This is a genomic window from Treponema sp., from assembly GCF_051883275.1.
Classification (GTDB): Bacteria; Spirochaetota; Spirochaetia; order Treponematales; family Treponemataceae; genus Treponema_D.
This window is the reverse complement of sequence record NZ_JBJETK010000053.1, coordinates 1,447-46,743: the sequence shown is the minus strand read 5'-3', so window position 1 is coordinate 46,743 and position 45,297 is coordinate 1,447. Positions and strand designations below refer to the sequence as shown.

At 43.0% G+C, this 45,297-nt stretch carries 36 protein-coding genes, 1 pseudogene and 2 riboswitches; of the genes and pseudogenes, 22 read left to right on the top strand and 15 right to left on the bottom strand.

What is annotated here, in order from left to right; genetic code table 11:
• Nucleotides 1-811: 811 nt before the first annotated feature.
• Nucleotides 812-1,675 (bottom strand): Rpn family recombination-promoting nuclease/putative transposase, encoded by an 864-nt coding sequence (locus ACI4L0_RS08785; RefSeq protein ID WP_439799782.1) that lies wholly within the window; start codon nucleotides 1,673-1,675, stop codon nucleotides 812-814.
• 383 nt (nucleotides 1,676-2,058) lie between these two features.
• Here ACI4L0_RS08785 and leuS point away from each other — a divergent pair, with 383 nt between their 5' ends.
• From leuS to ACI4L0_RS08760, 5 genes are all read left to right on the top strand, one after another.
• Entirely contained in the window at nucleotides 2,059-4,725 is a 2,667-nt protein-coding gene (gene leuS / locus ACI4L0_RS08780; RefSeq protein WP_439799792.1) for a leucine--tRNA ligase, read from the top strand.
• Nucleotide 4,726: 1 nt separating this feature from the next.
• On the top strand, nucleotides 4,727-5,659 hold the full coding sequence (locus tag ACI4L0_RS08775) for a cation diffusion facilitator family transporter (protein ID WP_439799791.1): 933 nt from the start codon (nucleotides 4,727-4,729) through the stop codon (nucleotides 5,657-5,659).
• Between the two features lie 204 nt (nucleotides 5,660-5,863).
• On the top strand, nucleotides 5,864-7,342 hold the full coding sequence (gene ilvC, locus ACI4L0_RS08770; RefSeq protein WP_439799790.1) for a ketol-acid reductoisomerase: 1,479 nt from the start codon (nucleotides 5,864-5,866) through the stop codon (nucleotides 7,340-7,342).
• A 275-nt stretch (nucleotides 7,343-7,617) separates the two neighbouring features.
• The gene (gene nudC, locus ACI4L0_RS08765; protein ID WP_439799789.1) at nucleotides 7,618-8,415 is read left to right on the top strand and encodes an NAD(+) diphosphatase; all 798 of its coding nucleotides are present in this window, start codon (nucleotides 7,618-7,620) and stop codon (nucleotides 8,413-8,415) included.
• A gap of 135 nt (nucleotides 8,416-8,550) precedes the next feature.
• The gene (locus tag ACI4L0_RS08760; protein WP_439799788.1) at nucleotides 8,551-10,065 is read left to right on the top strand and encodes a phosphomannomutase/phosphoglucomutase; all 1,515 of its coding nucleotides are present in this window, start codon (nucleotides 8,551-8,553) and stop codon (nucleotides 10,063-10,065) included.
• A gap of 29 nt (nucleotides 10,066-10,094) precedes the next feature.
• On the opposite strand, the gene ACI4L0_RS08755 is transcribed toward ACI4L0_RS08760, so the two are convergent.
• From ACI4L0_RS08755 to ACI4L0_RS08730, 6 genes are all read right to left on the bottom strand, one after another.
• A complete protein-coding gene (locus ACI4L0_RS08755; protein WP_439799787.1) occupies nucleotides 10,095-11,600 on the bottom strand; it encodes an HD domain-containing phosphohydrolase in 1,506 nt (501 codons plus the stop codon).
• 96 nt (nucleotides 11,601-11,696) lie between these two features.
• Entirely contained in the window at nucleotides 11,697-12,872 is a 1,176-nt protein-coding gene (gene cytX, locus ACI4L0_RS08750) for a putative hydroxymethylpyrimidine transporter CytX (RefSeq protein ID WP_439799786.1), read from the bottom strand.
• A gap of 3 nt (nucleotides 12,873-12,875) precedes the next feature.
• Nucleotides 12,876-13,667, bottom strand: a complete 792-nt coding sequence (gene thiD, locus ACI4L0_RS08745) for a bifunctional hydroxymethylpyrimidine kinase/phosphomethylpyrimidine kinase (RefSeq protein WP_439799785.1) — start codon at nucleotides 13,665-13,667, stop codon at nucleotides 12,876-12,878.
• Nucleotides 13,668-13,701: 34 nt separating this feature from the next.
• Nucleotides 13,702-14,367 (bottom strand): thiamine phosphate synthase, encoded by a 666-nt coding sequence (gene thiE / locus ACI4L0_RS08740; RefSeq protein WP_439799784.1) that lies wholly within the window; start codon nucleotides 14,365-14,367, stop codon nucleotides 13,702-13,704.
• The gene (gene thiM / locus ACI4L0_RS08735; protein ID WP_439799783.1) at nucleotides 14,354-15,172 is read right to left on the bottom strand and encodes a hydroxyethylthiazole kinase; all 819 of its coding nucleotides are present in this window, start codon (nucleotides 15,170-15,172) and stop codon (nucleotides 14,354-14,356) included. The genes thiE and thiM overlap by 14 nt, the downstream gene beginning before the upstream one ends.
• Nucleotides 15,173-15,225: 53 nt before the next feature.
• A riboswitch (TPP riboswitch) is annotated at nucleotides 15,226-15,335 on the bottom strand.
• Nucleotides 15,336-15,824: 489 nt separating this feature from the next.
• The gene (locus tag ACI4L0_RS08730) at nucleotides 15,825-16,688 is read right to left on the bottom strand and encodes an Rpn family recombination-promoting nuclease/putative transposase (protein ID WP_439799782.1); all 864 of its coding nucleotides are present in this window, start codon (nucleotides 16,686-16,688) and stop codon (nucleotides 15,825-15,827) included.
• A gap of 817 nt (nucleotides 16,689-17,505) precedes the next feature.
• Here ACI4L0_RS08730 and ACI4L0_RS08725 point away from each other — a divergent pair.
• The 8 genes from ACI4L0_RS08725 to ACI4L0_RS08690 all read left to right on the top strand — a co-directional run bounded on the left by ACI4L0_RS08725 (nucleotide 17,506) and on the right by ACI4L0_RS08690 (nucleotide 27,886).
• The gene (locus ACI4L0_RS08725) at nucleotides 17,506-17,775 is read left to right on the top strand and encodes a hypothetical protein (protein WP_439799781.1); all 270 of its coding nucleotides are present in this window, start codon (nucleotides 17,506-17,508) and stop codon (nucleotides 17,773-17,775) included.
• Nucleotides 17,772-19,073 carry a hypothetical protein gene (locus ACI4L0_RS08720; RefSeq protein WP_439799780.1) on the top strand — a complete coding sequence of 434 codons (1,302 nt, stop codon included), beginning with the start codon at nucleotides 17,772-17,774 and terminating at the stop codon, nucleotides 19,071-19,073. Before ACI4L0_RS08725 ends, ACI4L0_RS08720 begins: the two co-directional genes overlap by 4 nt.
• Nucleotides 19,074-19,777: 704 nt before the next feature.
• Nucleotides 19,778-19,874, top strand: a riboswitch (glycine riboswitch).
• 72 nt (nucleotides 19,875-19,946) lie between these two features.
• Nucleotides 19,947-21,365, top strand: coding sequence for an alanine/glycine:cation symporter family protein (locus tag ACI4L0_RS08715; RefSeq protein ID WP_439799779.1), 1,419 nt, complete (start codon nucleotides 19,947-19,949; stop codon nucleotides 21,363-21,365).
• A 267-nt stretch (nucleotides 21,366-21,632) separates the two neighbouring features.
• Complete coding sequence (locus ACI4L0_RS08710; RefSeq protein WP_439799778.1) at nucleotides 21,633-21,959, top strand: hypothetical protein; 327 nt, start codon at nucleotides 21,633-21,635, stop codon at nucleotides 21,957-21,959.
• 12 nt (nucleotides 21,960-21,971) lie between these two features.
• Nucleotides 21,972-22,547 carry an RNA polymerase sigma factor gene (locus ACI4L0_RS08705; protein ID WP_439799777.1) on the top strand — a complete coding sequence of 192 codons (576 nt, stop codon included), beginning with the start codon at nucleotides 21,972-21,974 and terminating at the stop codon, nucleotides 22,545-22,547.
• Entirely contained in the window at nucleotides 22,544-22,996 is a 453-nt protein-coding gene (locus tag ACI4L0_RS08700) for a hypothetical protein (protein ID WP_439799776.1), read from the top strand. The genes ACI4L0_RS08705 and ACI4L0_RS08700 overlap by 4 nt, the downstream gene beginning before the upstream one ends.
• Before the next feature lie 20 nt (nucleotides 22,997-23,016).
• Nucleotides 23,017-25,155, top strand: a complete 2,139-nt coding sequence (glgX, locus tag ACI4L0_RS08695) for a glycogen debranching protein GlgX (RefSeq protein WP_439799775.1) — start codon at nucleotides 23,017-23,019, stop codon at nucleotides 25,153-25,155.
• A 283-nt stretch (nucleotides 25,156-25,438) separates the two neighbouring features.
• Nucleotides 25,439-27,886, top strand: a complete 2,448-nt coding sequence (locus tag ACI4L0_RS08690; protein ID WP_439799774.1) for a glycogen/starch/alpha-glucan phosphorylase — start codon at nucleotides 25,439-25,441, stop codon at nucleotides 27,884-27,886.
• 421 nt (nucleotides 27,887-28,307) lie between these two features.
• Here the strand turns inward: ACI4L0_RS08690 and ACI4L0_RS08685 are convergent, their stop codons facing one another.
• From ACI4L0_RS08685 to ACI4L0_RS08655, 7 genes and pseudogenes are all read right to left on the bottom strand, one after another.
• Nucleotides 28,308-29,630, bottom strand: coding sequence for an MATE family efflux transporter (locus tag ACI4L0_RS08685; protein WP_439799773.1), 1,323 nt, complete (start codon nucleotides 29,628-29,630; stop codon nucleotides 28,308-28,310).
• Between the two features lie 148 nt (nucleotides 29,631-29,778).
• Entirely contained in the window at nucleotides 29,779-30,327 is a 549-nt protein-coding gene (locus tag ACI4L0_RS08680; RefSeq protein WP_439799772.1) for a GNAT family N-acetyltransferase, read from the bottom strand.
• A 235-nt stretch (nucleotides 30,328-30,562) separates the two neighbouring features.
• Nucleotides 30,563-31,072 (bottom strand): GxxExxY protein, encoded by a 510-nt coding sequence (locus ACI4L0_RS08675; protein ID WP_439799771.1) that lies wholly within the window; start codon nucleotides 31,070-31,072, stop codon nucleotides 30,563-30,565.
• On the bottom strand, nucleotides 31,032-31,205 hold the full coding sequence (locus ACI4L0_RS08670; protein ID WP_439799793.1) for a winged helix-turn-helix transcriptional regulator: 174 nt from the start codon (nucleotides 31,203-31,205) through the stop codon (nucleotides 31,032-31,034). Before ACI4L0_RS08670 ends, ACI4L0_RS08675 begins: the two co-directional genes overlap by 41 nt.
• A 63-nt stretch (nucleotides 31,206-31,268) precedes the next feature.
• Nucleotides 31,269-32,054 (bottom strand): annotated as a pseudogene (locus tag ACI4L0_RS08665) (Fic family protein); the annotation flags it as partial.
• Between the two features lie 350 nt (nucleotides 32,055-32,404).
• The gene (locus tag ACI4L0_RS08660; RefSeq protein ID WP_439799770.1) at nucleotides 32,405-33,088 is read right to left on the bottom strand and encodes a response regulator; all 684 of its coding nucleotides are present in this window, start codon (nucleotides 33,086-33,088) and stop codon (nucleotides 32,405-32,407) included.
• On the bottom strand, nucleotides 33,057-33,917 hold the full coding sequence (locus tag ACI4L0_RS08655; protein WP_439799769.1) for a sensor histidine kinase: 861 nt from the start codon (nucleotides 33,915-33,917) through the stop codon (nucleotides 33,057-33,059). The genes ACI4L0_RS08660 and ACI4L0_RS08655 overlap by 32 nt, the downstream gene beginning before the upstream one ends.
• Before the next feature lie 337 nt (nucleotides 33,918-34,254).
• Between ACI4L0_RS08655 and ACI4L0_RS08650 the strand changes: the two genes are divergently transcribed.
• The 5 genes from ACI4L0_RS08650 to ACI4L0_RS08630 all read left to right on the top strand — a co-directional run bounded on the left by ACI4L0_RS08650 (nucleotide 34,255) and on the right by ACI4L0_RS08630 (nucleotide 38,198).
• Nucleotides 34,255-34,986, top strand: a complete 732-nt coding sequence (locus ACI4L0_RS08650) for a hypothetical protein (protein WP_439799768.1) — start codon at nucleotides 34,255-34,257, stop codon at nucleotides 34,984-34,986.
• Nucleotides 34,987-35,108: 122 nt separating this feature from the next.
• Nucleotides 35,109-35,744 (top strand): hypothetical protein, encoded by a 636-nt coding sequence (locus tag ACI4L0_RS08645; RefSeq protein WP_439799767.1) that lies wholly within the window; start codon nucleotides 35,109-35,111, stop codon nucleotides 35,742-35,744.
• Between the two features lie 16 nt (nucleotides 35,745-35,760).
• Nucleotides 35,761-37,272 (top strand): GYF domain-containing protein, encoded by a 1,512-nt coding sequence (locus ACI4L0_RS08640; protein WP_439799766.1) that lies wholly within the window; start codon nucleotides 35,761-35,763, stop codon nucleotides 37,270-37,272.
• A gap of 33 nt (nucleotides 37,273-37,305) precedes the next feature.
• Nucleotides 37,306-37,824 carry a DUF4339 domain-containing protein gene (locus tag ACI4L0_RS08635; protein WP_439799765.1) on the top strand — a complete coding sequence of 173 codons (519 nt, stop codon included), beginning with the start codon at nucleotides 37,306-37,308 and terminating at the stop codon, nucleotides 37,822-37,824.
• A gap of 44 nt (nucleotides 37,825-37,868) precedes the next feature.
• The gene (locus tag ACI4L0_RS08630) at nucleotides 37,869-38,198 is read left to right on the top strand and encodes a hypothetical protein (protein ID WP_439799764.1); all 330 of its coding nucleotides are present in this window, start codon (nucleotides 37,869-37,871) and stop codon (nucleotides 38,196-38,198) included.
• Nucleotides 38,199-38,749: 551 nt separating this feature from the next.
• On the opposite strand, the gene ACI4L0_RS08625 is transcribed toward ACI4L0_RS08630, so the two are convergent.
• Complete coding sequence (locus tag ACI4L0_RS08625; protein WP_439799763.1) at nucleotides 38,750-39,574, bottom strand: oxidoreductase; 825 nt, start codon at nucleotides 39,572-39,574, stop codon at nucleotides 38,750-38,752.
• A gap of 164 nt (nucleotides 39,575-39,738) precedes the next feature.
• On the opposite strand from ACI4L0_RS08625, the gene ACI4L0_RS08620 reads away from it, so the two are divergent.
• From ACI4L0_RS08620 to cas2, 4 genes are all read left to right on the top strand, one after another.
• Nucleotides 39,739-40,290 carry a TetR/AcrR family transcriptional regulator gene (locus ACI4L0_RS08620; protein ID WP_439799762.1) on the top strand — a complete coding sequence of 184 codons (552 nt, stop codon included), beginning with the start codon at nucleotides 39,739-39,741 and terminating at the stop codon, nucleotides 40,288-40,290.
• A 438-nt stretch (nucleotides 40,291-40,728) separates the two neighbouring features.
• Nucleotides 40,729-43,911, top strand: a complete 3,183-nt coding sequence (cas9, locus tag ACI4L0_RS08615) for a type II CRISPR RNA-guided endonuclease Cas9 (protein ID WP_439799761.1) — start codon at nucleotides 40,729-40,731, stop codon at nucleotides 43,909-43,911.
• A 36-nt stretch (nucleotides 43,912-43,947) separates the two neighbouring features.
• Nucleotides 43,948-44,868, top strand: a complete 921-nt coding sequence (cas1, locus tag ACI4L0_RS08610; protein WP_439799760.1) for a type II CRISPR-associated endonuclease Cas1 — start codon at nucleotides 43,948-43,950, stop codon at nucleotides 44,866-44,868.
• Nucleotides 44,840-45,175 (top strand): CRISPR-associated endonuclease Cas2, encoded by a 336-nt coding sequence (gene cas2, locus ACI4L0_RS08605; protein WP_439799759.1) that lies wholly within the window; start codon nucleotides 44,840-44,842, stop codon nucleotides 45,173-45,175. The genes cas1 and cas2 overlap by 29 nt, the downstream gene beginning before the upstream one ends.
• The last annotated feature ends 122 nt before the right edge of the window (nucleotides 45,176-45,297 follow it).

Here is a 45,297-nt window from a genome sequence, read left to right as displayed (position 1 = left end):
AAAAAAGAAAATTGAAAAAAAATATTTTTTTTGTCCACTTTTATTGACTGGTACATTTTTACTAAAGCAAGTAAGTTTACCTGTTTTTCAAGGCACTCCGCCGACGACGGAATCATTTTTTTTAACGATATGTAAATATCAGTTTTTCAAAAAATGATGTTATTATTTTAGCGGAGATTTAGGATTTGTCAGCAGATTCTATCCCTATTGATATGGGATTTTTTCCCAAGTTGGGGGGGCATTGTCATTCCAAACTTCCACTGTCATTCCAACTTTACACTGTTATTCCGAACTTGTTTCGGAATCCGTGTAGTGTGCCCAACACAGATGCTGAAACGAGTTCAGCATGACAAGGCTTTTTAGACAGCATGACGAAGTGGCAAATACCGCATGACGAGGTTTTTGGGCGGCATGACAGAGGGGGCACTGTGCACAGCATGACGTTTTTTTTATACCGTATGACAAGGGCTTTAAACAGTGGAATGGTGAGGGTGCAGTGTCATTCCGAACTTGTTTCGGAATCTGTGCACTGTGCACAATGCAGATGCTGAAACGAGTTCAGCATGACAAAAGAGGGGCAAAAGCCGCATGACAGGGCTTTTAGGCAGCATGACATTTTTTTTATACCGTATGACAGTGTAGAAAACAAAAGCAGCTGTTCTCTCTGATGGCTTTAAGTAGTTTGTGAAAAATTCTCAGTGGACTTTATGGAAAAACTCACTGAGTTTTTAAAAATTCTCACTGACTTTTAAAAAATTCTCAGTGAGAATTTTCCGGGTTTTATTTGACGTGCCACTCGGTAAAAATTACCTTACAATTCCAGAACCTGCTCCAGGGAAAGGCCTGTGCATTTGGAAATAATTTCCACGGAAACCCCGGATTCTTTAAGTTTTCTGGCGTTTGCAAGTTTTTCTTCATTCAGCGCTTCGTTCACTGCTTCTTCTTTTTCTGCGGCGGCGGCTCTGTAGCCTTCTTCATAGCCGTCTGCACGGGCGTGCTTTTTGATAAAATATATTTCCTGCTCTAAAGTCATCTGTGTCCTCCATTGTTCAGCGGGGATTTTGGCGCGCATGACTTTTTCCTCGAGCGATTTTGCAAAGCCGGAGCTGTCGGCTTTGTTTTCAAGAAGATACCTGAAAAAAGTCCTGAGCCTTTCTGTGGGCATTTTATCATACTTTCGGGCGTTGCAAAAGACTTTTACAGTTCCGTCGTTCAGAGGTGTCTTTCCGTCTTCTTCACATACGTTCCTGAACGTGTAAATAGGGAGTCCCTTTTTGAAAACGTCGTCAAGGCAGAGAAAGATTATGTAGCTTTCGTGAAGCTCCTCGTAGTCAAAGCCCTGGCTCAGGTTCGAGATGTCAAGAATTCCCTGATAATAGCGTGCGCGCTTGGGAAGGTTCTTGCGGTCTGTGGTCTGCATTTCGATGTCGAAGCAGCGTCCTGTTCCGTCCTTTACGTAGACGTCAAAGCGCACGCCTTTTGAAAGGAAGTCTACGTCGATAGTCTTTTCCGCCTGCGAAAGTTCCAGCCGCTCAATCTGGATGTTCAGGAGCATTTCAAGGAAGTCCTTGCACAGGTCGAGGTTTTCGCTCATCACGCGGCAGAAGATAAAGTTGTTCGAAAGCGATGCGTTTTTCCACTGCGCTTCCAGCGATTTTTGAAGGTAGTAGTTCAATCTGTTCTCCATGTAAGTTTTTTGGGTTTACTTATATATTGCTGAAATTTTTTAAAAACTGTCCGCTCCGCCAACGTTCCACTGTCATTCCGAATGAATTGGCACTGTCATTCCCAATTCCCACTGTCATTCCGAACTTGTTTCGGAATCTGTGTACTGTGCACAACACAGATGCTGAAACGAGTTCAGCATGACAGGGCTTTTTGGACAGCATGACAAGGCTTTTTAGACAGCATGACGGAAGTATATATATAGAAGAAAAGTGAGGGGAGGGGGATTCGAATTCAGGGCTATGTAGAAAAGATTTTATGTTTGTTCTATAATAATTTTCCGGAAACTTCAGTTTTTTTGGGGTTCATCAATTTTTTTTACAGAGGCTTTTTATGTCCAGTTATCCTTTTCAGAATATCGAAATAAAATGGCAGAAATATTGGGAAGAAAACAAAACGTTCCATGCGGCAGAAGATTCATCCTTTCCCAAGGAAAAGCGGCGCTATGTTTTGGATATGTTCCCTTATCCGAGCGGAGCGGGGCTTCATGTGGGGCATCCTGAAGGCTACACAGCGACAGATATCTACTGCCGCTATCTTCGCATGAACGGATTCAATGTGCTTCATCCGATGGGCTACGATTCTTTTGGGCTTCCTGCTGAAAACTATGCGATAAAGACGGGAACTCATCCTTCCATTACAACGAATGCGAATATCGAGAATTTCACAAGGCAGATAAAGTCGCTCGGTTTTAGCTATGACTGGGACAGGTGCATTTCAACCTGCGAGCCGGACTATTACAAATGGACGCAGTGGATTTTCCTTCAGCTTTACAAGAAAGGGCTTGCCTATGAGGCTGAAACTCCGATCAACTGGTGCCCTTCGTGCCTTACCGGGCTTGCCAATGAGGAAGTCAAGGAAGGGCGGTGCGAGCGTTGTCTTTCTGTTGTAACGCGCAGGACAATCCGCCAGTGGATTTTAAAGATTACGGATTACGCTGAAAGGCTTCTTGAGGATCTGGAGCTTCTGGACTGGCCGGAAAGTGTAAAGCTCATGCAGAAGAACTGGATTGGAAAATCAACCGGCGCTGAGGTTGAATTTGAAGTTGCAGGCGCGGACGGAAATGGCACTGGAAAATTCCTCAAGGTTTACACAACACGCGCGGATACTCTTTTTGGCTGCACTTATATGGTTATGTCCCCGGAACATAAAATGCTCGGGGAGCTTACAACTCCGCAGCAGAAGTCCGCTGTTGAAGCCTACGTGGCAGAAGCCGCCAAGAAGTCTGATCTTGAGCGCACTGACTTGAACAAGAACAAGACCGGTGTTTTTACCGGAAGCTATGGAATTGATCCTGTGAACGGCGCGAAAGTTCCAATCTGGATTTCTGACTATGTTCTTACTTCTTATGGAACAGGCGCGATTATGGCTGTTCCTGCGCATGACGAGCGCGACTGGGATTTTGCAAAGAAATTCGGGCTGCCCATTATAAAGGTTGTTGCAACAAAGGAAGAGGCTGCTCTTCTTGGCGGCGGAGATGAAAAAAAGGGCGCGGAGCTTCTGCGTTCGGCTGCGGAAAATCCCGGTGAGTACAAAAAGCTCTGCGATGCGCACCCTGAAGTTTTTTCAGTGGCAAATGAGTGCACTTCCGCAAAGGATGGATATTCAATAAATTCCGGCTTCCTCACGGGAAAGTCCACAAAGGATGCAATCACCCAGATGATTCAGTTTCTGGAGCAGAAAAAATGCGGAAAGGCAACCGTGAACTACAAGCTGCGCGACTGGATTTTTAGCCGCCAGCGTTACTGGGGCGAGCCGATTCCTCTTGTTCACTGCGAAAAATGCGGCTGTGTTCCTGTGACTGAAAAAGATCTGCCGGTAAGGCTTCCTGATGTAAAGTCCTACCAGCCGACCGGAACAGGAGAAAGCCCGCTTGCCGCAATCAGCTCATGGGTGAACACAACCTGCCCTGTGTGCGGCGGAAAAGCCCGACGTGAAACAAACACAATGCCGCAGTGGGGAGGCTCGTGCTGGTATTATCTTCGCTATCTTGACTCAAAGAACCCTGATGAATTCTGCTCAAGGGAAAAGGAAGAATATTGGATGCCTGTTGACCTTTACGTGGGCGGAGCGGAGCATGCGGTTCTTCATCTTTTGTATGCGAGGTTCTGGCACAAGGTTTTGTATGATCTCGGCGTTGTTTCAACAAAGGAGCCGTTCCAGCGTCTGATAAACCAGGGGCTTATTACATCATTCGCCTTTCAGAGAAAAAACAAAACTCTTGTTCCCACTGACGAGGTTGAAGAGAAAAACGGCGCTTTCTTTGAAAAAGCTACCGGCGAGCAGGTTGAAAAAATCATCGCAAAGATGTCCAAGTCGCTCAAGAATGTTGTAAATCCTGACGAGATGATTCAAAAGTACGGCGCGGATTCTGTGCGTATGTACGAGATGTTTATGGGGCCGCTCACTGTTTCCAAGCCATGGAACACGCAGGGGCTTATCGGCATAAACCGCTTTCTTGAAAAAGTCTGGAACATCAGCGAAAAGCCGATGGACGATATAGACATAAAGGGGCAGCTTGCGGACAAGGCTCTTGTTTCCCTTAGAAAAGTGTTCGCCCAGACAATAAAAAAAGTCACGGAGGACACTGATTCCCTGAGCTTCAACACTGCGATAAGCCAGATGATGATTTTTATAAACGAAGCTTCAAAGTTCGCTTCCATTCCAAAGGCAATGTGGAAGGATTTTGTTTTGGTTCTAAGCCCTTATGCTCCCCATCTTGGAGAAGAGCTTTGGCAGAAGCTTGGAGCTGAAAAGACAATCGCCTACGAAAAGTGGCCTTCGTTCAGCGAGGAATTCTGCAAGGAAGACAGCATTGAGATTGTTGTGATGATAAACGGAAAGCTCCGCGACAAGTTTGAAGCCGCCCCGGGAACAGACGAGGACACGCTGAAAAAGCTTGCGGCTGAAACTGACGGCTACAGGAAATTCACGGACGGAAAAACAGTTGCAAAAGTCATTGTCGTAAAGGACAAGCTTGTGAATATTGTGGTGAAATAAAATGAAGCACTCCGATCTTAGGGCGCATTATATAAAGACTGCCGGCATTGTGGCTCTGTCGGGGAATGTTGTTCTTGCCGCTGTGAAATTTCTTTTTGCATACCTTTCAGGCTCGCTTGCAGTGGCGGGAGATGCAATCGACAGCTCCACGGATGTCTTGATTGCATTTGTGACGCTGTTTGTGAGCAGGATAATCCAGCAGCCGGGCGACAAGGAGCATCCCTGGGGGCACGCGCGCGCGGAAACAACTGCCACAATGGCTCTGGCGTTTATAATTTTTTTTGCAGGCGGACAGCTTGTTCTTTCCGCGGTTAAAAAGCTTATATGCGGAGATTTTCAGAATGAAATTTCACTGGCGGCGGTTTATGCGGCGGTGGTTTCCATGGCAGGAAAAACTCTGCTTGCGGTGGTTCAGTTTCATTATGGGAAAATCGCGGAAAGCGAAATTGTAAAGGCCAACGCGCAGAACATGAAGAATGACATTGCGCTTTCGGGGGCGGTGCTTGCAGGCCTTTTGCTTTCTGAGATTTTTAAAATGCCGGTGCTTGATCCTGTTGTTGCGCTGCTTGTGGGCGCATGGGTAATCAAGAATGCCGCTTTGCTTTTTGCAAGAATGAACATGGAGCTTATGGACGGAAACGCGGACAGCTCTCTTTATAGAAAGCTTTTTGACGCGGTTGCAACAGTTCCGAATGTCAAAAATCCGCACAAGGCTAGAATCCGCAGAATGGCTTCAAGCTTTGATGTTGATCTGGATATTGAAGTTGATCCGATGCTTTCTGTTTATGAGGCGCATGAGCTGAGCGAGCAGGTTGAAAGTGCCATACGCAAGGAAATCCCTGAAATTTATGACATTGTAATACACATAGAGCCTAATGGCTCTGACGGACATCAGCCCAAGGAGGAATTCGGGCTGACTCCGGGAAGCTTGTAGAAAATGCATTGTTGCGCAGAATGCAAGTTTTTGTTTCTTTTATTTCACTTTACACAATAATACTGTTTGTTTATAATTAATGAATAAAACCAACAGCGTCAGGCAATGAAGCACCTTTAGTCCCGCAAGGGATGAGCGTTAGCGAAGTGCGGAACTGCCGACGGTACTTTGTACCGGGACGCCCAAAATAAAAGGAAAATGAAAATGGGAAACAATTATTTTAACTCAATTCCATGGCGCGAGGCACGGCTTCAGCTCGGCCACTGCCGCTCAATGGCAAAAGAAGAATTTGCTGACGGTGTAAACGCTCTCAAAGGAAAAAAAATCGTAATCGTTGGATGCGGCGCACAGGGCTTGAACCAGGGAATGTGTCTGCGCGACTCGGGGCTTGATGTAAGCTACGCTCTCCGCGAGGCGGCTATTGCAGAAAAACGCCAGTCATGGAAAAACGCCACTGAAAACGGTTTTAAAGTAGGCACTTACGATGAGCTTATTCCGACTGCTGACCTTGTGGGAAACCTTACTCCAGATAAGCAGCACACTCCTGTAATCACAGAAGTAATGAAGAGAATGAAAAAAGGCTCTGCCCTGTGGTATTCACACGGATTTAACATGATTGAAGAGGGAATGCAGATCCGCCCGGACATAACGGTTGTAATGTGCGCTCCGAAAGGCCCGGGAACAGAAGTATGGCACGAATTCCAGAGGGGATTCGGAGTTCCTGACCTTATCGCAGTTCATCCTGTAAACGACCCGGAAGGCAAGGGCTGGGCTTATGCAAAGGCTCTGGCTGTGGGAATGGGCGGAAGCAAGGCAGGCGTTCTTGAATCTTCTTTTGTTGCCGAAGTAAAATCCGACCTTATGGGCGAGCAGACAATTCTGTGCGGTATGCTTCAGGCAGGAACTATCGTATGCTACGACAAGATGGTGAGTGAAGGCATTGCACCTGAATACGCCACAAAATTCCTTATGCACGGCTGGAACGTAATTTCAGAAGCTCTCAAGTGGGGCGGAGTTACAAACATGATGGACCGCCTTTCAAACCCTGCAAAAATCAAGGCAAACGAGCTTTCCAAGGAAATCAAAAAGCTCCTTGCTCCTCTTTATCAGAAGCACATGGACGACATCATCAGCGGAAAATTCTCTTCTACAATGATGCAGGACTGGGCAAATAAAGACCACGACCTTTTGACATGGCGCGAGGAAACTGGAAAACTTCCGTTTGAAAAGAACGAGGAATCTAAGGAAGAAATTTCCGAGCAGGAATACTTTGACAAGGGAATCCTCATGGTGGCAATGGTAAAGGCCGGCTGCGAGCTTGCATTCGAAACTATGGTTGACGCAGGAATCAAGGAAGAATCTGCTTACTACGAATCACTGCACGAAGTTCCGCTCATTGCAAACCTGATTGACCGCAAGCGCCTCTACGAAATGAACCGCGTAATTTCCGACACCGCTGAATACGGCTGCTACCTTTTTGCAAACGTTGCCGCTCCGATGATGGCAAAAGACCTTATGCCTAAGCTTCACACAGACGTAATCGGAAAAGGCCTTGAGCTTAAGGACACAAGCGTAAGCAACACACAGCTCGTAGAAGTAAACGCTGAAATCCGCAACCACCCGATTGAAGTAGTCGGAAGAAAGCTCCGTGCCTATATGACAGCAATGAAACCAGTTTTGTAAAAAACTGGCAGGCACGGTCAGTAAATGTCCATAAAAAACAGGATATGCCTCCGTGCCGTATGACAGCAATGAAGCCTGTTCTGTAAGGGCCGCAGAGTTCCCGGGGAATTTATTTTTTCCGGGGCAGCTATAAATTATATGGAACACTGGATAAAAGCCGGATATGGATTATTCAGTGCTGGTTAAAAAATGCGCCGCATTGGTTTTTGTGTTAAGCGAATCATGCGGCGTTTATTTTATAATAGAAGCAGCGATTTTTTTTTACGGAGAGTATAATGCCTGTTGTCACACGTCCGGCGGTGCTTGAAGCATCTGTTTTTTTTGTGTTTCTGGAAAATGAAATTCTTGTAAAAAACAACTGCCCTATATCCAAAAACGAATTTCTTTATTTTGCTTCAGATGATTTTTCCGATGACTGGTATACGGAAACAAATCTTTTTTATGCGGCGGCTCTTGCAAAAAAAAATGCTGTGCTTCCTGAAGGCTGCGCTTTTATTCCTGTAAGGCAGTTTTGCTTTGAGCACAGGGAGCTTTCTTTTCTTGCGTCACGGGCAGCGAGTCTTTTAAAGCAGCGGAAAATTTTTGTCTTTTGCCCTTCATGCGGAAATCGCCTTGATGACGATAAAAAGGAATCCGCAAAGCGGTGCCCCGGGTGCGGCTCTGTGTTTTTTCCGCGCATTGAGCCTGCCACGATTACTCTTGTTTCAAGGCAGGATGAAATACTTCTTGTCAAAAACAGAAATTCCTCCTATAAAAATTTTGCCTGTGTTTCCGGGTTTGTGGAGCAGGGCGAAAGTCTTGAAGCCTGTGTTGCGCGCGAGATAATGGAAGAAACTGGAATCCGTGTAAAGAACATCAGGTACCGCGGAAGCCAGGCGTGGCCTTTTCCCGACCAGCTTATGTTTGCGTTTACGGCAGACTATGAAAGCGGCGAGCTTAAAATTCAGGAGGAGGAAATACTTGAAGCGCGCTGGTTTAAAAGAACAGAGCTTCCGCCTGAAACAGAGCTTCCGCGCCCCGGTTCTGTTGCCTGGAATCTTATAAACGGCGTGTTCCAGAATACAGACCGCTGAATTTGACCATGGCGGAAAAAATGACTAAAATACGCTTTTGAAAGCTGCGTGTGTTTTTACTTGAAATTGCACACCGGGAAAAACATCAGCACGCCGTCTGTGTTGTTTAAGCATTTTTATTTTTCAGGGGAAAATATGGCTGAGTATAATCTTATGAAGCTTCAGAATGGAAGCGATATCCGCGGAGTTGCGGCGGAAGGTGTAAAGGACGAGCCTGTCAATCTTACCGAGGAAGCCTGCAATCTTATAGGCCAGGCGTTTGTTTTGTGGCTTGAAGAAAAAACAGGCAGAAAGCCTTCCGATATCACTGTTGGAATAGGAAGAGATGCCCGGATTACGGGAAAAAAACTTGCATGCGCGCTTGCGCAGGGAATCGCCGCTTCGGGAGCAAGGACTGTTGACTGCGGACTTTCCACAACGCCGGCGCAGTTCATGTCTATTGTCTTTGAGCAGACACGATTTACAGCATCTGTTATGGTCACTGCGAGCCATCTTCCCTTTAACAGAAACGGACTGAAATTCTTTACGGCAGACGGAGGACTTGAGCATGGCGACATTGAGGAGATTTTAAAATCAGCCCAGACACTAAAAATAAAAGCCGCCGGAAATCCTTTTAATTCAGAGTTTGACTTGCTTTCGCTTTATGCCGAGCATCTTAAAAAGCAGATATGCCTTGAGCTTGGAGCCGCCGTGGACACAAAGCCGCTTGCGGGGCTTAAGATTGCCGTTGATGCAGGAAACGGAGATGCCGGTTTCTTTGTGGAAAAAATACTGATTCCGCTTGGAGCGGATACTTCAGGGAGCCAGTTCCTTGAGCCGGACGGAATGTTCCCGAATCACATTCCAAATCCTGAAAACAAACAGGCGATGCAGTCAGTTCAGCGCGCAACTGTAGAAAGCTCTTCCGACCTCGGGCTTATTTTTGACACTGATGTCGACAGAATGAGCGCCGTTTTCAGCAGCGGAGAGGAAGTGAGCCGGGATGCTATAATCGCTCTTTTTGCGGCAATACTCGCCCCTGATTTTCCCGGAAGCACGATTGTTACTGACTCTGTAACAAGCGACCGCCTTACTTTCTTTCTTGAAAAAAAACTCGGACTCAGGCATCTGCGCTATATGCGTGGATACAAGAACGTAATAGACAAGTGCCGTTCGCTCAACGAAGCCGGAACCGTGTGTCCGCTTGCAATGGAAACTTCTGGGCACGGCGCGCTCAGGGACAATTACTATCTTGACGACGGCGCATTTCTTGCGGTCAAGCTGATTGCCGCGCTTGCAAAAGCCTCCAGAAAAAAACAGCGCATTGAAGAGCTTATAGCGGAGCTTCCTCCTGCTGGAACTGAAGCCGAATACCGCTTTAAAATAAAAACCGAGAATTTCCGGGAATACGGAAATAAGGTTCTTGCGGAATTCCAGAGGCGCGCAGATGAAATGCACCTTGACCTTCCTGAAAGCTACGAGGGAGTTCGCATTTCATTCCATGATGAAAAAGCAGAAGGATGGCTTTTGCTGCGCCTTTCGCTTCATGACCCTGTGATGCCGCTCAATATTGAAGGAAAAACTCCTGCGGACAAGGCTGCGATAGTTTCAGCTGCAAAGACACTTGTTTCAGGCTTTGAGCTGCTCGACACGAGTGTTTTGGACAGCTGATTGTTCCGGGGCTTGCAAGGGCAGGGCGGCTATCTGTATTGTGTGTTGTAAAGGGATTCAAGTTTTTCCCGGCACGAGATAAACACTCTGCCAAGCTCCGGGTCAAAATGGGTTGCAAGGGAGTCTTCTATAATCCCGAATGCCTTGTCGTAGGAAAATGTGTCCTTGTAGCATCTTTTGCTTACGAGGGCGTCAAACACATCTGCGAGCGCCATAATCCTTGCTTCAAGCGGAATCTGTTCCGCCGCGAGCTTGTCCGGGTAGCCCTGCCCGTTGTATTTTTCATGATGATAGTGCGCTATGTTTATTGCAATGCGCTTGAATTCAGGGTCGTCCACTTCAGCCAGAACGTTTTCTATAATCCTTGCGCCCTCCGCTGAATGTCGCTTCATCTTTTCGTATTCCTCATCTGTGAATTTTCCGGGCTTGCGCAGAATGGCATCGTCCACGGCGATTTTTCCAAGGTCATGCATAGGTGCGGCTTTTATCACCGCCTGGCAAAACGAGTCCGGCAGGTCTTTATAAGCCTCCGTGTTTTTTAATTCGCCCATAAAAATCCGCACACATTCGCTTGTCCGCTTGATATGCCCTCCTGTGCTGTTGTCGCGGCTTTCAACCATTGCAGCCATTCCTGTGATTATTGAATTCTGAATTCTGAAAATGTGCTTTGTTTTTTCATCAAGGGCGGCTATCATTTCGTTGAACGTATCCGCAAGAACTCCGAACGAATCTGTTGTTACAATGTTCGCCTTTGCGCTGTAGTTTCCCTCGGTAATCTGCCCCGCCTTTTTCTGAAGCTCCTTGAGCGGCGAGCTGAAATAATCCTTGAAAATCACAAAGAGAAGAATTCCAAAAAACAGAATCGAAAAAAGCATAAAAATCGAATTCCTGTCCACGGAAAGCCGCCCGTCGCAAACCGCCGTTGCTATTATAGAAAGAAGATAAAAAACAGGAAAAAGCACCGTTGAAATATAAAGCGCGATAAAAAGAAATTTCATTGAGGGAGTGATTGTTCCCTTTATTTTGCACAGGTTTCCGCCGGGAAAATATTTTGGAAGAAATTTTTTTCTGTGCAGGGTTTCCATTATAAAGTACGAAAGCGTAAAGCTTAACAGAGCCTCAAGCGTTATGTAAATTGAAGAGGTAAAAATAATCGATGCAATCTGAATGTCGTATGAATTCCGTATTGAAAAAAGAATTATGATTTCTATTAAAAAATAGGCAATCCATCCTGTGATTCCAATGAATGAATAAGCAATCGGAAGATTTATAAAGCGGCTGTAAAAATTTTCAGCGTCGCTCCTGGAGGCATAGACAATGCACAGCACAAGGGGAATCAAGAAATTCATGACAGACACAAGGTTTGTGAGGGTAGTGTATTTTTCAAGAAATTCTATCCAGCCGCTCATAAAGGACGCCTGGACTGTGGGTGTGGAAAAAGTGATTGGAATCATCGCCGCAATCAGGTTTGAAACCGCAGTGATTCCTAGATAAAGAAAAATGATTTTTCTACGTGTGCCTTTTGTAAGTTCCATAAAAAGGATTATATAATAAATGAAATCCTTTTTACTAGGGCATTTCGGAAAACCATTTTGCAGTGATTTTCCGATTTTTCCTTGATGCTATAGAGATTACAGGGCACGCCTCTTTGCCTTTCCGTATACAAGCGTAACCGCAAAAACTGCGAGCATTACAGGCAGAGTGTTCCCCAGAAAGAAATTCCAGCCCAGCGAAATTCTATAAAGGACAAATCCCGCCGCCCAGATAACGGCTTTTGCAATGTCAAGTTTCTGCGCGGAGCTGTCGTTTTTAAGCACAAAGAAATCCGCTATCTGAATTGCAATCATCGGGGCAAAAACCGAGCCTATGAGATACAAAAATCCCGTGATGTTTTCCATGGGAAGAATCACAGCTCCTGCTGTTCCAAGCGCGGTTACTATGAGCGAAACTGTTTTTGCCTTGGGGCGAAGCGAAATGCTTTCAAATGAAATTCCGGCTGAAAACGCATCCAGGAATGTTGTTGTTACAGTTGAAAGAACCACGATTGCAAGAGCCGCCCATCCCAGCCCGGACTTGAGCAGAATCAGGGAAATGTCTGTTTCCGAGGTGAATATTGCGGCTCCCATTCCGATCAGGTACATCCAGCAGCTTGTGATTCCATAGACCGCGCTGCTTGCAAGAGAAGAGGCGAGCGGCCTTTTGCTTTCCTTGGTGTAGTCGCTGATGAGGGGAAGCCATGAAATCGGCATTGCGGCGGCAAGCTCCACTGCTGCGCCGAAACTCATTGCATCCTGGCTTTCTGAGGTCAGCGCGCTGCCGTTTCCGCTGAAGAAAATTATTCTGCACAGCACAACTGTAAGAATAAACAGGGCAGAAAGAGCCGCTATGTTGAGCCTGCTCACGTTTTTTATTCCAAGCGCAATCCATGCCGCTATAAGAAGCCCTATTATAATTGACCACATCCATGCGCCGGTCTCAAAAATTCCGTTGACGGACAGCGCTCCGTCATAAATCATGATTCCAGTCCAGCCGGCAAGCTGCATTATATTCAGCAGCGCAAAGAATTTTCCCCCTAGAATTCCAAAGCTCATCTTGGTTGTTTCCATTGAGCTTTTCTGTGATTTAGAGCCGATGAATCCTGCAAGAAAAAGAAGAGCGCAGCCTATGAGATGCCCTGCAAGAATTGCGGCGAGTCCGCGCGAAAAGCCCAGCGGCGCAAAATATGTTCCCGTTATTATTTCAGCGATTGAAACTCCTGCGCCGAACCAAATCAGAGCCATGTTTATTTCTGTGGATTTTGTTTTCATATTTCAATATTCTCCATTTATTCTGAATGAGTGGTTCATCGGGCCGCTTCCCTTGCCGAGATTGAGCCTGTATTCCAGACAGCCTGAAATATACGCCTTTGCCTTTTCAACTGACTCTTCCAGCGATTTGCCCTTTGCGAGGTTAGAGGCGATTGCGCTTGAAAGCGTGCAGCCTGTGCCGTGCGTATTCGGGTTGTCGATTTTCTTCCCCATGAACCAGCGGCTTTTTCCGTTGTGGAACAGAAGATCGTTTGCATCGTTCATGTTGTGTCCGCCCTTTAAAAGAACCGCAGTGCCGAATTTTTCTCCTATTGCCCGCGCGGCTTTTTCCATCAGCTCCTCTGATGAAATTTTCATGCCTGAAAGAATTTCAGCCTCGGGAATATTCGGCGTTACAACCGATGCGAGCGGAAACAGCTCCGCGCAGAGAGTTTCCACTGCGTTGTCGGAAATCAGCTTGCAGCCGCTTGTGGAAACCATCACCGGGTCAACCACAATGTTTTTTGCATTGTAAAATTTCAGCCGCTCCGAGATTGTTTTTATCAGGCTTTCAGACGAAACCATTCCTGTTTTTACAGCATCGGGAAAAATGTCGGTGAAAACACAGTCAAGCTGGTCTTTTAAAAATTCAGGGGTGGATTCAAGCACGGACTTTACTCCTGTGGTGTTCTGCGCAGTCAGGGCGGTAACGGCGCTCATTGCGAATACTCCGTTTGCCGCCATTGTTTTTATATCCGCCTGAATTCCTGCGCCCCCGCTTGAATCAGAGCCTGCGATTGTTAATGCGGTTTTCAAAAATTCCTCCTAAAATTTTTTTTTCTTGCACATTTCAAGAATCTTGTGAAAAAAGCCCGGCGGAAGATTCCAGAAGATTTCTTGCCGCCTGCCGTATGTCTTTCTGCGCGAAAATTGCGCTGATAACGGAAATTCCTGCTATTCCGCTGCCCTTCAAAAGCTCCATGTTTTCATTCGTGATTCCGCCGATTGCAACCACCGGGATTTTTACAGCGGCGCAGATTTCCTTCAGTGTTTCAATGGAAACAGAGTCCGCATCGTTTTTTGTGGACGTGGCAAAAACAGCTCCCACGCCCAGGTAGTCCGCCCCGTCTTTTTCAGCCTGAACGGCCTGTCCGACTGTCTGGCATGAAACACCGATTATTTTGTCCTGCCCCAGAATTTCCCTGGCACGGAGCATGCTCATGTCATGCTGTCCGATGTGCACGCCGTCCGCGCCTGATTTTACGGCAACCTGAATGTTGTCGTTTATAATAAGCGGAATTTGCCTTGCGGCGCATATTTTTTTTATGTCCTGCGCCTCTGCCAGAAAGTCCGCTTCGTCCATGGCTTTTTCCCTGAGCTGGACAATGGTAGCTCCGCCTTCAACAGCCTGCTCCACAGCCTCATGCAGCGTTTTGCACGGAAAGTTTCCGCCCAGCCACATTCTGTCTGTAACGGCATACAGCAGGAGGGAATTTTTAAGCTCAGCGGATTTCATACTTTGCGCCTGCCTCAAGCTCTGCCCCTGTCATGTTGAAAAGAGCGTCTATGATTCGGTTTCTGTAGGTTGAATTTCCATCGCCGCTTTCCATTCTGCTCCAGGCGGTTTCACCGGCAAGCCCCATTGCGCAGACTGCTGCTGCGGCTGATTCCAGAGGATTGCTTCCTGCGCAGACAAATGCTGTCATGATTCCGCTCAGCTGGCAGCCTGTTCCCGTTATGCGCCCCATTTCCGGGCGGCCGTTTCTGATGACAAAGCATCTTGTGCTGTCTGCAACAAGATCGATTGCTCCTGTTATCGCCGTGATGCATCCGTGCTGCGCAGAGAAATTTTTTGCAAACTGAACGGCGGCTTCAAGATTGCCTTCTGAAACTGCGTCCTCTATGTTTGCGTCTACGCCCTGTGTTTTTCCGCTGCCTGTTGCAAGTGTCTTTATTTCCGAGATGTTTCCGCGCACCACGTCGAATTTCACTTTGCTAAGAAGCTGGATTGCTGTCTGTGTCCTGAGCGCGCTGGCTCCGGCTCCCACGGGGTCAAGAAGTGTTTTGTGCGCAAGGCTGTTTGCTTTTTTTCCTGCCTTGAACATGGAGGCGATTGTTCTGCGGTTGAGCGTGCCGATGTTTATATTCAGACCGCCGCAGATTCCTGTGATTTCTTCAACTTCCTTTTTTTCGTCAGCCATAATCGGACTTGCGCCGACCGCGAGAATTGCGTTTGCCACATCATTTACCGTAACATAATTTGTGATGTTGTGGATTAAAGGAGATTTTTCCCTTACGGAATCAAGACATTCTTTGAACATATAGAACCTCTTTTTTTATAGAATACAATTTGAATAATTCCACGTATTTAAAAGAGGCGTTGGCTGTGCAGTTCCTACGTTGGCATTATCCAAATCAGGTTTTCGGGTCAAGGAACACATCCTACTCTCAGCAAGCTTTACGCAGGCTCCCCGTGCAGGGAATACTTTATAGAATTGAAATCATAATTTCAAGAGCCTGCGCACAGATGCTGAAACGAGTTCAGCATGACAGGACTTTTTAGACAGCATGACATTTTTTTTATACCGCATGATGGGCTTGCACTGTCATGACGAGCTTTCATTGTCATTCCAGACTTCCATGTCATTCCGAACTTGTTTCGGAATCCGTGTGGTGTGCCCAACATAGATGCTGAAACGAGTTCAGCATGACAGAGGGGACAAATGCCGCATGACGAGGTTTTGGACAGCATGACGTTTTTTTTATGCCGCATGACAGTGTAGAAAACAAAAGCAGCCGTTCTTTCTGATGATTTTAAGTAATTTGTGAAAAATTCTCAGTGGACTTTATGGAAAAACTCAGTGAGTTTTTAAAAATTCTCACTGACTTTTAAAAAATTCTCAGTGAGTTTTTAAAAATTCTCAGTGAGAATTTTCTGGGTTTTATTTGACGTGCCACTCGGTAAAAATTACCTTACAATTCCAGAACCTGCTCCAGGGAAAGGCCTGTGCATTTGGAAATAATTTCCACGGAAACCCCGGATTCTTTAAGTTTTCTGGCGTTTGCAAGTTTTTCTTCATTCAGCGCTTCGTTCACTGCTTCTTCTTTTTCTGCGGCGGCGGCTCTGTAGCCTTCTTCATAGCCGTCTGCACGGGCGTGCTTTTTGATAAAATATATTTCCTGCTCTAAAGTCATCTGTGTCCTCCATTGTTCAGCGGGGATTTTGGCGCGCATGACTTTTTCCTCGAGCGATTTTGCAAAGCCGGAGCTGTCGGCTTTGTTTTCAAGAAGATACCTGAAAAAAGTCCTGAGCCTTTCTGTGGGCATTTTATCATACTTTCGGGCGTTGCAAAAGACTTTTACAGTTCCGTCGTTCAGAGGTGTCTTTCCGTCTTCTTCACATACGTTCCTGAACGTGTAAATAGGGAGTCCCTTTTTGAAAACGTCGTCAAGGCAGAGAAAGATTATGTAGCTTTCGTGAAGCTCCTCGTAGTCAAAGCCCTGGCTCAGGTTCGAGATGTCAAGAATTCCCTGATAATAGCGTGCGCGCTTGGGAAGGTTCTTGCGGTCTGTGGTCTGCATTTCGATGTCGAAGCAGCGTCCTGTTCCGTCCTTTACGTAGACGTCAAAGCGCACGCCTTTTGAAAGGAAGTCTACGTCGATAGTCTTTTCCGCCTGCGAAAGTTCCAGCCGCTCAATCTGGATGTTCAGGAGCATTTCAAGGAAGTCCTTGCACAGGTCGAGGTTTTCGCTCATCACGCGGCAGAAGATAAAGTTGTTCGAAAGCGATGCGTTTTTCCACTGCGCTTCCAGCGATTTTTGAAGGTAGTAGTTCAATCTGTTCTCCATGTAAGTTTTTTGGGTTTACTTATATATTGCTGAAATTTTTTAAAAACTGTCCGCTCCGCAAACTTTACACTGTCATTCCGAACTTGTTTCGGAATCTGTGCACTGTGCACAACATAGATGCTGAAACGAGTTCAGCATGACAGAGGGGCAAATGCCGCATGACGGGTGCACTGTCATGCCACAGTTGCACTGTCATTCCGAACTTGTTTCGGAATCTGTGTGCTGTACCCAGCACAGATGCTGAAACGAGTTCAGCATGACAAAAGGGGGGCACTGTCATGCCAAAGTTCCACGTCATTCCGAACTTGTTTCGGAATCTGTGTAGTGCCCAACATAGATGCTGAAACGAGTTCAGCATGACAAAGAGGGCACTGTCATGCCACAGTTCCACGTCATTCCGAACTTGTTTCGGAATCTGTGTACTGTGCCCAGCACAGATGCTGAAACGAGTTCGGCATGACAGGTTCTCAAATGCCGCATGACGAGGAGGTGGCACTGTCATTCCAACTTTACACTGTCATTCCGAACTTGTTTCGGAATCCGTGTAGTGTGCCCAGCACAGATGCTGAAACGAGTTCAGCATGACAATGCTTTTTGGACAGCATGACATTTTTTTTATGCCGCATGACAGGTTCTCAAATGCCGCATGACGAGGGGGATTATGATTTTTTTTCAGTTAAACTTGAATTTGTGCGGTTTTTTCATATAATTTAAATAAAGATTGCTGCGGTTTCGGTCTGAAAGCGCGGTGCTAAAACTGTCTTGAACACTTGAGTTGTATAGCGATTTTTTTTTGGAGTTTATTATGAGAAGGATTTTATTGGCGTTGCTTTTTGCGCCGCTTGCCATGTTTGTTTCCTGCATGCACACGGGAGGCTCGGGAGGCTCTGACGGAGCTGTGCGTGTTGCGGTTCCGGGGAGCGGTGCGCGCGGAATGTACACACTCAGCAAGGACAACGCTGAAAGCTACATTGTGTATCTGATTTCAGACGGCGATGTGCTTGCCACAAAAACTGCCGTGCCGGGGGGGCGGACATTGTATTTGAGGATCTTACCCCGGGCGAATACACTGTGAAAGTTGAAGCATGGTGGGATACCGAAGGCCTTGTTCTTGCACGCAAAAGCGTTTCAGTAATAGTAAAGTCCGGCGAAACATCCGAATGTTCCATTGCGCTCATCCTGCTTGCCGACAGTATAATGGACTCAGAATATTATCTTCTGTGGCGTAAGGCACCTTCGGGTATGACTTCTGTTTATCAATATGCACCGATAAAAGACTTGAATAGCTTTTCTGGGTTGAGTTATGACTCGTTACCGCCGTATGTTTCAATGGTGGAGGACTTATATGGAAATGTCTATTATATGAATAGCAGTTATGAGCTTTATTCTGAAGAATCTAGGATTTTTAATTTCTTTGGCGCTGCTACCACTTATTTTAACGATTGCCTCTACTACGATGCTACAACCAATTCAACGTGGGCTCTTTTTGAAAATGTTGCTGAAACAGGAACAACACTTGGTTATAGTAAATTTGCAGAGCTGCAATCCTCCACAGATCGTAATTGGGCCGGCGGTGGAATAGGACTTCTTGACTTTACTGACAAGACGGGGCTGTCTTTTGCTATACAAGGCAATGTCCTGTATTTTGCCTATGCGGACGACATCGACAATCATCACTACCTTCAGCGCGCAATTATTACGATTGATGACACTAGCATCGTGTCTCTGGTTGGCTCTGCAAAGTCAGTGGAGCAGATGGGATTTTCGGGGGAAATCACGGACATATACATTCACTACGACGGCACTGTGTATGTTCTGATTTCAAACGTGGGCGATGATGAGAGCGAGAATATCGACGGCAATATATACTATAATATCGAGGAAAACAACACCTATTACAGCCGCGGCGCGCTTTTAAAGATAGAAAGCACTTCATCCGGCTTTGAGGTGGTGGATTCCCTCGGCTGGACGGAAAACTCGCGCACAATAAGCCCCGTTGGAAATGCTGTGTTTACTACTAATGGTGAAACATATACATTGAAGTCAAAGACAGCCTATATTCCGCAGTATACAGAGAGCGGCTCTAAGTTCTACGGTCCGCGCAGGTTTGTCGCAATAAAGCCCAAGGAGATTGCCATTGCCGACTGCGGCTTTAATATAGTCATGCCCGATGCTGATAAATCATTGAATGGAAAGCTTTTTAATCACAACAGGGTGCTTACCGTAAACCTGCGTGACTTTGCCATAAGCTCCTCAAAGGAATATCGCACCGAATTGAAATTTACTGAGGTGAATTTCTCAAGTACAATAGGCGCAACCAGCACTCTTATTCTTGTTGACGACGGAACTGCTACCGTAGAAGATGAAAAATAAGAGCTTTTTATAATGCCATAAAAAGGAACGAGCCTTGCCAAACAAGCCCCGTTCCTTTTTTTTTACCATACCACTCATGCGGCATAAAAAAAAACGTCAGAACCTGTCATGCGGCATTTGTAGCCCTGTCATGCGGTATAAAAACAGTGTCATGCTGAACTCGTTTCAGCATCTGTACTGTGCACACTACACGGATTCCGAAACAAGTTCGGAATGACATGGAAGTCTGGCATGACGTTAACCTTGTCATGCTGAACTCGTTTCAGCATCTGTGTTGGGGCAGTAAACAGATTCCGAAACAAGTTCGGAATGACGTTAACCTTGTCATGCTGAACTCGTTTCAGCATCTGTGTTGTGCAGTGCACGGATTCCGAAACAAGTTCGGAATGACAGTGGAAGTTTGGCATGACAGTGCCAATTTGGCATGAAGTGCCCCTTGTCATGCGGCATTTGCAAGCCTTGTCATGCTGAACTCGTTTCAGCATCTGTACTGGGCGGTGCACAGATTCCGAAACAAGTTCGGAATGACGTTAACCATGTCATGCTGAACTCGTTTCAGCATCTGTACTGTGCACAGTACACGGATTCCGAAACAAGTTCGGAATGACAGTGGAAGTTTGGCATGACAGTGGAAGTTTGAGGGTTGTTGATTAATTTAAAAAAACATGGTAGTTTTTTTTGTCAATCAAGCGGCGTTGTTGCTTTTTTGATTCTCTGGAGAGTTCCCGCATGCCGACGGGACGCCGAAGGGTTAAGGCTATTAGAGCCGATATCTCAGGCAAAGTGGACAGAAAGCTTATCTTTTCAACACACACTCTTTGGAGAGCCTTGACAATCCGTCAGGCTCTTATTTTTTTTCACAAGGACAACTTTATGTTTGAAGAAATCCTTAACAAAATCGACGATGTTGTATGGGGAATTCCAACCATCGTTCTCATTCTTGTAACTGGGCTTGTAATGACAGTCGCCACACGCGGAATCCAGTTCACCAAATTCATCCGCGCCTTCAAGGGCATTTTCAAGGAAAACCAAGGCCACGGAGAGCTTTCTGGCTTTGCGGCTCTTTGCACAGCCCTCTCTGCCACAATCGGAACAGGAAACATAGTCGGTGTTTCAACGGCGATTCTTGCAGGCGGCCCGGGCGCGCTTTTCTGGATGTGGTTTGCGGCGATTCTTGGAACTGCTACAAAATATGCGGAGTGCATGCTTTCAATCAAGTACCGCGAAGTAAAGGCAGACGGGCACATTCTCGGCGGGCCGTTCTATACAATAGAAAAGGGAATGGGAAAAAACTGGAAGTGGCTTGCTGTTCTCTTTGCGGTTTTCGGAACTCTTGTAGGGCTGTTCGGAATCGGAACTTTCACACAGGTGAATGGAATCTGCGGCGCGGTTCAGAATGCGTTCGACCCTGACAAGGCGGCGGTTGCGTTCACAATCGGCGAAAACGCATATTCATGGGCTACTGTAATCGGCGGAGCTGTGATCACTGTTGCCGTTGCGCTTGTTCTTATCGGCGGACTCAGGAGAATTGCGAAAGTCGCGGAAAAAGTTGTTCCTGCAATGGCAATTATCTATGTGTTCCTCGGGCTTTCAGTCCTGATTATGAATGCCACAAAAATTCCGGGTGCGTTTGCGCTCATCTTTAAAGGCGCGTTTGGCGTTGACACAGGAGTGCGCGCTCTTGCAGGAGCGGCGGCCGGAACAATCATCAAGATGGCGATGCAGAAGGGTATTGCCCGCGGTATTTTCAGCAACGAAGCCGGACTTGGCTCTGCGCCGATTGCAGCTTCAGCGGTTCAGACAGAGGAGCCTGTTGAGCAGGGGCTTGTCAACATGACGGGAACAATTATTGATACGCTTATCATCTGCACAATGACAGGTCTTTCAATCATCATAGCAGGCGGAGATGTGTGGAATTCAGGAGCTTCCGGAGCTGCCCTTACATCAAGGGCTTTTTCTGCGGTTCTGGGCGGCGACCAACATTCCGTGCAGTTCCTTCTTATGCTCTGCCTTGTGTTCTTTGCGTTCACTACAATTCTTGGATGGGACTACTATTCTGAAAAGTGCCTTGAGTATCTTTCAAACGGAAATATGACTGTCGTAAAAATTTACCGCTGGCTTTACATACTGGCAGTTGCGGTCGGCCCTTACATGACAATCAGCGCAGTGTGGACAATCGCGGACATCACAAACGGCCTCATGGCAATCCCGAACTGTGTTTCGCTCATCGTTCTGAGCGGAATTGTGGCAAAGGAAACAAAATCCTACTTTGAAAGAAAACCCAGGCTGTAGCCGCTGAGCTGTTTTAAACTTAAGGCTTGCTCTACATTCTTTAAGTTTAAAAATCGCAGGACTTGCTTTGGGAATGGCGTGGAATTCTGCGCTGTTCCTAAAGTCCTGTTTGTTTTTTTTCTTTTTCCATTTAAAATTTTTTTTGCAACTTTACGCTTTCTTTTGTGTCTTAATCTGTAGGCGAATCAAAAATTGCCAGGGGCGGATTTTTTGAATGTGCCCTAAATGCCGGCTTCCTTTTTTTTGCGGAGCCGCACAGGAGCTTTTATGGATCAGATTGTTTCACCTGCGGCGCAGGTTATTGTTTCTATCATTCCCGTTGTCGGTATCTGCTTTGCGGCATCTGTTATTTTCTTTGCCCTGCTTTGGAAGCACCGTGAAAATGTCATGCTCATACAGCGGGATCTGTACAAGCCTCCGCGGATTGACATGAAGAGCTTTTCGCTGCTTCTGGGTCTTTGCCTTGTGGGCGTGGGGATTGTGCTTTCCGTGATGTTTATTCTGCTCAAGCCGCTTTCATGGGGGCTTCTGGGCGGGCTTATTCCATTTGCCGTGGGGCTTATGCTTCTGGTTTACAACAGGATTTCAGGGTAGGCTGAGCGCCTGATGAAACAGAAGCTTTCGTCATCCCTGGAGCGGTTTGTTGTCCGCAGACGGGATATGTGCTACGTCCGGGAAACACTGAACGGCTCCCAGCGTGCGTTTTCAAAGCTGGCCGGACTTTATTACAGGCGGATTTTCGCAGTGGGAATGAGATTCTTCCGGAACCGCGCGGACGCAGAGGATTTTACGCAGACTGTTTTTATGAAGGCCTATGAAAAGCTTTCCACTTTCAGGGGCGACAGTCTTTTTTCCACATGGCTCACAAGAATTGCTTTTACCACTGCGATGAATATGCGGGAGCGTTCCAGGGACACTGACTCTATTTCCGATGAAACTCTGATTCCCGGCTCGCTGAAAACGCCGGAAGAGGAGCTGATTTTTTCCGCGACCGCCGAAGCCGTGAAGGATTCGCTTGATGTGCTGCCTGTCCGCTATGCGGAGTGCGTGAGGCTGTACTTTTTCAGCGGAATGAGCCACGAGGAAATTTCCTTTGCCACAGGAATTCCCGTGAACACTGTAAAGTCGCATATTTTCCGCGCTAAGAAAATTCTTGGAAAAAAGCTGGAGGATTACAAATGAAAAAAGACTGCGCTTGTTACATGGACAGATTTTTAGCCCTCGACAGGAACGAAAGGCTTCCGCTCGGTCTTACCGTGCATCTTTTGTTCTGCGGAAAATGCCGGAATTTTGTGAGGCGCTTCACACTGCTTGAGCGCAGATGCTCAAAGGAAAACCTGAGCCGTATTTCCTGCGACTCGGACGATGTGGCTGGAATTATGCGCCGCCTTGATTCTGCATACGGACAGTACGGCTTGAAGCATGAGCGTGTTCCCATGCGGCACTGGGTGATTGCAGGGGCGGCCCTTGTGATTTGTGTTGCACTGTTTGAAATTTTTGCCGCCGCTGTTTCTTCTGCGCTGTTTGCGGTTCCTCTTTCGCTTTGCTTTGCGTTTACTATTATTTTGTACTGTGCGGTTTTTGTCGGCGCAAATATGGATTTTTTTATTAAGAAGTGGAAAATCCAATGAAAAATTGATATAATCATGCCATGGAAACTATAAACTGTCTGCCCGGAACCCCGTTTCCGCTTGGCGCCACACCGGCTGACGGCGGTGTTAATTTTTCAGTGTTCAGCAGAAACGCCACACGGGTGCTTTTGGAATTTTATCATGACAGCGGGGACAGCTCGCCTTATGCGCAGGTTGAGTTCAGCCCCGAAATGAATAGAACCGGCGATATATGGCATGCCTTTGTGCCGGGGATTTCTCCGGGCGCGCTTTACCTGTACCGCGTGGACGGGCCGTTTGAGCCTTCCCGTGGACATAGGTTCAACGCAAAGCAGCGGCTTTTTGACCCTTATGCAAAGGCTGTAACTCCTGTGTCTGTTTTCTATAATCTTCCGCCTGACTATGCCGCGCCGCTTGATAAGAGCGACATTGAGCTTGGAAAGAATATGTGCGCGGAGGTGTTTCCAAAGTGCGTTGTGGTTGACAACAGCAGTTTTGACTGGCAGGGCGACAGGCCGATAAACAGACCGTTTTCAGAAAGCGTGATTTATGAAGTCCACCTGAAGGGCTTTACCGCCGGCAAGAATGCCTGTGTTTCCTGTCCTGGAACATATTCCGGCTTTATAGAAAAAATTCCCTACCTTAAAGATCTTGGCATTACTGCGGTTGAGCTTATGCCGATTTTTGAATTCGATGAATTTGAAAATTCAAATGTGAATCCGCGCACCGGCGAGCGGATGAAAAATTACTGGGGCTACAGCACAATCAACTTTTTTTCGCCCAAGGCATCCTATGCGGCTGACAAAACTCCGGGCGGCTGTGTGAATGAATTCAAGCTGCTCGTGAGGGAGCTTCACAAGGCTGGAATCGAAGTGATTCTTGATGTTGTTTACAATCATACCGCGGAAGGAAACGAGCATGGTGTTGCCCTGAATTTCCGCGGCTTTGAGAACAGCATTTATTACACGCTTGTCGGAAGCCACAGGGAATACTACATGAATTTTTCAGGCTGCGGAAATACCGTGAACTGCAATCATCCGGTTGTGCAGAGCTTTATCATCGACAGCCTGCGCTATTGGGTCTTGAACTATCACATTGACGGTTTCCGCTTTGACCTTGCATCCATTTTGTGCCGCGGACAGGAAGGCGAGCTTTTAAAGCTTCCTCCGCTGGTGAACGCAATCGCGGAAGATCCTGTGCTGGGGCGGACAAAAATCATCGCAGAGCCGTGGGATGCGGGCGGAGCATATCAGCTTGGAGGCTTTCCGGGCGGAAGGTGGGCTGAATGGAACGACCGCTTCCGTGATGACATAAGAAGATTCTGGCGCGGAGATGAATATGTTTCCACAAATGCGGCAACCAGAATAAGCGGCTCGAGCGATCTTTTTGCTCTTTCCGGGCGCGCTCCGTATCACAGTATAAATTATGTCTGCTGCCATGACGGTTTTACAATGAATGACCTTGTGAGCTACAACGTCAAGCACAATGATGAGAACGGCGAGGGCAACAGGGACGGCACTGATTCAAACTGGAGCTATAACCACGGCTATGAAGGGCCCACGATGAACCCCGTGATTGAAAAGCTCAGAAACCGCCAGATGCGCAACTACATTCTCACTATCATGATTTCGCAGGGAACGCCTATGCTGCTTGGAGGAGATGAATTCCGCCGCGGACAGCAGGGAAACAATAACGCATACTGCCAGGACAACGACATCAGCTGGTTCGACTGGGGAAACTACAGCCTGAATTCTTCGCTTGTTTCCTTTGTGCGCAAGGCTATTGCACTCAGAAAAGCCCATTCTGTTTTCAGGCGGACTGAATTTTTCAAGGGCAGCGTGGACGGAAAAAAGCCGGACATACAGTGGTATGCGGCGGACGGAAGCAACCCGAACTGGAGCAAGATTTCGCGCTTTTTGGCATTCAGGCTGCTGGGGACATTTGACACCGGCGCGCAAAAAATTTCGGACAACGATTTTTTTATTGCGGCGAACACAGACAGGCAGGATGTGATGGTCAGAATTCCTGCTATCACGGATTCACGCAAGTGGTACCGCCTCGCCGACACTTCCATAGAGGACGAGATGTCGCTGCTTTCCGTGGATAATGCAGAGCCTTTGCTTTCGCAGGACAGGTATGTGCTTCCGGCTGTTTCTATGCTGATTCTTGTGGCTAAATAAAAAAACGCGTGGGAACTTGAATAAGGAAACGTTTCCATATTATACTAGGGAAAATTCCTGATGACTGAAGTTTTTTTAGGAATTTCAGGATATTGTGTCAAGCACAGGACTGTCCGCTTCTGGATTGTCCAGTGTTTCCTTGGGTAGAGAAAATCTGCGGAAAAACGGTTTTTTGCAGGTTTTTATTTATAAACGATTGTACTGATGTACAGTCACGGGACATTGTCCTGAATAAATGCCGTTTTGCTTTTTTGCTTAATGGGCTGATTTGGAGGAATATAAAATGACATTTGATGCAGAGCAGTTTAAGGAGAATCTTACCGCCCGCCTGCGCCGCCAGTATGGAAAGGACATCTCTCAGGCCAATAAACATGACTTGTTTGATGCAGTAAGTGCAAGTGCGCTTGAAATCATTATGCCTAACTGGATGAATACCCGCAAGGAGTATGAGGCTAAGCCTACAAAGCAGCTTTATTATTTGAGCGCAGAATTCCTGATGGGACGCGCGCTGGGAAACAATCTTATAAATTCAGGCATCATGGAGCAGGTGAAGGATGTTCTCAAGGACATGAACATCAGCTATGATTTTATAGAAGACGAAGAGCCTGATGCTGGTCTTGGAAACGGAGGCCTTGGCCGCCTCGCAGCTTGCTTCCTTGACTCTCTTGCAACTCTTGAGTATCCGGGACACGGCTACGGAATCCGCTATGAATACGGAATGTTCGAGCAGCATATCATAGACGGACAGCAGGTTGAATTCCCTGACAACTGGCTCAAGCACCGCGATCCGTGGGAAGTAAAAAGAAGCGACTTGTCTGTGACTGTAAAATTCGGCGGTCAGATAAAATACGGAAAAACTCCGGACGGACAGGACAGATACTACCTTGAAAACGCAGAGGAAGTAACAGCCACACCTTATGATATGCCGGTTGTTGCATACGGTTCAAACACAGTGAACACACTCCGCCTCTGGCAGGCTTCAAGTCCTGATGGCTTTGACCTTCAGCTTTTCAATGATATGCAGTATCACCGCGCTGTTGAGCGTCAGAATGATGCTGAAAATATCAGCCGTGTTCTTTATCCGAACGACAACGGCCCGATGGGAAAAGAGCTTCGCCTCCGCCAGCAGTATTTCTTCACTTCAGCTTCACTCCAGGATCTGGTTCATCACTATGTGAATACATTCGGAACAGACTTTTCAAAATTCCCGGAATACCATGTTATTCAGCTCAATGACACACACCCTGTAGTTGCAATTCCTGAGCTTATGAGAATTCTTCTTGACGAATACAATGTGGGCTGGGATGATGCATGGAATGTTGTTCAGCGCACATTTGCCTACACAAACCATACAATTCTGTCAGAGGCTCTTGAAAAGTGGACAATCGAAGTGTTCCAGAAGCTTCTTCCGCGCATTTACCAGATTGTGGAAGAAATCAACCGCCGCTTTGTTATTGAGCTTCGCCAGAAATTTCCAAACGACTACGACAAGCAGAACCACATGGCAATCATCCATGACGGAAAAGTTTACATGGCATGGCTTGCAATCCACGCAGGTTTCAGCGTAAACGGAGTTGCCGCCCTGCACACAAAAATCCTCAAGGAGCAGGAGCTTAAGGACTGGTACAAAATCTATCCTGAGAAATTCAACAACAAGACAAACGGCGTTACACAGAGAAGATGGCTTTTGTTTGCAAACCCTGAGCTTTCTGATTTTATCACAAAGAGAATCGGACACGGCTGGGAAAAGGAGCTTTCTCTTCTTAAGGGACTTGAAAAATACGCTGACGATGATGCTTCTCTTGAGGAGCTTATTGGAATCAAGCGGCGCAACAAGGAAAGACTTGCTGAATACCTGAAGCACAGCCAGAATGAATTCCTTGATCCTGAAAGCATTTTTGACACACAGGTAAAGCGCCTGCACGAATATAAAAGACAGCTTTTGAATGTGCTCCACATCATGTATCTTTACAACAGAATTGTTGAAGATCCGAGCTACAATCCGCCTGCACGCACATTTATTTTTGGTGCAAAGGCAGCTTCTGGCTACCGCCGCGCCAAGTCTATTATAAAGCTCATCAACACTGTTGCAGAAAGAGTGAACAACGACCGCCGTGTACGCGGCAAGCTCCGTGTTGTGTTTGTTGAAAACTATCGTGTTTCCGTTGCGGAAAAAATTATTCCTGCATCTGATGTTTCCGAGCAGATTTCAACAGCGGGCTTTGAGGCTTCTGGAACTTCAAATATGAAATTTATGATGAACGGCGCGCTCACAATCGGAACTTTGGACGGCGCGAACATCGAGATTGTTGAAGAGGCCGGCGCGGACAATGCATTTATCTTTGGTCTTAAGGCTGATGAGATTGTGAAGATGAAGCAGGAACATTCATATAATCCTACAAAGTATCTTGACAGAAACCCTGCGCTTGCAAAGGTTGTAAACCAGCTTATCGATGGAACCTATGACCCGAGCGGACTTCTGTTCAAGGAGCTTCATGACTCGATTGTCTATGGAGTTGAAGGACAGCAGCCGGATGTTTATTTTATTCTTGCTGACTTTGATTCCTATGTTAAGGCGCACGAAAAGCTTGCCGCTGAATATGCAGATAAGAAGTCTTGGGCAAGAAAGACTTTGCTGAACATTGCAAACAGCGGAAAGTTCTCAAGCGACCGCACAATCGAAGATTACGTAAAGGATATTTGGCATCTTAAGAAAATTTCTGTAAAGTAATTTCCTTTTGAGAATGTTTGGCAAAACTTCGCTTTAGAAATTTTAGCTTCGTGTGGTTTTTCTGCACGGAGTTTTTTTTTGCCTTTTCTGAAAATTAGACCGCGCATATCATTGCCGCCGGCTGCCTTGCAGAAACTAAACACTTACGAGCCGGAAGAGTTTCAGTAGGGGCGGATTTCCGTGGACATTCCGGCTATTATGAAAAAAAAGCTGGGTAAAAAAAAGTCTTTAATGATGAATTGAATCAAAAAAAACAAAAATAATATGAGGAAAAACTTAAGCAAAGTATTTTGGAATCAATAAAGCAGTAGGTAAAAAATAAAGCCGTATTATGCTTAACGCAGCTGCCCGATTTCTTTTTTGCAGTGAAAAATGCGGAACTTTAAAATGTCATCAGGCAGGGGAGAGCAGAGTATTTTATTCACCTGAACCTTTTGTAAAGCACGACCGCAATCACAGTTGAAAGAACGTCCGCCACAGGCTGAGCCCAGACAAGCCCGGTCACTCCAAGAAGTCCGTTCAAAATAAAAAGCGAAGGAATGTAGATAAGTCCCTGACGGCTCATATTGATTACAAGCGATTCCTTTGCCGCGCCCATCGCCTGAAGTGAATTTACAAGAACGTAGAAACCGCCGAAAAGACAGCTTGTAGAAAGAAGGATTTTTACAAAGCGGACTGAAAAATCAAACGCCTCTCCGCGCTGGAGAAACGCGCCTGCAATTTGGTTTACAAAAACGTAGCACACTACAGTCATAAGAGTGCTGATGAACGTTGCGACGGCAAGCGAAAATTTCATAATCGAGCCGAACCGCTTTTTGTTTCCGTTTCCGATGCAAAATCCCAAAAGAGGCTGAACTCCCTGACCGACACCGAGCGCAATCATTCCCGTAATCATCGTAACTTTCATTGCAACGCCGATTCCTGCAAGCGCCATATCACCGTAGCCTGACATCAGTGAGTTCATCACAATCTGCGAAACGCTCATCAAAACAGAAGCAAGGGAAGCCGGAATTCCGATTGCAAGAACGCCTGTACAAATTCCGTCCGAACCTGAAAAATCGCGAGGACTTATGCTCAAAGAAGATTTCCCCGAAACATAGTGAATTATATAGAACATCGCCGCCGCAACATTTCCGATGACAGTTGCAATCGCCGCGCCTGCAATGTTCCAGCCAAAAAGCAAAATCATAATCGGGTCAAGAACGATGTTCAGAAGATTTCCCAAAATCTGCCCTGTCATCGCCTTTGCCGCCTTTCCTTCCGCGCGCAGAATGTTTGAATACGCCGAAGCCACGAGCGAGAACGTTCCGCCGAGTGCAACAATCGTAAGGTACGAGCGCGTAAAGGCAAGCGTTTCTTCACTTGCGCCAATCATACGCAAAATCGGATTCATAAACAAAATGAATGCCACAGAAAGAAGAACTCCGCACGCAACGCTTGTCCACATACAGAACGAACAGGTCTTTCTTGCAAAATCTTTTTTTCCTGCACCGAGCGCGCGCGAAATGACAGACGTTCCGCCGATACCAAAAACATTTCCGACCGACATAAAAATCAGGAACACAGGCGTTGCAATGGAAACCGCCGCCACCTGAAGCGCATCGTGTGTCTGCGCAATAAAAAAAGTGTCGGCAAGATTGTAAATCAGCGTCATCAGCATAGCAAGCATCGCCGGAACAATATTGCACATCACCGCGCGCGGAACGCTCATAGAATTATATTTTTCAAGAGAATTTTCCTGCATAAAATCACCTCGCAAAAGAATGACGTACCGCAGGAAAACCGCACGATGCAGGATTTTACCTGTAGCACACTACAGGTAGTATAGCGCAAAATGGGTAGCGTAGTACAGTAGGAAAAAAATTTTCTTAAGGCAATTTCAAAACCGGCAATTACTCACCGCGCAAAACTTTTTCCAGAGCAACAAAAGTAAGCGACCAGCCAAGTCCGTTAACATCGCCTTCCCATTGCCCCAAAGTCTTGAAACCGAGTTTTTTATACATAGCCTGAGATTTTTTATTTGATGTTACTGTATCAAGGCGAAGTGTCTTACAGCCGGTGTCATAAGCCATTTTTTCATAAAAAGACATAAACGCACTGCCATAACCTTTTCTCTGCATTGCAGGATCAACGCCAAAAGTATGAAGCACCAGAACTTCGGAAAGTGCCGCCTCAAAAGCCCAGTCAAAAAGTTTATAAAACTCCGGCTGACTGTGATTTATAATTCCGCAGGCGGCAATCTGACCTGCTTGACCGGCTTCCTCATCTTCAAGAACATAAAGCTCCCCTAAAGAAAGCGCCGCCTCAACAGTTTCCATAGTCGGATAAAATCCCTTTTCCCAGCAGCACTGCTTTCCGTTCGCCGCCTCCCAGTCACTCACCGCATCATAAATTTCCAGACACCTCTTCGCATCTGACTGCACCGCTTTTCTAAAAATCATAGTGGTATTATAGAGGAAAGCGATGTGGGGTTCTATAGGGAGTTTGTTTAGAGAGAGGCAAGAATGGGGTAGAAGAATTGAATAAATCCTTCTTTTAATTTTTCTGACTTTTAAATTCTTCTGCAACCGCCGAAGATCCGTCCCAACACTTTTTGCCACACGGATTGGTTCAGACCTAACGGTCTTCACTCTTAAAAAAGTGAGTGTCGTTAGACACGAACCAATCTGCGTGTTTTTATTTTTCTTCATCATTAAAGTTAGAAATTCTTTCCCACTTCAATGAAGCCCCTCCAAAATTTACAAGCAAACCGACTTTCATTTTTGTAGCTTTTAAATAATTGATAACCTGAGCTTTATGTGCAGAAACAAGAGTCGAAACAGTTTTCAACTCAACAATTATCGAATCAAAACATATAAAATCAGCATAATACTCTTTATTTAGTTTTCTGCCCCTATAACTTATTTCAAGCTTTTGCTCTCTTTTAAAAGGAATTCCCTGAATCTCAAATTCTATCGCCAACGCTTCTTGATAAACAGCTTCAAGAAATCCGTTTCCAAGTTCATTAAAGACAATTAAGCATGCGTTTATAATTTTCCCAGTTTCTTCTTCATATAACAGCATATTTTTCTCTGTGAGTGTCGTTAGACACGAACCAATCCGTGTGGCTTTTTCTTTACACCTGTTATTTTTTTGTAATTCTGCTTCATTCCAAAATCTCCCACCAGCCGCCTTTTGCTCCGCCACTTCGTTTAATAATCCCCTGGGCCTTTAATTTTTCAATATGCTTTTGAACGGCACTTGGATTTATTTTTAAATTATCGCAAAGTTCTTTTCTTGAAACCTGCGGATTCTTTTTTATCAGTTCCAGAATTTTCATAGTCGTTTCTGACCACTTTTTCTGACCACCTTTGTTTTTCTGACCACCCTCTGCAACATCTGATTCCAGAGATTTTTTATATTCATCTATCTGCTGATTTAAATTCTGAATGTGGTGATTCATCATAAAGTCAATAAACTTCGCAAAATTTTCCTCGTCCTGACTTTCTGAAAGTGACTGTATATATTCGACCCGACTTTCTTTTTTTACGATAGACGGAATAACGCCGTATTCATACTGAATCATATTCATAACCAGACGGCTCATTCTTCCGTTCCCGTCCGCCCAAGGATGAATAGTTGCAAGACGATAATGAACTTCAAAACTTAATTCATATATTTTTTTAACGTCAGTTTTTTCTATTGAATTGATTTTATTTCGTTCTGAATTTATCCACTCACAGAATTTCTGAAGCCTGTCCGAAACTTTCTGCCATGCAATATAACTTTTTCCACCGCGACCGGCACTCACATTCAAAAGCCTTAATTCACCTTTTGCAGAAGAAAACTCTCCAGAAATTGTCTTATAAACCGAACCTGTATTTTTCATTACGAACGAAGCAAGATTACAAAGTAATTCAACTGTAATTTCCTGATGACTTTTTGCGCATTCAAAACTTTTTTCGTAAGCCATCTTTAAATCCAGATTCATCAGCTGTTCAGTCATCGGCTTATTCGTACTGATTCCTTCATCAAACAAAAGCTGATTTTCTATTTCAGTGACAGTCGAACCTTCGATAGCAGTAGAGTGGGTTATAATCGAATATAAATAGAATTTTTCATAATTAAGCTGCTGATTTATGCCAAGAGAAGTATATTCATTCAAAACTGATATAAGTTCGTTTTTCATCCACCTTCCTTTTTTTTACAATCTGCTTTTTTCAGACCTAACAACCTTCGGTAAAAAAGTGAACATCACTAACCCATTATACCATTTTTTCACCTTTTTGAGTATAAAAACACGCTTCACCCGACAATCATCGCTTCTTTCAATAATGCTTCTCAATCCCTTTCGACCCGGTTTCTTCTATAATAATTATTATACAGTTTTCTTGAGATTTTAAAAGATTGAATAATACATATATGGACTGTCCAAAACATGTTATAATGCTGAACATTTTCTATCTTCGAATTAAGAACTGAAATTTCAAAGATGTGGTTGCGTTATTTATTTTTTAGCCTTAAATATGATTTCATATTTTATAAAATAACTCCAAGTTTTCTTGCGGCCCTTAAAAGTCCCATCCTGTCTTTTATGGCAAGCTTCTGGTAGATAATTGACTTTTGATTTATGACTGTTTTTTCTGACTTTCTAAGAAGCCTTGCAATTTCATCCGTGGTTTTTTCCTGCGACAAAAGCAGAAATACTTCCTGTTCCTTTGGCGTAAAGGTCTTGTAGTTTTCGAAAAGTTCTCGGTTGCAATGTTCCTCGTAAGTTCTGATACCGTCTGAATTGTTTGAAAGTAAGGAATGCATTATTTCTCTAGCTGGCTTGTTATAATAAAGGCTGCCGCCTGAAACAAATTCAATTGCTCTTTCAAATTCCTTTACATCGCAATCTTTTGTGATATAGCCCTGAACATTTTTTCTTAAAGCCGCTTCAATGTGGAGCATGTCAGAATACATAGTGTAAATAATAATATTAAGATTACTTTGAACCTTGCGGAATTCATCTATATAATTCAGGCTGCTTTCGCCGTTAAGGTTTATGTCTAAAACAGCATTTTCTATGTCAGCGTTGTTTCTAAGAATTTCAATGGCTTCTTCTTTATTTGAAGCATTATAAAATTCCAGATTTGGATTTCTCTTATTCAAAAGAAAACTGATTCCGTCGCGCAAGCCTGAATGGTCGTCAACAAACAATATTTTTAAGTGTAACTGCAATTGTCGTTCCTCCTTTTCCAGAAATTTCTATATCACCGCCAAGACTTTCTACTCTCGAACAGATATTTTTAAGTCCATAATGATTTTTTTCTTCTGTAGTTTTGCCGGCAAGTTCTTCTTCAGTAAAACCTCTGCCGTTGTCCTGAATGATAAATCGGACAGAAGAACAGATGTCGGTTATTTTTACAGTAAGAAGAGAAGCATTTGAATGTCTTGCACAGTTGCTCAATGCTTCCTGAAAAATTCTGAGAAGTTCCATTTGAGTTTCCTGATTAAAATTTTTTATATGGTTTGAGGCACACAAAAATTCCGTTTTTATTTCAAAATTAATTTCAAAAGATTTTAAGGTCTGCCTTAAATTTTCCTCAAAGTCCTGAGTAAAATCAAGACGGTTTGAATCAATTAAATATCGGACTTCTTTAAATGCCAAATCAGAATAAAAAGCGGCTTTTTCGTTTTCTCCGTTTTTGATAAAAAGCTTTAATGCCGCTAAGTACTGTGCAACTCCTTCATGCAAATCCTGGCTGAACTTGAGTTTTGCACTGTTCAGGCTCTCTTGACGAAGAAGTTCGTTTTTCCTGCAGAATGTTTTGTATAAAATCAAAAGAATGGAAATTATGAATGTAAAAAAGGAAGGGATAAAAAGACAATTATAGCCGGAATTTACTGCCTTTTGATTCAAGCGGATTAAGTTTTCAAGTTCAATGCTTTTTGCAAAAAAAAGAATATCGTTTTCACATCCGTTGCTTTTTATGATTTTTGAAAGTGCATCAAACTGATTTTCTATTTCTTTGTTGTAGTAAATAAAAGGAGCGAGCGTTGTTTGCAAGGTAAAAAATGCATCTTGATTCTTTTGTATACCCCCCCCTCGCAATTTTCTGAAACAAGGTCACTTATCAGAATATTCAGCGCGTCGTATTTTTTCTGCAACGAAATTTTCAGAACAATCGTAACAGCAAAAAGCACAAACGAAAAAAAGAGCAAAATATATTCAATTTTGAAAATATTTTTTATTTTCATAAGCATATTATATCACAAAACTCTTCCGCGTGCTTAGGATTTTTTCCCGATTAACTATAGGATTTTTTGCTCAAGACAAAATAGAAAAAGCCAGGATAATTTTAATTAAAAGTGTATGTGGTTTTAGAAAAATATTGGAGTTTTTTATGTCAGAAACAAGAAAACAGGAATATGTAGGTTCAATAAAAAAATGTCCTAATTGCGGACAAGTACTACAGTCTTTTCAGGCAAAATGCCCTGCATGTGGACATGAACTTAGAGAAATTGAAGTTTCAGTTTCAGTAAAAGAGTTTTTCGAGACTTATCAGAAAGAAACTGACAAGGTTCGTCAGTTGGAGTTGATTAAATTTTTTCCAATTCCAAATACAAAAGAAGATATTATTGAATTTGCTCTGATTGCAATTCAGCAGATAAAAACATTTGCAAATTCTCAATGTTCTAAAATAACTGAACCACCCCAGGTTGACTTAGACTTAGATGATTTTTATGAGCAGGGGGGAATGTTGGGAATATGTAAAAGTATTCTTACTGGAAATAAAAATGCAAATAAAGTTACAAAAGTTACAAAAGTTACAAAAGTTACAAAAGTTACAGAAGCAGATTTCTATGCTGCATGGAAAGGCAAACTCGATCTAGCTCATTTAAAAGCAGAGCTCGTTTTTGGTGAAGACAAAAAAGGCTTTGAGCAATTTTCAAAGATGGTTTCTAGAACCATAGAGGAGGTAGACAATCTTGAAAAGAAAAAGGAAATCTTAAAAAGAAAAAAGTCAATTAAAGAGGCAACTAGTATATATTTACCAATGATAGGCGCATTTATTATGATTGCATTTTACATGGTAATGCTTTACCTAGTTATACTTCAGACTCTGCCGAACTGAAACTTGCTGATTTGAGATGGAAATATGATAAATATGGAAATCAGGTATATATTGACACATGGAATGATAAACGTGAAATGTTGCAAAAACAGATTAAGTCTAAAAGAGGAGGATAATAAGCAATGTTCATACGAAGGAACTTGATAGATGTATATGACGAGTCTAACATTCCCCCTACATTAAAAAAAGTTGAGGAAAAGTATCGCCCTCATTCTGCAGGAAAATATCTTTACAAATGTATTTTAAACTATGAGCGAAAAAATAAGTTTTCCGAAGATTTTATGGAATTGTTGTATGCAACTTTGGATGCTTGGGGGATGAACAGTCGAGGTGCTGGTTTAAAAGAATTTAAAGAATTCTGTACTTTAGTGCAAAATCAGAAAGAAAATCTTTTAAAATTAGAATCTTATGACATAAGGAATTTTAATGAATGTAAAAGTTCTCTTGAAACTGTCTTCGTAAATATGCAGCTTTCAAAAAGCAATGCTCAATTAGTAACGATTTCAAAAACATTACATTTTTTGCTTCCGAAACTTATTGTGCCTGTTGACCGCAACTATACATTAAAATTCTATCGAGGTCAAACAAATATTCCTAAAAAAATAGAAAATCAATTTGCCTTATTTGCAGAAATTCATACAGATTTTAGTAATTTCGCCAGCAAAATAGATTTAAGTCAATATGTTGCAGAAGATTCTTATTGTTGTAATATTACAAAAATTTTAGATTCATTAGTAATCGCACAAAAATTACAATAACAAACAGGAGAAAATAATGGGACTTTTTGGAAAAAAAGGTGATACTCCTAAGAAAAATGAAGGCGGTTTGATGGATGCAATCCGCTGTGATCAAACAGATTATCTTATTTGGAAATGGCGGCCATCCGGTCAAGAGGTTGGAACAACGAATAAAGAAAATGCAATCCGGTATGGTTCTTCACTCAATGTAAAAGACGGTGAAGTTGCAGCATTTGTATATCATCAGAAAGATGGTACAATGCAAGATTTTATTGAAGGTCCTTATAACGATACTATTAAAACGGCAAATTTTCCTGTTTTGTCAAAAATTGTAGGCCTTGCATTTGGCGGTTCTACACCGTTTCAAGCGGAAGTCTACTATATTAATATGGCAGAACTTATTCAAGTCCAGTTTGTAATTCCTTTTTTTGATGCTTTTGATCCGCGTCCAGAAGTTGCTGATTTGCCGATTCCGATGGCTGTACGAGGTTCTTTTGCTTTTGGTATTACTAATTACAAGGAATTTGTAAAACTCCACCGTCTTGCTAATTTTGAGCTAGAGGATTTTAAATCACAGATTCGCGATAACCTTATTAAAAAAGTTAAAGGAACAGTGATAAACATTCCTGACGGAAGTTATGGAGGAGTCCCTATTCCTTTGGTTCAGATTGAACGCAAAATTGAGATGGTAAGTGATATTGTTCAGCAAAAAGTTGCACCGGAATTTACAAATATATTCGGTGTTACACTAAAAACTTTCAATATAGTAGATCTTGAAATCGATAAGACGAGTGAAGGTTACAAGAAGATAAAATCCATGACAGCTGATTATGCGGTTGCTTCTACTCTCCAGCAACAGCAAATTAATTTGAGCAATCAGCGGGACATGAACACAATGCAGATGGATGCCATGAAACAGTCTCAGACTATAAATCTTGAGAACATGAAAGAAACCATGCATATTAATCGTGTGGAAAGTCAGTTTGCACAGCGTGCAGCAACAGAAGCAAACGTTTATGCGGCAAAACTTGGAGCGGAACAACAGAATCTCGGGGCATTCGCAATTAAACATCAGACACAGGTTGGAGTTGCCGCAGCAGATGCAATGGGAAAACAAGGTGCTTCGGGAGCCGGAAGCATTAATCTTGGTGGTGGAAATGGAAACATGAATCCTGGAGCTATGATGGCAAATATGGCTATGGGTCAGGCAGTCGGAATGGGAATGGCAAATATGCTTGGAAACTCATTTGCAGGAGCGGCAACAGGAATGGGAGCAGGAGTTATGCCGGGAATGGCGGCACCAGTTGGTGGAATTCAAACACCACCAACGACAGGTAATATGTACAATGTTGCTGTAAACGGAACGGCTGCAGGTCCATTCACTGTGGCACAGCTTCAGCAGCAAATAGCAGCCGGGCAATTTACAAAGGATAGCCTTGTCTGGACTAACGGTATGGCTAACTGGCAGGCCGCTTCTACAGTTGCAGAACTTGCTTTTTTATTTGGTGCAGCAAGCGGGATGCCTCCTGTATCTCCACCAATCCAATAATTAGGGAATAATAAACACAGGAAGGAGATGCTAATGCAGAATTCAAAAGAAAATTTCTTTTCAATTGACAGACTTATTGAATTTGGTATAGGAATGTCAATGAGCCAGCAGATTGTACAGGCTATGAACAACATGATGAGCCAAATGCGGCAACCTCCGCTTACACAAAATATATATCAGCAGAGCCAGCAGCAAGTAAGGCAGCCAGTCTATCAGCAATATGCTCAGACACAGCAAGCGTCAAATAATCCGGCAGCATTTGCACAGGCAGGAAGTCACGCTACTCATTCTTCGCCAACGCCAATTCCGCAAAATCAAGAACTTCAACTGGCAAAATCAAACATTTCTGAAGTTTTTTATGTTTCTGATAAAAGTAAGATGTCAGGTCCTTTTTCGTTGCTTGAGATTGCAAGGCTTGTAGTTGAAAAAAAAGTATCTGCAGAAACCCTTATATGGCAAAGTGGAGACTCAGAATGGAAAAAAGCTCAGGATTTTAAAGAACTTTTAGCTTTGATTGCCCTTGTTCCCCCTGAATTACCAGAAGAAAAATAACTTTAAGGAATGGAGAAATTAAAATAAAAATACAATTTAAGCTTGTGCCAACACTTATTATGGCTGGAATCTCAGTTTTAGCAGGATATGATTTTTACGCAGCAAATTCATCTGAATGGCAGAAATGGCTCATGTTTGCCATATCAACCGTGGAAATTGCGGTTTTTCTAATCGGTGGATTTGGAATTAAATACGCAGATAGAGGTGGCATTAACATAACGGTTCTTTCAGTAATATTTTTAGCAACAACATTAATTGTACAGATTGTATCAACATTTGCACCCTTTCATCTTGCACCATATATTATTATTAATGGAATTTTTATTCTGCTTTACGCTGGAATTGCTTATGCACTTGCAAAAGCTTTAGATTGATAAAAAAAATGATGCACTGTGAATGTTCTAGAAGAAATTGTGTATAAAGTTTCAAAATATAAAGAATTCACAGGGCGGCTTTTTGTTTCACTCCACTTCGTTTCGTTCCGCAAAAAACGGGCTATCCGCACTTCGCCGTCTTGCGCGGCTCATTCCTCCGCTTCGCTCCGGAACTGCAATTCAGCACACCAAACGCAACAATTTCTATTATACCATTATTTTCCCCTTTTGAGTATATATAGGTAAAATACAGATTTGCAGACAAAATGGAGAAGGTGGCATTGCTTCAGGCAATTATTTTGCAATTACCCTAGTATGCAGAATTTCAAAAATACAATGATGAAAAAGTTAATTTTAGTAACTGATCATTGTTTTTATTGCTTTCGTTTTAGTTGGAGTAGCAGTGTATTGTGAATCTGTTCGAGGTTTGTACAGAGTTGTCTTATTTAGATTTCGTTTGATAGTTTTATTGTCTGTACTTAAATTCTTTACTGTAGCTTATCTTCGCCCCCCCCTCTTATATTCATGCAGAGGGAGAGAGGCATACCTTTTCAGTTGATTCCCATTATTTTTAGTGTGAGGAAGTCAAACAGGCATTCCGGCAGGTGTTTCTTTAGGAAAATAATGAGTCTTGCATATTTGCCTGTTCTGTAGCGGTGCTTTGGATGCGCTGTCAAAATGCTTTTTACGATTGCATGGGAAATTACTTTTGGCGGTGAAAGTTTTGTCGGGTCGCCGTATTCTTTTTTGTAGTAGGCGGCGGCTTTTGCGGATTTTTCTGCATAGCAGCTGTTGTTTGAAAATTTCAGTATATTCTGGCCATGGATTATTCCCCAGTCAGTCTGAATCATGCCTGGCTCAATGATGACAACTTTTATTCCAAAATCTTTGACTTCCATGCGAAGTGCATCGCTGAGAGCTTCCACGCTGTATTTTGACGCATGATACCATCCGCCGAACGGCAGGGAAAAATGTCCGCCAATCGAAGCAACGTTTATGATTCTTCCGCTTTTCTGGCTTCGCATCGCAGGAAGAACAAGCTGGGTAATATACATGAGGGCGAATACATTTACTTCAAACTGCTTTTTTGCCTCTTCAATGGGAATGTCCTCAAGGCTTCCTCCAAGACCAAAGCCCGCGTTGTTTACAAGCACGTCAATTCTGCCTTGCTCTTCAAGAACCGTGCTGATGCATTTTTTTACTGAGCTGCTGTCTGTTAAATCCATATAGAGAACGCGCGCGCCTTTTGACTCTGCCTCTTTAAGAAGCTCTGTCCTGCGTGCAAGGGCATAGACTGTGAATCCTTTTTTCAGCAAATTCATTGTACATTCAAGACCGATTCCGCTTGATGCGCCTGTAATCAATGCAACTTTCATTTTCTCCTCCGTTTTTTTTGTTTGATGAACTGTTATAAAAATGACACTCTTGTGTCATGCATAAAAAAAGAATATGATTTTATTGAAGATAAAACAAGTGTTTTTTCAAATGTGATACAAAGTTAAAAAAAAGTGTCATAAAAACTTAAAAGCGGAGGCAGGCCATGAACAAATCCACAAATCCGTCGGCAGTTTTTTCTAAAAAGCAAATACAATCTGCGCTTTTTGACTTGATGGACAGAACGCCCTACGAAAAAATCACTGTAAAGGAAATTTTATATGAGGCAAAAATTGCAAGAAAAACCTTTTACCGCAATTTTGATTCCAAAGACGATGTGCTTGATTCTGTGATCTGCCAGTTTCTGGAAGATTATTTTGACAGTTTTGTATCCATGGAAAACGAAAGCCTTGAAGTTTTTTTTGACATTGTCTTTTCCAGTGTGGAAAAAAACATAAGGTTCTTTGAGATTCTAAACAAGAATTCTCTGCTGCATTTGGTTTTTGAAAAACTGAACACCGTCATCCCGCAGGTTCATGATAAATTATGCAGTGACTGCTCATATTTCAACGGTGTCGACAGCAGATTAAGCAGATATTTGATTGCATTCAATATCGGGGCAGTGTGGAATGTCATTATGTGCTGGCTTTCCGATGGAATGAAAACCGATAAAAAACTCATAAAGTCTGTTCTGGTAAAATATCTGTCCGAAATGTAGTTTGCACAATTAGCCGAGCATGGAGCAATCCACCTTAGTGAAGTTCGCGGGGGAGGGGAGGGCGCAGTTCCATAATCGTTTTTCAAAATCTGTAATATTCTTAAAAAAGATTAAAACCAACATCATCTTTGGAAGATTAGAAAATTCAGACAAATCTTACTTTGCAATTATTATTTTTGCATAAAAAAAAGGAAGCCGCAGCTTCCTTTCTCATTTACTGAAGTTATTTATATTCGCGCAAAAATATCAACAAATATAAAAACATTTTGCGAAGACTAAATGTCTTCTTGTTAGCAGGTTGACCACAAAATTTAATCAGTAACTATATAATATCCATAAAAGCAGAATATGTCAAATCTTTTGCAGATACTTAATATTAGTGATATAATTCTTTAAAAAATAAATTCCACTTTCAGATAAAATAAAAACGGAGAATGTATGAATAATTTAAACTGGCGTCTTGGACTTGATTTAGGGACAAATTCTATCGGTTGGAGCGTTCTTTCCATAGACAAAGACAATGAACCTTCAGAATTAGTAGATTTAGGAGTAAGGATTTTTTCAGACGGCAGAGATTCACAGACAAAAGAGCCGCTTGCAGTTTCCAGAAGGATTGCACGAGGACAACGAAAATCGATATACAGACGGAAACTAAGAAGAAAGCAAACATTCAGATTATTGCAACAGCAAGGGCTATTCCCAAAAGATAAAAAAGAATGTATGGAGTTAAAACTTTTAAATCCTTATGAATTAAGAATAAAAGCCCTTGATGAAAAACTGACGCCGTTTGAACTTGGCAGAGTTCTCTTTAATCTTTCTGTGCGACGTGGATTTAAAAGCAACCGGAAAGACGGAACTCGGGAAGAAGTTTCAGAAAAAAAGAATAATTCAGAAATAAAATCACAGTCTGATATGCAGGCTCATCTGGAAAAAACAATTCAAGAAAGCGGATACAGAACGATCGGCGAATATTTGTACAAATGCCAGAAAGAAAATAACGGCATCAGGTTTGTGCCCGGAAGAATGACTTATTACCCGACAAGAAAAATGTACGAGCAGGAATTCTCGGCAATTCGTAACGTTCAGGAAAAATTCTATAAAAATATTGACTGGGACGAAATTCACAAAACAATTTTTACACAGCGCCCTTTAAAACCACAGCCAAGAGGTTACTGCATTTATATGAAAGAAAAAGAACGGACATATAAAGCAATGCCTTGTTCTCAAAAATTAAGAATTCTTCAGGATATCAGAAACCTTGCCTATTACGATGAAAACAGAAAAAAAATTTCACTGAACGACAATCAGGATTCCGTTCTATATGATTTGTTGAATTCAAAAGACAAAGTTACTTTTGACCAGATGCGGAAAGCCTTAAAACTCAGTGAAGCCTGTACTTTCAACCTTGAAGAAAACCGTGATTTTTTGAACGGAAATCCAACTGCCGTAAAAATGCGGAGTAAAAATCGGTTTGGAAAACTCTGGGACGAATTACCGCTTGAAGAGCAGGATAATATAGTAGAAACAATATTTGAAGCAGAAGATGACTGCGAAGTTTATCAGGTTATTGAAAAATATAATCTTACGGAAGAGCAAAAAGATTTTATCGTAAAAAATACAGTTCTTTCCGGCGGAACATCAATGCTCTGCAAAGAAGTTTCAGAAAAACTTGTAAAAAGAATGGAAGAAATTTCTGACCTTGAATATGATAAAGCCGTAAGTTCTTTAGGATTTACATTTTCTGATCAAAAAGTTGAACAGTGTGATGTTCTGCCATACTACGGAAAAATTCTTACAGGCTCAACAATGGGAGTCGACCCGTCTGCTGACGAAAGCAATCCTGAAAAACGCTATGGAAAAATCAGCAATCCGACAGTTCACGTTGCACTGAACCAGACCCGCATTGTCGTAAACAATCTGATTAAAGTTTACGGAAAACCATCTCAAATTGCCATTGAGTTAAGCCGCGATTTAAAAAACAGCGTTGAAAAGCGCGCAGAAATTTCCAGAATGCAAAATGAACGTGCAAAGCAGAATGTTATTTTAAACGAAAAAATTACAGAACTGTATTCATCTGTAAATCAGGGAAAAACATTCTATCCAAACAGAAATGACAGGTTAAAATACAGATTGTGGGAAGAACTTGGACTTGGACACAAATGTATTTATTGCGGTAAGGGAATCGGCGGACATGAACTTTTCACAAAGAATATTGAAATTGAACATATCCTTCCCTATAGCAGAACATTGCTTGATGCAGAATCAAATCTGACAGTCGCGCATGCAAGCTGCAACGCATACAAAGCAGAACGCTCTCCTTATGAAGCATTCGGTTCAAATCCAGCCGGCTATGATTGGGAACAAATAGTTTTCCGCGCCAACCAGTTAAAAAATCCTTCAAAGAAAAATAAATTTTCTGCAACTGCAATGGACTCTTTTAACAAAGATTCAAGTTTTATTGCAAGACAACTGACTGACAATCAGTATATTGCAAAAGCCGCATTGCGTTACTTAAAATGTCTGGTTAAAAATCCGTCTGATGTCTGGGCAACTAATGGAGCAATGACAAAGTTCTTGCGCGACAAATGGGAATTGGATTCGATTTTATGCAGAAAATTTTCAGAAAAAGAAGTTGCCTTTTTAGGTCTAAAACCTGAGCAGGTTGGAAATTACAAAAAAAATCGTTTTGATCACAGGCATCATGCAGTTGATTCTGTTGTAATTGCACTTACTGACAGAAGTCTTGTTCAGAGGCTGGCAACAAAAAATTCTCATAAAGGGAACAGAATCGAAGTGCCGGAACTTCCTTTGCTCAGACAAGACCTTATTGAAAAAGTAAAAAATATCATTGTAAGTTTCAAACCGGAGCACGGCTCTGAAGGCAAGCTTTCAAAAGAAACTTTACTCGGAAAAATAAAAATTCACGGTAAACCTTTCTTTGTGTGCAGGGAAAACCTTATAGGGCTTAAAGAAAATAATCTTGATAAAATAGTAGATGAAAAAATAAAAACCGATATAAAAGAATATGTAGAAAAACATAAAAGCGAAAAAATTGAAAATGTATTAACAGAATACTCTAAAAATACAGGAATAAAAAAAGTTCGCTGCATAAATCGTGTTCAGACACCTATAGAAATTACATCAGGCAAAATTCCAAGATATCTTGCTCCGGAAGATTATTTTGCGGCCATTATCTGGGAAATTCCATCTGAAAAAAAGACTTATAAATCGCAATATATCCGGCGCAATGAGGTCATTAAAAATTCAAATAATCAGACTGTCGTAAAAAAAGAGGTCCTCGACAGAAAGCCACATCCAGCTGCAAAACAGCTTTGTATTGTTCATAAAGATGACTATCTGGAATTTTCTGAAAACGGAAAGCTATTGAAATGCCGTATAGCAGGATTTTCTGCAACTCAGAACAAACTTGATATAAGACCGATTTATGCTGTAAATGACTGCGCAGACTGGATTTATTCTACAAATGAAAATATGCTTGAGTCTGGCTGGAAAGTTCAAAAAGGACACAATTTTCTTTCTGTAAATATCCTGTTTGGAGCCAAAAACGCAAAGCCAATTACTGTGAATCCAATCGGCAGAGTTTTTAGGAAAAACAAATAATTATACACTCTTGAGAAATATACCGATAATATAATCGTGCTGAACCGAGTATTAGAAATAGCCGAAGAAAATCGATATATTTCTCTTGAGCGCGGATTTATTGTAATAAAATCTAAGGGTGAAGAATTAGGCAGAATTCCTTTAGATGATATAGCAGTCCTTCTTTTATCTGCACAAAGTACCACCCTTACCAAAAACATAATCAATGCTTTAGCAGAACGCGGTTGTATTTCTGTTTTTTGCGGAAAAAACTATATTCCGCAAAGCATTACAATTCCAGTCGGGCTTCATTCTCTTCATTCAAAAATTCTAAGAACGCAAATTTCTGCTTCTGAGCCATTTAAAAAGAAAGTATGGCAGCAGATTGTTATTCGGAAAATAGAACATCAGGCAATGGTTTTGGAATTATTCAATAAGAATTTCATTCTTGTAAGAAAAATCTCTAAAATGGTAAAGTCAGGAGATACAGAAAACAGGGAAGCGTATGCCGCAAGAATTTACTGGACAGAACTGTTTGGCGACTCATTTATCAGAGATAAAAATGGAAACGGAATAAATGCAATGCTGAATTACGGTTATGCGATAATGCGTGCTGCAATGATCAGGGCAATTTGCGTTCACGGTTTAGAACCTTCTTTAGGAATTTTTCATGATAATAAATTGAATTCTTTTTGTCTTTCTGATGATTTTTTTGAAGTTTACCGCCCTATCGTTGATGTAATTGTCTATAAAGAAATACAAAATGGAGAATGTGAACTAACACCTTCCGTAAAGAAAAACCTTGCAAAAATTTTAAACATTATTGTTGATATCCGTAATGAAAAAACACAGATTGTTCAAAGTATGAATATTATGGTTTCTTCTTATGTAAATGCGTTAGAAAAAAAAGAAACTTTAATAACATTACCTGAACTGGAGAAAAATGCTGATGGAATTGCCATTATTGAATCGGTATGAGCTTATGTGGATATTTGTTTTTTTTGATTTACCAGTTGTCGAGAAAAAAGAAAGAAAAGATGCCGCAAAATTTAGAAACCTGCTGTTAGACAACGGCTTTGATATGGTGCAATACTCTATTTATACAAGATTATTTTCTGGCAAAGACGCATGCAAAAAATATTACCGCTTAATTCAAAATAATTTGCCAAAAGAAGGAAAAGTAGATATACTGACTGTAACGGATGCTCAATATGCAAATATCATCAGTTTTAACGGCAGAACAAAACAAGAAAAAAAATCGCAGGAACAACTCCTTTTATTTTGATTTTTTTCAAAAAAAATACACTCAGCGCAACCTATTTCTTTTCTGTATAACAAGTTACGCTGAATGTATTATAACTGATTAAATTTTCTGGTCAACCTGCAACCTCTATCGAGAGCAATATT

Coding starts and splice junctions, on each gene's coding strand:
- ACI4L0_RS08645 (WP_439799767.1), top strand. CDS start 35,109: ATGTTCATACGAAGGAACTTGATAGATGTATATGACGAGTCTAACATT.
- ACI4L0_RS08635 (WP_439799765.1), top strand. CDS start 37,306: ATGCAGAATTCAAAAGAAAATTTCTTTTCAATTGACAGACTTATTGAA.
- ACI4L0_RS08775 (WP_439799791.1), top strand. CDS start 4,727: ATGAAGCACTCCGATCTTAGGGCGCATTATATAAAGACTGCCGGCATT.
- ACI4L0_RS08620 (WP_439799762.1), top strand. CDS start 39,739: ATGAACAAATCCACAAATCCGTCGGCAGTTTTTTCTAAAAAGCAAATA.
- ACI4L0_RS08690 (WP_439799774.1), top strand. CDS start 25,439: ATGACATTTGATGCAGAGCAGTTTAAGGAGAATCTTACCGCCCGCCTG.
- ACI4L0_RS08625 (WP_439799763.1), bottom strand. CDS start 39,574: ATGAAAGTTGCATTGATTACAGGCGCATCAAGCGGAATCGGTCTTGAA.
- ACI4L0_RS08670 (WP_439799793.1), bottom strand. CDS start 31,205: ATGAAAATTCTGGAACTGATAAAAAAGAATCCGCAGGTTTCAAGAAAA.
- thiE (WP_439799784.1), bottom strand. CDS start 14,367: ATGAAATCCGCTGAGCTTAAAAATTCCCTCCTGCTGTATGCCGTTACA.
- ACI4L0_RS08650 (WP_439799768.1), top strand. CDS start 34,255: ATGTCAGAAACAAGAAAACAGGAATATGTAGGTTCAATAAAAAAATGT.
- ACI4L0_RS08705 (WP_439799777.1), top strand. CDS start 21,972: ATGAAACAGAAGCTTTCGTCATCCCTGGAGCGGTTTGTTGTCCGCAGA.
- thiM (WP_439799783.1), bottom strand. CDS start 15,172: ATGTTCAAAGAATGTCTTGATTCCGTAAGGGAAAAATCTCCTTTAATC.
- ACI4L0_RS08760 (WP_439799788.1), top strand. CDS start 8,551: ATGGCTGAGTATAATCTTATGAAGCTTCAGAATGGAAGCGATATCCGC.
- cas9 (WP_439799761.1), top strand. CDS start 40,729: ATGAATAATTTAAACTGGCGTCTTGGACTTGATTTAGGGACAAATTCT.
- glgX (WP_439799775.1), top strand. CDS start 23,017: ATGGAAACTATAAACTGTCTGCCCGGAACCCCGTTTCCGCTTGGCGCC.
- ACI4L0_RS08640 (WP_439799766.1), top strand. CDS start 35,761: ATGGGACTTTTTGGAAAAAAAGGTGATACTCCTAAGAAAAATGAAGGC.
- ACI4L0_RS08680 (WP_439799772.1), bottom strand. CDS start 30,327: ATGATTTTTAGAAAAGCGGTGCAGTCAGATGCGAAGAGGTGTCTGGAA.
- nudC (WP_439799789.1), top strand. CDS start 7,618: ATGCCTGTTGTCACACGTCCGGCGGTGCTTGAAGCATCTGTTTTTTTT.
- ACI4L0_RS08755 (WP_439799787.1), bottom strand. CDS start 11,600: ATGGAACTTACAAAAGGCACACGTAGAAAAATCATTTTTCTTTATCTA.
- ACI4L0_RS08700 (WP_439799776.1), top strand. CDS start 22,544: ATGAAAAAAGACTGCGCTTGTTACATGGACAGATTTTTAGCCCTCGAC.
- ilvC (WP_439799790.1), top strand. CDS start 5,864: ATGGGAAACAATTATTTTAACTCAATTCCATGGCGCGAGGCACGGCTT.
- ACI4L0_RS08685 (WP_439799773.1), bottom strand. CDS start 29,630: ATGCAGGAAAATTCTCTTGAAAAATATAATTCTATGAGCGTTCCGCGC.
- ACI4L0_RS08715 (WP_439799779.1), top strand. CDS start 19,947: ATGTTTGAAGAAATCCTTAACAAAATCGACGATGTTGTATGGGGAATT.
- ACI4L0_RS08725 (WP_439799781.1), top strand. CDS start 17,506: ATGAGAAGGATTTTATTGGCGTTGCTTTTTGCGCCGCTTGCCATGTTT.
- ACI4L0_RS08710 (WP_439799778.1), top strand. CDS start 21,633: ATGGATCAGATTGTTTCACCTGCGGCGCAGGTTATTGTTTCTATCATT.
- cytX (WP_439799786.1), bottom strand. CDS start 12,872: ATGAAAACAAAATCCACAGAAATAAACATGGCTCTGATTTGGTTCGGC.
- cas2 (WP_439799759.1), top strand. CDS start 44,840: ATGGAATTGCCATTATTGAATCGGTATGAGCTTATGTGGATATTTGTT.
- leuS (WP_439799792.1), top strand. CDS start 2,059: ATGTCCAGTTATCCTTTTCAGAATATCGAAATAAAATGGCAGAAATAT.